This window comes from Actinoplanes sp. NBC_00393 (genome assembly GCF_036053395.1).
Taxonomy (GTDB): domain Bacteria; phylum Actinomycetota; class Actinomycetes; order Mycobacteriales; family Micromonosporaceae; genus Actinoplanes.
Genome location: NZ_CP107942.1, coordinates 9,416,984 through 9,470,223, shown reverse-complemented (window position 1 = coordinate 9,470,223; position 53,240 = coordinate 9,416,984). Strand labels below are relative to the sequence as shown.

69 protein-coding genes and 2 tRNA genes (2 of these 71 running past the window's edge) are annotated in these 53,240 nt (G+C 70.0%); 21 read left to right on the top strand and 50 right to left on the bottom strand.

The features are described from left to right. Positions 1–1,096, bottom strand: the 5' portion of a protein-coding gene (locus OHA21_RS44035) for a hypothetical protein (protein ID WP_328465618.1). It extends 122 nt beyond the left edge of the window; 1,096 of the gene's 1,218 nt are visible here — the first part of the coding sequence; the start codon lies at positions 1,094–1,096; the stop codon falls past the left edge of the window. Between the two features lie 150 nt (positions 1,097–1,246). On the opposite strand from OHA21_RS44035, the gene OHA21_RS44030 reads away from it, so the two are divergent. After that, entirely contained in the window at positions 1,247–1,531 is a 285-nt protein-coding gene (locus OHA21_RS44030; RefSeq protein ID WP_328465616.1) for a DUF427 domain-containing protein, read from the top strand. Between the two features lie 14 nt (positions 1,532–1,545). Here the strand turns inward: OHA21_RS44030 and OHA21_RS44025 are convergent, their stop codons facing one another. Beyond that, positions 1,546–1,878 (bottom strand): hypothetical protein, encoded by a 333-nt coding sequence (locus OHA21_RS44025; RefSeq protein ID WP_328465614.1) that lies wholly within the window; start codon positions 1,876–1,878, stop codon positions 1,546–1,548. A 411-nt stretch (positions 1,879–2,289) separates the two neighbouring features. Here OHA21_RS44025 and fxsA point away from each other — a divergent pair, with 411 nt between their 5' ends. The 3 genes from fxsA to OHA21_RS44010 are packed head-to-tail and all read left to right on the top strand — an operon-like array spanning position 2,290 to position 5,829. Further along, positions 2,290–2,487: an FxSxx-COOH cyclophane-containing RiPP peptide gene (gene fxsA / locus OHA21_RS44020; RefSeq protein WP_328465611.1), complete on the top strand. Its 198-nt coding sequence runs from the start codon at positions 2,290–2,292 to the stop codon at positions 2,485–2,487. Positions 2,488–2,506: 19 nt separating this feature from the next. Next, on the top strand, positions 2,507–4,117 hold the full coding sequence (locus OHA21_RS44015) for an aKG-HExxH-type peptide beta-hydroxylase (protein ID WP_328465609.1): 1,611 nt from the start codon (positions 2,507–2,509) through the stop codon (positions 4,115–4,117). Positions 4,118–4,164: 47 nt separating this feature from the next. Then, complete coding sequence (locus tag OHA21_RS44010) at positions 4,165–5,829, top strand: putative bifunctional diguanylate cyclase/phosphodiesterase (protein WP_328465607.1); 1,665 nt, start codon at positions 4,165–4,167, stop codon at positions 5,827–5,829. A gap of 4 nt (positions 5,830–5,833) precedes the next feature. On the opposite strand, the gene fxsT is transcribed toward OHA21_RS44010, so the two are convergent. Then, on the bottom strand, positions 5,834–8,257 hold the full coding sequence (gene fxsT / locus OHA21_RS44005) for an FxSxx-COOH system tetratricopeptide repeat protein (RefSeq protein ID WP_328465605.1): 2,424 nt from the start codon (positions 8,255–8,257) through the stop codon (positions 5,834–5,836). A 93-nt stretch (positions 8,258–8,350) separates the two neighbouring features. Between fxsT and OHA21_RS44000 the strand changes: the two genes are divergently transcribed. Next, positions 8,351–8,668, top strand: a complete 318-nt coding sequence (locus OHA21_RS44000; protein WP_328465600.1) for an STAS domain-containing protein — start codon at positions 8,351–8,353, stop codon at positions 8,666–8,668. Between the two features lie 6 nt (positions 8,669–8,674). Here OHA21_RS44000 and OHA21_RS43995 read toward each other — a convergent pair whose 3' ends face one another. Next, complete coding sequence (locus OHA21_RS43995) at positions 8,675–9,961, bottom strand: MFS transporter (protein WP_328465598.1); 1,287 nt, start codon at positions 9,959–9,961, stop codon at positions 8,675–8,677. A gap of 53 nt (positions 9,962–10,014) precedes the next feature. Here OHA21_RS43995 and OHA21_RS43990 point away from each other — a divergent pair, with 53 nt between their 5' ends. The 11 genes from OHA21_RS43990 (at position 10,015) to OHA21_RS43940 (ending at position 20,570) form a co-directional block, all read left to right on the top strand. Further along, positions 10,015–10,995 (top strand): GlxA family transcriptional regulator, encoded by a 981-nt coding sequence (locus tag OHA21_RS43990; RefSeq protein ID WP_328465596.1) that lies wholly within the window; start codon positions 10,015–10,017, stop codon positions 10,993–10,995. Positions 10,996–11,068: 73 nt separating this feature from the next. Further along, the gene (locus OHA21_RS43985; protein ID WP_328465594.1) at positions 11,069–12,733 is read left to right on the top strand and encodes a GspE/PulE family protein; all 1,665 of its coding nucleotides are present in this window, start codon (positions 11,069–11,071) and stop codon (positions 12,731–12,733) included. A 91-nt stretch (positions 12,734–12,824) separates the two neighbouring features. Next, positions 12,825–13,943 carry a type IV pilus twitching motility protein PilT gene (locus tag OHA21_RS43980; RefSeq protein WP_328465592.1) on the top strand — a complete coding sequence of 373 codons (1,119 nt, stop codon included), beginning with the start codon at positions 12,825–12,827 and terminating at the stop codon, positions 13,941–13,943. Positions 13,944–13,947: 4 nt separating this feature from the next. Further along, the gene (locus OHA21_RS43975) at positions 13,948–15,177 is read left to right on the top strand and encodes a type II secretion system F family protein (RefSeq protein WP_328465590.1); all 1,230 of its coding nucleotides are present in this window, start codon (positions 13,948–13,950) and stop codon (positions 15,175–15,177) included. 109 nt (positions 15,178–15,286) lie between these two features. Beyond that, on the top strand, positions 15,287–15,769 hold the full coding sequence (locus OHA21_RS43970) for a type IV pilin protein (RefSeq protein ID WP_328465588.1): 483 nt from the start codon (positions 15,287–15,289) through the stop codon (positions 15,767–15,769). Between the two features lie 86 nt (positions 15,770–15,855). Next, a complete protein-coding gene (locus OHA21_RS43965; RefSeq protein WP_328465586.1) occupies positions 15,856–16,638 on the top strand; it encodes a prepilin peptidase in 783 nt (260 codons plus the stop codon). 13 nt (positions 16,639–16,651) lie between these two features. Beyond that, on the top strand, positions 16,652–17,677 hold the full coding sequence (gene pilM / locus OHA21_RS43960; RefSeq protein WP_328465584.1) for a type IV pilus assembly protein PilM: 1,026 nt from the start codon (positions 16,652–16,654) through the stop codon (positions 17,675–17,677). After that, positions 17,674–18,363, top strand: a complete 690-nt coding sequence (locus OHA21_RS43955; protein ID WP_328465582.1) for a PilN domain-containing protein — start codon at positions 17,674–17,676, stop codon at positions 18,361–18,363. Before pilM ends, OHA21_RS43955 begins: the two co-directional genes overlap by 4 nt. Continuing rightward, entirely contained in the window at positions 18,360–18,938 is a 579-nt protein-coding gene (gene pilO / locus OHA21_RS43950; protein ID WP_328465580.1) for a type 4a pilus biogenesis protein PilO, read from the top strand. The genes OHA21_RS43955 and pilO overlap by 4 nt, the downstream gene beginning before the upstream one ends. Positions 18,939–19,087: 149 nt before the next feature. Then, entirely contained in the window at positions 19,088–19,474 is a 387-nt protein-coding gene (locus OHA21_RS43945) for a response regulator (protein ID WP_328465578.1), read from the top strand. 103 nt (positions 19,475–19,577) lie between these two features. Then, a complete protein-coding gene (locus OHA21_RS43940) occupies positions 19,578–20,570 on the top strand; it encodes an endonuclease/exonuclease/phosphatase family protein (RefSeq protein WP_328465576.1) in 993 nt (330 codons plus the stop codon). A gap of 97 nt (positions 20,571–20,667) precedes the next feature. Here the strand turns inward: OHA21_RS43940 and OHA21_RS43935 are convergent. Then, positions 20,668–20,740, bottom strand: a tRNA-Ala gene (locus tag OHA21_RS43935). Between the two features lie 73 nt (positions 20,741–20,813). After that, positions 20,814–21,413, bottom strand: coding sequence for a YqgE/AlgH family protein (locus tag OHA21_RS43930; RefSeq protein WP_328465574.1), 600 nt, complete (start codon positions 21,411–21,413; stop codon positions 20,814–20,816). Positions 21,414–21,602: 189 nt separating this feature from the next. Between OHA21_RS43930 and OHA21_RS43925 the strand changes: the two genes are divergently transcribed. Beyond that, positions 21,603–22,457: a tyrosine-type recombinase/integrase gene (locus OHA21_RS43925; protein ID WP_328465572.1), complete on the top strand. Its 855-nt coding sequence runs from the start codon at positions 21,603–21,605 to the stop codon at positions 22,455–22,457. Here the strand turns inward: OHA21_RS43925 and OHA21_RS43920 are convergent. Then, on the bottom strand, positions 22,429–23,043 hold the full coding sequence (locus OHA21_RS43920) for a hypothetical protein (protein ID WP_328465570.1): 615 nt from the start codon (positions 23,041–23,043) through the stop codon (positions 22,429–22,431). The two genes, OHA21_RS43925 and OHA21_RS43920, sit on opposite strands and share 29 nt — an antisense overlap. 271 nt (positions 23,044–23,314) lie before the next feature. Here OHA21_RS43920 and OHA21_RS43915 point away from each other — a divergent pair, with 271 nt between their 5' ends. Beyond that, positions 23,315–23,524 carry a DNA-binding protein gene (locus OHA21_RS43915; RefSeq protein ID WP_328465568.1) on the top strand — a complete coding sequence of 70 codons (210 nt, stop codon included), beginning with the start codon at positions 23,315–23,317 and terminating at the stop codon, positions 23,522–23,524. Positions 23,525–23,576: 52 nt separating this feature from the next. On the opposite strand, the gene OHA21_RS43910 is transcribed toward OHA21_RS43915, so the two are convergent. Continuing rightward, positions 23,577–23,801: a DUF397 domain-containing protein gene (locus tag OHA21_RS43910; protein ID WP_328465566.1), complete on the bottom strand. Its 225-nt coding sequence runs from the start codon at positions 23,799–23,801 to the stop codon at positions 23,577–23,579. 222 nt (positions 23,802–24,023) lie between these two features. Continuing rightward, positions 24,024–24,365, bottom strand: coding sequence for a hypothetical protein (locus OHA21_RS43905; RefSeq protein ID WP_328465564.1), 342 nt, complete (start codon positions 24,363–24,365; stop codon positions 24,024–24,026). Positions 24,366–24,799: 434 nt separating this feature from the next. Here OHA21_RS43905 and OHA21_RS43900 point away from each other — a divergent pair, with 434 nt between their 5' ends. Beyond that, a complete protein-coding gene (locus tag OHA21_RS43900; protein WP_328465562.1) occupies positions 24,800–26,053 on the top strand; it encodes a helix-turn-helix domain-containing protein in 1,254 nt (417 codons plus the stop codon). A gap of 88 nt (positions 26,054–26,141) precedes the next feature. Then, positions 26,142–26,342, top strand: coding sequence for a hypothetical protein (locus tag OHA21_RS43895; RefSeq protein WP_328465560.1), 201 nt, complete (start codon positions 26,142–26,144; stop codon positions 26,340–26,342). A gap of 78 nt (positions 26,343–26,420) precedes the next feature. Here the strand turns inward: OHA21_RS43895 and OHA21_RS43890 are convergent, their stop codons facing one another. Genes OHA21_RS43890 through OHA21_RS43880 form a run of 3 tightly spaced genes read right to left on the bottom strand, consistent with a single transcriptional unit; the run spans position 26,421 to position 27,045 of the window. Continuing rightward, the gene (locus OHA21_RS43890) at positions 26,421–26,666 is read right to left on the bottom strand and encodes a hypothetical protein (RefSeq protein WP_328465558.1); all 246 of its coding nucleotides are present in this window, start codon (positions 26,664–26,666) and stop codon (positions 26,421–26,423) included. Next, on the bottom strand, positions 26,663–26,845 hold the full coding sequence (locus tag OHA21_RS43885; RefSeq protein ID WP_328465556.1) for a hypothetical protein: 183 nt from the start codon (positions 26,843–26,845) through the stop codon (positions 26,663–26,665). The genes OHA21_RS43890 and OHA21_RS43885 overlap by 4 nt, the downstream gene beginning before the upstream one ends. Further along, positions 26,842–27,045, bottom strand: coding sequence for a hypothetical protein (locus OHA21_RS43880; protein ID WP_328465554.1), 204 nt, complete (start codon positions 27,043–27,045; stop codon positions 26,842–26,844). Before OHA21_RS43880 ends, OHA21_RS43885 begins: the two co-directional genes overlap by 4 nt. Before the next feature lie 27 nt (positions 27,046–27,072). Between OHA21_RS43880 and OHA21_RS43875 the strand changes: the two genes are divergently transcribed. Continuing rightward, complete coding sequence (locus OHA21_RS43875; RefSeq protein ID WP_328465552.1) at positions 27,073–27,393, top strand: hypothetical protein; 321 nt, start codon at positions 27,073–27,075, stop codon at positions 27,391–27,393. A gap of 35 nt (positions 27,394–27,428) precedes the next feature. On the opposite strand, the gene OHA21_RS43870 is transcribed toward OHA21_RS43875, so the two are convergent. The 38 genes from OHA21_RS43870 to OHA21_RS43685 all read right to left on the bottom strand — a co-directional run. Next, positions 27,429–27,776 carry a hypothetical protein gene (locus OHA21_RS43870; protein WP_328465550.1) on the bottom strand — a complete coding sequence of 116 codons (348 nt, stop codon included), beginning with the start codon at positions 27,774–27,776 and terminating at the stop codon, positions 27,429–27,431. Continuing rightward, complete coding sequence (locus OHA21_RS43865; protein ID WP_328465548.1) at positions 27,773–28,399, bottom strand: hypothetical protein; 627 nt, start codon at positions 28,397–28,399, stop codon at positions 27,773–27,775. Before OHA21_RS43865 ends, OHA21_RS43870 begins: the two co-directional genes overlap by 4 nt. Positions 28,400–28,411: 12 nt before the next feature. After that, the gene (locus OHA21_RS43860; protein ID WP_328465546.1) at positions 28,412–28,864 is read right to left on the bottom strand and encodes a hypothetical protein; all 453 of its coding nucleotides are present in this window, start codon (positions 28,862–28,864) and stop codon (positions 28,412–28,414) included. A gap of 9 nt (positions 28,865–28,873) precedes the next feature. Then, a complete protein-coding gene (locus OHA21_RS43855) occupies positions 28,874–31,573 on the bottom strand; it encodes a hypothetical protein (protein WP_328465544.1) in 2,700 nt (899 codons plus the stop codon). 1 nt (position 31,574) lies between these two features. Then, complete coding sequence (locus tag OHA21_RS43850) at positions 31,575–33,674, bottom strand: hypothetical protein (protein WP_328465542.1); 2,100 nt, start codon at positions 33,672–33,674, stop codon at positions 31,575–31,577. Between the two features lie 146 nt (positions 33,675–33,820). Further along, the gene (locus tag OHA21_RS43845; protein WP_328465541.1) at positions 33,821–34,237 is read right to left on the bottom strand and encodes a hypothetical protein; all 417 of its coding nucleotides are present in this window, start codon (positions 34,235–34,237) and stop codon (positions 33,821–33,823) included. A gap of 8 nt (positions 34,238–34,245) precedes the next feature. Continuing rightward, positions 34,246–34,743 carry a hypothetical protein gene (locus OHA21_RS43840; protein ID WP_328465539.1) on the bottom strand — a complete coding sequence of 166 codons (498 nt, stop codon included), beginning with the start codon at positions 34,741–34,743 and terminating at the stop codon, positions 34,246–34,248. Continuing rightward, positions 34,740–35,150 (bottom strand): phage tail tube protein, encoded by a 411-nt coding sequence (locus OHA21_RS43835; RefSeq protein ID WP_328465536.1) that lies wholly within the window; start codon positions 35,148–35,150, stop codon positions 34,740–34,742. The genes OHA21_RS43840 and OHA21_RS43835 overlap by 4 nt, the downstream gene beginning before the upstream one ends. 90 nt (positions 35,151–35,240) lie before the next feature. Further along, on the bottom strand, positions 35,241–35,978 hold the full coding sequence (locus OHA21_RS43830; protein WP_328465534.1) for a hypothetical protein: 738 nt from the start codon (positions 35,976–35,978) through the stop codon (positions 35,241–35,243). 1 nt (position 35,979) lies between these two features. Further along, a complete protein-coding gene (locus OHA21_RS43825) occupies positions 35,980–36,411 on the bottom strand; it encodes a hypothetical protein (protein ID WP_328465532.1) in 432 nt (143 codons plus the stop codon). A gap of 10 nt (positions 36,412–36,421) precedes the next feature. After that, positions 36,422–39,238 carry a head-tail connector protein gene (locus tag OHA21_RS43820; protein ID WP_328465530.1) on the bottom strand — a complete coding sequence of 939 codons (2,817 nt, stop codon included), beginning with the start codon at positions 39,236–39,238 and terminating at the stop codon, positions 36,422–36,424. A 16-nt stretch (positions 39,239–39,254) separates the two neighbouring features. After that, complete coding sequence (locus OHA21_RS43815; RefSeq protein ID WP_328465528.1) at positions 39,255–39,488, bottom strand: hypothetical protein; 234 nt, start codon at positions 39,486–39,488, stop codon at positions 39,255–39,257. Beyond that, a complete protein-coding gene (locus OHA21_RS43810) occupies positions 39,488–39,832 on the bottom strand; it encodes a hypothetical protein (RefSeq protein ID WP_328465526.1) in 345 nt (114 codons plus the stop codon). Before OHA21_RS43810 ends, OHA21_RS43815 begins: the two co-directional genes overlap by 1 nt. 65 nt (positions 39,833–39,897) lie before the next feature. After that, a complete protein-coding gene (locus OHA21_RS43805; protein WP_328465524.1) occupies positions 39,898–41,430 on the bottom strand; it encodes a hypothetical protein in 1,533 nt (510 codons plus the stop codon). Further along, on the bottom strand, positions 41,430–42,092 hold the full coding sequence (locus OHA21_RS43800) for an HK97 family phage prohead protease (RefSeq protein WP_328465522.1): 663 nt from the start codon (positions 42,090–42,092) through the stop codon (positions 41,430–41,432). The genes OHA21_RS43805 and OHA21_RS43800 overlap by 1 nt, the downstream gene beginning before the upstream one ends. Next, positions 42,092–43,519, bottom strand: a complete 1,428-nt coding sequence (locus OHA21_RS43795) for a phage portal protein (protein ID WP_328465520.1) — start codon at positions 43,517–43,519, stop codon at positions 42,092–42,094. Before OHA21_RS43795 ends, OHA21_RS43800 begins: the two co-directional genes overlap by 1 nt. Next, entirely contained in the window at positions 43,519–43,737 is a 219-nt protein-coding gene (locus OHA21_RS43790; RefSeq protein ID WP_328465518.1) for a hypothetical protein, read from the bottom strand. Before OHA21_RS43790 ends, OHA21_RS43795 begins: the two co-directional genes overlap by 1 nt. A 10-nt stretch (positions 43,738–43,747) precedes the next feature. Further along, entirely contained in the window at positions 43,748–45,229 is a 1,482-nt protein-coding gene (locus tag OHA21_RS43785) for a hypothetical protein (protein ID WP_328465517.1), read from the bottom strand. Positions 45,230–45,359: 130 nt separating this feature from the next. Continuing rightward, on the bottom strand, positions 45,360–45,704 hold the full coding sequence (locus OHA21_RS43780; protein WP_328465515.1) for an HNH endonuclease: 345 nt from the start codon (positions 45,702–45,704) through the stop codon (positions 45,360–45,362). Then, entirely contained in the window at positions 45,701–45,949 is a 249-nt protein-coding gene (locus OHA21_RS43775) for a hypothetical protein (protein ID WP_328465513.1), read from the bottom strand. Before OHA21_RS43775 ends, OHA21_RS43780 begins: the two co-directional genes overlap by 4 nt. Before the next feature lie 71 nt (positions 45,950–46,020). Then, entirely contained in the window at positions 46,021–46,341 is a 321-nt protein-coding gene (locus OHA21_RS43770) for a hypothetical protein (RefSeq protein WP_328465511.1), read from the bottom strand. Between the two features lie 170 nt (positions 46,342–46,511). Further along, complete coding sequence (locus tag OHA21_RS43765) at positions 46,512–46,772, bottom strand: hypothetical protein (protein WP_328465509.1); 261 nt, start codon at positions 46,770–46,772, stop codon at positions 46,512–46,514. A gap of 4 nt (positions 46,773–46,776) precedes the next feature. Continuing rightward, entirely contained in the window at positions 46,777–47,730 is a 954-nt protein-coding gene (locus OHA21_RS43760; protein WP_328465507.1) for a hypothetical protein, read from the bottom strand. Then, the gene (locus tag OHA21_RS43755) at positions 47,727–48,101 is read right to left on the bottom strand and encodes a hypothetical protein (RefSeq protein ID WP_328465505.1); all 375 of its coding nucleotides are present in this window, start codon (positions 48,099–48,101) and stop codon (positions 47,727–47,729) included. Before OHA21_RS43755 ends, OHA21_RS43760 begins: the two co-directional genes overlap by 4 nt. Beyond that, positions 48,098–49,138, bottom strand: coding sequence for a hypothetical protein (locus tag OHA21_RS43750; RefSeq protein WP_328465503.1), 1,041 nt, complete (start codon positions 49,136–49,138; stop codon positions 48,098–48,100). The genes OHA21_RS43755 and OHA21_RS43750 overlap by 4 nt, the downstream gene beginning before the upstream one ends. A gap of 19 nt (positions 49,139–49,157) precedes the next feature. After that, complete coding sequence (locus tag OHA21_RS43745) at positions 49,158–49,430, bottom strand: hypothetical protein (RefSeq protein ID WP_328465501.1); 273 nt, start codon at positions 49,428–49,430, stop codon at positions 49,158–49,160. Beyond that, complete coding sequence (locus OHA21_RS43740; protein WP_328465499.1) at positions 49,427–49,771, bottom strand: hypothetical protein; 345 nt, start codon at positions 49,769–49,771, stop codon at positions 49,427–49,429. Before OHA21_RS43740 ends, OHA21_RS43745 begins: the two co-directional genes overlap by 4 nt. Further along, the gene (locus tag OHA21_RS43735) at positions 49,764–50,180 is read right to left on the bottom strand and encodes a hypothetical protein (RefSeq protein ID WP_328465497.1); all 417 of its coding nucleotides are present in this window, start codon (positions 50,178–50,180) and stop codon (positions 49,764–49,766) included. The genes OHA21_RS43740 and OHA21_RS43735 overlap by 8 nt, the downstream gene beginning before the upstream one ends. Before the next feature lie 139 nt (positions 50,181–50,319). Continuing rightward, on the bottom strand, positions 50,320–50,586 hold the full coding sequence (locus OHA21_RS43730) for a hypothetical protein (RefSeq protein WP_328465495.1): 267 nt from the start codon (positions 50,584–50,586) through the stop codon (positions 50,320–50,322). Beyond that, complete coding sequence (locus OHA21_RS43725; RefSeq protein WP_328465493.1) at positions 50,579–50,728, bottom strand: hypothetical protein; 150 nt, start codon at positions 50,726–50,728, stop codon at positions 50,579–50,581. Before OHA21_RS43725 ends, OHA21_RS43730 begins: the two co-directional genes overlap by 8 nt. Continuing rightward, positions 50,725–50,970 (bottom strand): hypothetical protein, encoded by a 246-nt coding sequence (locus tag OHA21_RS43720; RefSeq protein WP_328465491.1) that lies wholly within the window; start codon positions 50,968–50,970, stop codon positions 50,725–50,727. The genes OHA21_RS43725 and OHA21_RS43720 overlap by 4 nt, the downstream gene beginning before the upstream one ends. Then, complete coding sequence (locus OHA21_RS43715) at positions 50,963–51,190, bottom strand: hypothetical protein (protein WP_328465489.1); 228 nt, start codon at positions 51,188–51,190, stop codon at positions 50,963–50,965. The genes OHA21_RS43720 and OHA21_RS43715 overlap by 8 nt, the downstream gene beginning before the upstream one ends. Further along, complete coding sequence (locus tag OHA21_RS43710; protein ID WP_328465487.1) at positions 51,187–51,711, bottom strand: hypothetical protein; 525 nt, start codon at positions 51,709–51,711, stop codon at positions 51,187–51,189. Before OHA21_RS43710 ends, OHA21_RS43715 begins: the two co-directional genes overlap by 4 nt. 36 nt (positions 51,712–51,747) lie before the next feature. Further along, a tRNA-Ser gene (locus tag OHA21_RS43705) sits at positions 51,748–51,825 on the bottom strand. A 7-nt stretch (positions 51,826–51,832) separates the two neighbouring features. Continuing rightward, the gene (locus OHA21_RS43700; protein WP_328465485.1) at positions 51,833–52,144 is read right to left on the bottom strand and encodes a hypothetical protein; all 312 of its coding nucleotides are present in this window, start codon (positions 52,142–52,144) and stop codon (positions 51,833–51,835) included. Next, positions 52,141–52,905, bottom strand: coding sequence for a hypothetical protein (locus tag OHA21_RS43695; protein WP_328465483.1), 765 nt, complete (start codon positions 52,903–52,905; stop codon positions 52,141–52,143). Before OHA21_RS43695 ends, OHA21_RS43700 begins: the two co-directional genes overlap by 4 nt. Before the next feature lie 72 nt (positions 52,906–52,977). Continuing rightward, complete coding sequence (locus tag OHA21_RS43690) at positions 52,978–53,223, bottom strand: hypothetical protein (RefSeq protein ID WP_328465481.1); 246 nt, start codon at positions 53,221–53,223, stop codon at positions 52,978–52,980. A gap of 1 nt (position 53,224) precedes the next feature. Beyond that, positions 53,225–53,240, bottom strand: partial view of a crossover junction endodeoxyribonuclease RuvC gene (locus tag OHA21_RS43685; RefSeq protein ID WP_328465479.1) — the 3' end only. It continues 551 nt past the right edge of the window; the window shows 16 of its 567 coding nt (coding positions 552–567); the start codon falls outside the window, past its right edge — the gene reads right to left on this strand; the stop codon is at positions 53,225–53,227.

Here is a 53,240-nt window from a genome sequence, read left to right as displayed (position 1 = left end):
AAGGCCCCGCAGAAGTCGACTGCCCGGCAGGGACCACCAGCTGAGCAGACGCGAGCGCCTCATTGCGCAACCGCAACGCCGCCTGGAGGACTGCCGCCGCCTCGGCCTGGTCCGGGGTCGGGGTGCGGCTTCCGTCAGCCAGCGCAAGCACCTCCCCTACAGTCTCGATCCCGCCGAGCGCCTCCCGCACCGTCCGGCCCAGCGCCGCGGTGCTGCCCGCCGCCTCGCTCCGGCAGTAGACGGAGAGTTCGCAGCTGGAGAGGCACTCCGGCGCATACCGCGGCTCGATGTGCCCGAGCGCAACGGTCAGATCTTCCGGCGCCAGCGCGAGGTCGAAGGTCATCCCGTCCGGCAGGGCGTCGATCAGGGAGGCCACCGAGGCCAGCCGGGACAGTTGGCGGCGCAGGGTGGAGAGCTGTTTGCGGACGTCCAGGGTCACCGCGACCGGGCTGAGCGAGAAGTTCTCCGGGCAGACCAGCACCACCTCGTGGCTGACCAGCCCGGGGTCGCGGCCGAGGCGCTGCAGCAACGATCGCAGGGCGAGCACGTAGACGGCGGCCTGCACGGCCGCGGCGGAGACCTTGGCGCTGTCGGCCTGCCCGTCCACGATCGCGAACGACTTGATCTCGACGACCTGGAGGCGGCCGCGGCTGGCGTACGCGATCAGGTCCGGCTCGAGGTAGACGGTCTGCCCGGCCACCTCGAGAGTGAGCAGCGGGTGGTCGATCAGCGCGGCCTGCGCGTCGGCGAGCAGCTGCACCGTACGGTCGTGCCGGTCACCCAGCGTGTCGTCGGAGTCTGCGCCGAGGTCCGCATAGCTGAGCGACGAGGCGCCGAGCAGCGAGCGCAGCGGGGCACAGTCGTCGGCCTTGAGCATCGCCTCGAATGCGTTCCCCCGGGAGAGTGCGAACCGGGACTGCCCGAAGCTGCCCGGAAGGCCGATCCGCTCGGCCAGTTTCACCTTGTCGACCCCGGCCGCGTCGAGGACCGCCCGCCGGGAACAGCCCGGATTGCCGGTCAGCGCGGCGATCGTGCGCGCGTTGTGCCGTTTGGCCCGCCCGGGGCCACGGAGCTGATCAAGCCGATTGCTCTGCATGAACGCCGTTCTCGTGGGGAAACGAAAACCACTGTAGATCTTCGTACAGCACCGGGCCAATGTCCGGGCGACGCGCCGGGTTTCACCCACCAGAGGTGAATAAACCGCACGTATCAGACGCAAACTCCGCGGCGCGCTAGGTTCGGAGGCATGCCGAAGGCCATCTGGAACGACGAAGTGATCGCCGAAAGCGACGACACGGTGATTGTCGAGGGCAACACCTACTTCCCCCGCACCAGCGTGCGCGACGACGTCCTGGTGCCGTCGGAGACGCACACCGTCTGCCCATGGAAGGGCAAGGCGTCGTATTACTCACTGCGCGCCGACGGGCACACCGCGCCGGACGCGGCCTGGTTCTACCCCGATCCGAAACCGGACGCCTCCGCGGTACGCGACCGAGTCGCCTTCCGCAGAGACGTCCGCGTGGAAGCCTGACCGCTGAGGCCCGCTCACGTGATGCGCGGGTGGGCCTCCTCGATCGCACCGACCTCCAGGTAGTCCAGCATGTCCTGCTGCTCCCCGGGTTCCAGTGCGCCGAACGCCGCGTACGCCTCCTCGCGCGCGTGCGCCGTCTCCGCCGCGAGCAGCGCGATGATCGCCGACCAGGCCAGCGAGACCCGGTCGAAGAGACGCGCGCGGCGCAGCGACGGCAGCCGGGACAGCATCGCGACCTTGGTGGCCGCGTCGTCGTCCTGCGGCACCCGGTCGCAGAGCTCGAAAAGAGCCTTACCACGGTACGGATGCTCGGCCTCGACCATCCGGACCAGCTCCGGGTTGCTCATCTTGTCCACCGGCGGGGCCGGGCCACGCCGGGGAAGCGACGGTCTCGGTTCACCGTGCACGACTGTCCCGCCCACTCTCGAATCCGTTGCCCGGCGCCTGGTGTGGCAGCGTGGGAGTGTTCTGGAAGGTCGGGAACGGCGGCGACGGCATCACCGGCTCGGCCGGATCCTCCCCCGCTGCGGCCGCTGTCGCCACCGGGGCCTCCATCACGCCGTCACCGGCGCCTGACTCTCCACCCAGCACTATTTGCCCTCCGTTACCGACTTGCGGCGGTCATGTCCCATCAGATCACGCCTACGCAAGTGTGTGCGAACACCCACCGTAGTGACTCCCGCCGGTCACCCGACCCGACGACCGCCGTAACCTGCAGGCAACGCATCGACCGCACTGCCGGTCCTGAAGGGGGTGCCGTGGACGCAGGTGAGGCCGCCGAGAAGACGCCGGCGGAATGGCAGTCCGTCATGGTCGATCTTGCCGACTCGTCCCTCGAGGAGCTCGCAGAGCTCGTGGAGCACGACGACTCCGCCCTGGCCCGTGCCCTGCGCCGCGTCACCGACGAGCTGACCAGTCCCGGCGAGCCGATCGCCGGCTTCAACTCCGCGGTCTGACCGCCCGAAGCCGCCACGGATGACCCCACGCACCTTCCGGCTCACCGACGACGCCTTCGCCGCGCTCGGCGCCGGCCGTCCGGACGCCACCACCCTCGGCACGTTGCGCCGGGCGCAGCTCAGCCGCCATCTGCTGCTGTTGCGCGAGGTCCGGCGCGGGCTGCCGCAGAACCCGGCCTGGTATGCGCGCCTCACGGCCGCCGATCCGGCCGAGGCGCGCCGGCTGATCGCCGACCCGATGACCGGGTTGTGGGCCGCGCACGCTCTGCGGTCCGGCGCCGCGGGCGCCGACGGGCCCCGTCCGGGTGGTCACCCGATGCGGTTCACCTGCGCTGATCTCACTTTGACGGTACGCGTGGACGACGCCGATCCGGTCCGCCGGCGGCTCGGCCTCGATCCGGTCGACGCGCTCTCCCCCGACGAGCTGGAGCATTGGCAGCACTGCCTCGACGAGGCCTGGCAGATCCTGGCGCGCCGGCACCGGGCGGCGGCCGAGACGATGTCCACGGTGCTCCGGGTGATCGTGCCGGTCCGCCCCGACCCGGCCGCCGAGGGCATCAGCGCCACGTCGGCGGAGGCGTTCGGAGCGGTCGCCATCTCCGCGCCGGCGGACGCGACCGCCTTGGCCGTCGGCCTGCTGCACGAGACGCAGCACAGCGTCCTGAACGCCGTCCACCAGCTGTTCGACCTGGTCGAGCCCGGCGGCGACCGGGGCTACTCACCGTGGCGCGACGACCCGCGCCCCCCGTTCGGCATCCTGCACGGCGCCTACGCCTACCTCGCGGTGACCCGCTTCTGGCGAGCCGAAATGCAATCCCCACCTCCCAAGATCAACGAGCCGGGGATGGGGGTCGGCGCGGAGAGCGGGGCCGGCGCGGACAGCAGGGCCGGCGCGGACAGCAGAGCCGGCGCGGACAGCAGAGCCGGCGCGGACAGCAGAGCCGGCGCCGGAAGCAGGGCCGACGCGGAAAGCAGGGCCGACGCAGGAAGCACGGCCGGGGCCGCCCGGGTGGCGGCGTTTGAATTCGCTCGGTGGCGGGCTGCGGTGCTGGCGGCGGCTGAGGGGCTGAGCGGCGGCGGGCGACTGACCGCTGCTGGCCGGCGGTTTGTGGCGGCGCTGGCCAGGGAGGTTCGGCCGTGGCTGGATGAAGCGGTCGATCCGGAGATCGCGCGCCTGGCCGGGCTGGCGGTTGCGGACCACCGGGTGCGCTGGCGGCTGCGGAATCTGGCGGTGACGCCCGGTGACGCGGCGGCGCTGGCGTCGGCCTGGCGGGATGGGCGGCGGCCACCTGAGGTGCGGCCGGTGGCGGCGCCCGCACCGGGGCGGGAGCTGGTGAACAGCCCGCGTGTGCGTCTGGCGCACGCGCTGGTCAAGGGTGACCCCGTGCTCAAGCCCGGCGGCCGCGTTGCTGCCGCGGATCTTGCGTGCTTGCGTGGGGAAGCGGGAACTGCTGCAGACGCGTACCAGAAATGTCTTGAATTTGATCTTGCAGATGATCAGGCCTGGTCGGGCCTTGCCCTGGTCTCCCCGCGCCCGGCTCTGCGTCTGCGGCCGGAAGTGGTGAAGGCGGCCGCGTGCGCGGCGCCGGAGGCCGCGGTGGATGCGCTGGCCGATTGGCTGTCCGGATAGCTCAAGCGCGCCCACCCGGGACCGATGTGTCTCGCCGGAGGTGGACCGTGGGTCGCAATGCTCTGTTGGACCGGGTACGGATCGGCGTCGACGACGCCGCAGTGCTCGCGTCGCTGGTACTGCTGGCCTGGCCGGTGGCCGATGCCGCGCACCCGGGCGGGATGTTCGGCCGGATCGTGCCGCTGGTCGCGGCGATCTGTCTCGGCCTCGCCGTGCTGCTGGTCGACGGAAGCCGGCCGCTGCTGCGGCACACGGTGACCGCCGCGGCGCTGATCGCGGCCGGGATCCGGCATCTGAACCACGAGCTGTCGCCGACCGCGACCTGGCTGGTGATGCTGGTGACGGCCGCGGTGATCGTGCGGCAGGCCATCGGTGACCGGCCCGAGGTGGACCTCAACCGTCAGCAGGTGCTGCTGGCCCAGCAGGCCTTCCGCGACCCGCTGACCGGGCTGGGCAACCGGAAGATGTTCGTCGAGTACGCCGAGGAGGTGCTCGCCGAACCGGCCCGCACCCACACCGCGGTGATCCTGGTGAACCTGGACGGCTTCAAGCACGTCAACGATCACTTCGGGCACATCGTCGGCGACGACCTGCTGCGGGCCGCCGGCGAACGCCTGGCCGTCAACGTGCGCGCCAACGACACCGTGGCCCGGCTGGACAGCGACGAGTTCGCGGTGCTGCTGCCCGGGCTGGAGGACGAGGAGGCAGCGCTGTCCGTCGCCGAGCGCGTCCTCACCGAGCTGCACCGGCCGCTCGAGGTGGCCGGGGTCGCGGTGACGATCCGGGCCCGGGCCGGTGTCGCGGTCGCCGCCTCCGGTGACGTGCTCGACCACGTGCTGCGCCGCGCCGACCAGGCGCTGCTGCGGGCGAAGGTGGAGGGCGGCGGGGTGGCCCGGCGGTTCGACCCGGCGCTGTTCGCCGCGGCCGAGCAGCGCCGCCTCGCCGAGGCCGACCTGCTGCGCGGCATCGAGGCGGGCGAGTTCGAGGTGCACTACCAGCCGATCGTCGACCTGGACGGCGGCCACACGGTCGGCGTCGAGGCGCTGGTCCGCTGGCAGCACCCGGAGCGCGGCCTGGTCCCGCCCGCGGTCTTCCTGGATCTGGCCGAGTCGCTCGGCATGCTGCCCCGGCTCGGCGGCTGGGTGCTGGAGGAGGCGTGCCGGCAGGCGATCGACTGGCAGACCCGGTTCCCCGGCTTCGAGCTCAACGTGAACCTGTCCGCCTCTCAGCTGGGCAACCCTCGCCTGATCGACGAGGTGCGCACGATCCTGGAGACCACCGGCCTGCCGCCACAGGACCTGGTGCTGGAGCTGACCGAGTCGGTGGCACTCACCGACCTGGTCGAGTCCGCCCGGGTGCTGAGCGCGCTGAAGTCGCTCGGCGTACGGATCGCCCTGGACGACTTCGGCACCGGCTTCTCCTCGCTGAGCCACCTCAGCACGCTGCCGGTCGACGTGATCAAGATCGACCACTCGTTCGTGCAGGCCATGCCGGAGAGCGGGGACGCGTCGGTGGCCGAGGCGGTGCTGCACATCGCGCGCACCTTCAATTTGTCACCGGTCGCCGAGGGCATCGAGAACGCCGAGCAAGCCTCCCGCCTGCGGGAACTGGCCTGTGGGCGGGCACAGGGTTACCACTTCGCCCGGCCGATGCCGGCCGGCAGCGTGACCGAGCTGCTCGACAAGCAGGGGATGCCGATCAAGTCGCTGTGAGGCGCTACAGCGGCGGGAGATCAATATCGGTCTCCAGCCGCAGACCGGCGGCGGTCGTCCGGAACACCGGATGGCCGTCGCCGTAGACCTTGGTGAGCGCGGTCAGAGCCTGCTGCCGGGCGGTCTCGTCATCGTCGGCCAGCGCCAGGTTCCACGCGCAGGCCACCGTGTCCGGGTGGTCGAGGCCGCGGACCGCCCGGGACCGGCGCAGGGTGTCGGCCGCGAGCTCACGGCCCCGCTGCGCCTCGCCGGCCGCGGCCAGGTCGGCGGCAAGCCCGTTGGCGCAGCTCATCGCGAACGGATGGTCCGCGCCCACGCTGCGCCGCAGGCCGCTCAGCACCTCCTCGTCGATGGTGCGGGCCTCGTTGTGCCGGCCGGCCGCCCGGACCACCCCGGCCAGGCCGGCGGAGGCGGCGAGGGTGAACGGATGCTCGTCGCCGAGCACCGCGTGGTACCGGATGACAGCCCGTTCCAGCAGCTCGTGGGCGTCGTCCAGGGCACCCTCGGAGCGGGCGCAGTTGGCCAGCGAGACCGCCGCGGCGAGGGTGTCGACGCTCAGGTCGCCGAACTTCTGCCGGCAGGTGGCCAGGTTCGCCTCGGCCAGGGTCCGGGCGTGCGGGTCACCGCGGCGGCGGGCAGCCATCGCGGCGAACCGCCCGGCCCAGAGCGCGAACGGGTGATCCGGCGGAACCTGCTCCAGGTGCGCGGCGGCCAGCAGCGCGGCCGCGCCGGCGTAGTCACCGAGCCCGAACAGGTCGAAGGCCAGCCCGGTACGCGACGACAGGGTCTCCGGATGCCCCGGCACGAAGATCGCCTGCCGGTGTCGCAGTACCTGCTCATCGAGCGCCCGGGCGCCCCGGAAGTCGCCGAGCAGCCGCAGGTCGGCCGCCAGATTGTTGGCACACCGCAGCGCGGTCGGGTAGCTCTCGCCGAACAACCGCCGGTATCGCACCAGATTGTCCGCGTCGAGCTGCCGGGCCTGCCCGAAGTGCCCCTGAAAGCGCAGGTCGCCGCCGACGCTGTTGGCGGTGGCCAGGGTGGCCTCGTCGTCCGCGCCGAAGACCTCCCGCTGGGTGCGCAGGGTCTGCAGGTTCAGGTTGCGGGCGTCGACCGTACGCCCCACCGCCCGTAGAGCGTTGGCCAGGTGGAAAGCCGCGAGCAGTGTCTGCTCGGCCGACTCGCCGAGCGCATCACGCCACCGCGCGACGGCGGAGCCCGCCAGATCCCGGCTGGAGTCGTAGTCGCCGCGGGCGAAGTGGTACCGGACGCAGTTGATGACCAGCTGCCGGACCTCCTCGGCGTCACCGCCGAGCAGGTCGGAGTGGATCAGGTGCGGGGCCAGTTCGGCGTACCGGTACCAGCCCGCCGGGTTGTCCGGATCGCCGGGATCGGCCGCGGCCAGCATGCTCCGGACCGTCCGCAGCAGGGCCGCGTGCCGCTCCGAGCTGAGCTCCTGACCGAACATGCCGCGGACCAGCGGATGCACGGTGAGCTGCTCGCCGGCCGGGTCCAGGTCGGCCAGTCCGTACCGGCTGATCCGGCGCATCGCGGCCCGCAGCCGGCGCTCCACCCGGACCGTGCGGGCCAGATCCGTCTCCAGCGACAGGGTCCGCGCCGCCCAGAGCAGCCGCCACGAGATCGGCGCGCTGGCCAGGAAGGTGCACAGCTCCAACAGGATCCGGTCGGCCGGTGCGGTCTCGCCGAGCGCCTCGGCGGCCAGTCCCCAGGCGACCCGGATCGGGGTGGGGAACGCCAGCTCGGCGGCGCGCCGTTCGTACCGCTCCAGGTAGTCGTCGACCGACCAGCCGCCGGCGTCGCGGACCGCGGCGGCCAGGTCGAGCGCCATCGGCACGTCGTCCAGCCGGGTGGCCAGCCGGTCCGCATCCGCCGGGGAGAGGTCGGCGGAGCGCGCGCAGAGCAGGTCCAGACTGTCCGCCCGGTCGAACACCGGCACCGGCAAGGCCTGCGCCACCTCGGCGGTCCAGCGCGGGTTGCGGCTGGTCACCAGCACGTGCCCGGCGCCGGAAGGCAGGTACGGCATGATGTCCTCGGGCCGGTTGGCGTTCTCGAAGACGACCAGCCAGTCCCTATACGGCTCGCCGCGGCTCAGCGCGTCCCGGACCGCCCCGAGCGTCCGGTTGAGGTCGCGCGCCTCGGGCACCCCGAGTTCCTGCGCCAGACCGGCCAGCGCGGCCCGCATCCCGGCGTTCTGCTCGGCGGGGATCCACCACACCAACTCGTACCCCTCGGCATGCCGGTAGGCATACTCGACGGCCAGTTGGGTACGTCCCGTTCCACCGAGTTGGTGGTCGGGGCTCGGAAGCAGTACTACTGGACCGTTGCCGAGCATGCCGCGCACCCGGGTCAGAAGTTCCTCACGACCCACGAAGCGGGGGTTGCGCGGCGGCAGACCGCCACGGATCGGCACACCGTGCTCCTCACGTGTTGGTGATGCCGATTACCGTACGTGGAACCCCCGCCAACGCAAAGCGGGCGCGCGTCGAGACGGAAGGGTCCTGCCGTGACCGATGAGAGCGTGACGAGTTTGGATGCCGTCGACGGCACGACGACCGTGTCGTTGCATGGCGAAATCGACATCTCGACGGTCGAGCAGGTGCGCGTCGTGCTGGGCGAGGCGGTCACCGCCGGCCCGCAGCGGATCGTGGTGGACATGGCCGACGTGGCGTTCATCGACTCGACCGGTCTGGGCGCGCTGATCTCCGGCTTTCAGCGGGCCCGCGACCGCGGCATCCCGTTCCGGCTGGCCCGGCCCAGCAGCAACGTGCGGCAGATCCTGGTGCTGAGCGGCCTGTTGGAAGTCGTCGAGCTCACCGGCTAGCTCTTTCTATCGATTCGCCGGCACCGCCAGTCCGATCCCAGGGGCGATCGGCTTGAGCCGTTTCCCGGCGAACAGCATCAGGCTCAGGATCGAGGCCAGGATGGCCAGGGCGCCGGCGCCGTACCAGGCCCAGGTGTACGCGCCGAACTGATCACGGACCAGGCCGGCCGAGGTGGCCGCGACCGCCGCGCCGAACTGGTGCGAGGCGAAGACCCAGCCGAAGACGATCGGTCCCCGCTCACCGAAGTACTCCCGGCACAGCGTGACCGTCGGTGGCACGGTCGCCACCCAGTCCAGACCGTAGAACAGGATGAAGACCAGCATCCCGGGGTGCGCGACGGCGGCCAGGATCGACGGCAGGATCAGCAGCGAGAGCCCGCGCAGCGCGTAGTAGGCGCCGAGCAGGATCCGGCTGTCCACCCGGTCGGTCAGCCAGCCGGAGGCGATGGTCCCGGCGATGTCGAAGAGCCCGACCAGGGCGAGCAGGCCGGCCGCGGTGGTCTGCGCCATGCCGTGATCGTGGGCGGCCGGGATGAAGTGCGTGCCGACCAGGCCGTTGGTGGTCGCGCCGCAGATCGCGAAACCGCCGGCCAGCAGCCAGAACGGCCGGGTCCGCGCGGCGTCACGCAGGCCGCGCAGGGCGTTGCGGGCCGCGCCTCCGGCCGCCTTCGGCGGCCTCTCCTGGAAGACGGTGGTTCCGTAGGCGGTCACGCCGAGGTCCGCCGGGTGGTCCCGCAGACGCCACCAGATCAGCGGTACGACCGCGAGCGCGGCCACCGACACCGTGAGCGCTGCTGTCCGCCACCCGCCCGACTCGGTGAGCTGGGCCAGGACCGGCAGGAAGATCAGGTTGCCGGTCGCGCCCCCGGCCGTCAGGACGCCGGTGACGAGTCCCCGGTGCTTCACGAACCAGCGCCCGGTGATGGTCGCGACGAAGCCCAGGGCCAGCGAACCGGTGCCGAGCCCGACCAGCACGCCCCAGCAGAGCATCAGCTGCCAGCTCTGCTCCATCCACAGGGTCAGCCCGGACCCGGCCGAGACCAGCAGCAGCGCGCCCATGGCGACCCGCCGGATGCCGAACTTGTCCATCAGGGCCGCGGCGAACGGCGCGGTCAGGCCGTAGAGCAGCAGGTTCACCGAGACCGCGGCGGAGATCGTGCCGAGCGACCAGCCGAACTCCTCGTTGAGCGGCTGGATCAGCACGGACGGGGTGGCCCGGAAACCGGCCGCGCCGATCAGGGCGACGAAGGCCGCCGCGGCGACGAACCAGGCGGGATGGATGCGGAGCTTCACGTGCCCGATTCTGCTTTCCCCCGCCCGGACGGACGAGTGGCCGGAGAGCCATCATGCGCAAGAATCAGGCCATGACCCCGCACCGGATCGTGCTGCTGGCCCTGGACGGCGTGGTGCCCTTCGACCTGGGCGTGCCGCCGCAGGTGTTCGGGGCGGCCCGGGACAGTCACCGGAATCGCTTCTACGACGTGTGGGTCTGTGGCCCCGGCCCGATCCATACCGAAGCCGGCTTCACCGTGGTTCCGGATCACGGCCTCGACGCTCTGGAGGACGCGGACACCGTGATCGTGCCTGGCATCCACCGGGGCGGTCCGGTCACCGATGGCACACTGCGTCCCGATGTCACGACCGCCCTGCTGGCCGCGGCCGCACGCGGTGCCCGCATCGTGTCGATCTGCACCGGCGCATCGGTGCTGGCCGCGGCCGGCCTGCTGGACGGCCGTCCGGCCGCCACGCACTGGGCCTGGGCGCGCCGGATCGGCGGACTGTATCCGCAGGTGAAGTGGGACTTCGACGTGCTCTTCGTGGACGACGGCGACGTGCTCACCTCGGCCGGCGTCGGCGCCGGGGTGGACCTGTGCCTGCACATCATCCGGACCGATCACGGCGCCGACGTGGCGAACCGGGCGGCCCGGCGCTGCGTGGTGCCGCCCTGGCGGGACGGCGGGCAGGCGCAGTACATCGAGCGGCCGGTGCCGGCCGCTGCCGGCAGCGGCACCGAGGCCACCCGGACCTGGGTGCTGGGACGGCTGGCCGACCCGGTCACCCTGGAGGAGATGGCCGGGCACGCCCGGATGAGCGTACGGACGTTCACCCGCCGGTTCCGCGACGAGACCGGCCTGAGCCCGCGGCAGTGGCTGCTCCGGCAGCGCGTCGAGCACGCCCGGATCCTGCTGGAGTCGACCGATCTGGCCGTCGAGTCGGTGGCCCGGCGCGCGGGGCTGGGCAGCGCCACCGCCCTGCGCCAGCACCTGCACGCCACGATCGGGGTGGCGCCCTCGGCGTACCGGCGGACCTTCCGGCACGCGGGCTGACTGCGCCTCAGTTTCGCGGCGAAATGTCCGATGGGCTGGGTGTATACCCTGCCCGGCCGCACCCGAGGACCCCATGGATCAGACCTTCCGCCCGCTGCTTGATGCCCTGAAGCAGATCGGCGTCGACCCGCATGCCGTCGACGCGGCTGCCGAGGAGGCGCAACGCAGCGGCCGGTCGGTCCGGGCCGTCCTGATCAACGACCAGGTGGTCACCGAGGAGCAGCTGACCCAGGCGGCGGCCGCGGCGTTCGGGATCAACACCCTCGACCTGGTCGGCTTCACCCCGGACCCGACCGCGCTCAAGCGGATCCCGCTGCCGGTGGTGCTCCGGCACCGGGTGCTCGGCCTGGCGATCAACGACGGCGAGCTCGTGGTCGGCGTGACCGATCCGGCCGACGTGGTAGCGCTCGACGACGTACGCGCGGCGACCGGCATGACCATCCGCCCGGTGGTGGTGGCCCGCAGCGAGACCCGCCGGATCATCGAACGCCTCCAGCGCGAGGGCGCCGACCTCGGCGACCTGGCCGACGCGGTCGACGACCAGGGCGGCATGGCCGCGCAGACCACCAGCACCGAGGACGCCCCGATCGTCCGGTACGTGAACAGCCTGATCGAGCAGGCGGTCATGAACCGCGCCTCCGACCTGCACCTGGAGCCGACCGAGGACGACATGCGGGTCCGGTACCGGATCGACGGCGTGCTGCACGAGGTGGACGTGGTGCCCCGGGGCGTGATGGCGGCGCTCACCTCGCGCATCAAGATCATGTCCGGGGTCGACATCACCGAGAAGCGGATCCCGCAGAACGGCCGGATCACCGCGCTGATCCGCGACCGTACGGTCGACCTGCGTACCGCCACGCTCCCGACGGTCTGGGGCGAGAAGATCGTGCTCCGTGTCCTCGACACCGGCGGCATCGACCTGGACTTGGCCAAACTCGGCTTCACCCAGCACAACCTCGAACGCTTCAGCGCCTCGTTCAGCAAGCCGCACGGGATGGTGCTGGTCACCGGCCCGACCGGGTCCGGCAAGTCGACCACCCTGTACGCCACGCTCGGCAAGATCAGCCGGCCGGAGGTCAACGTGATCACGGTCGAGGACCCGGTCGAGTACCGCCTGCGGGGCATCAACCAGGTGCAGGTCAACGCCAAGGCGGGGCTGACCTTCGCAGCGGTTCTGCCGGCGATTCTGCGTACCGACCCGGACGTGGTGCTGATCGGTGAGATCCGGGACGGCAACACCGCGCAGATCGCGGTCGAGGCCGCGCTCACCGGTCACCTGCTGCTCTCCACGCTGCACACCAACGACGCGCCGGGCGCGGTCACCCGTCTCACCGAGATGGGCATCGAGCCGTTCCTGGTCGGGTCGTCGCTGGACTGCGTGCTGGCCCAGCGACTGGCCCGCCGGATCTGCGACTGGTGCAAGGAGGCGTACGCGCCAACCGAGGAGGAGATCGTCGCCGCCCGATGGCCGCTCGAGGACCTCGACTTCCCGTCCGTGCTCTACCGCCCGGTCGGCTGCCGGAACTGCGCCAACACCGGGTACAAGGGCCGGATCGCGATCCACGAGGTGATGCCGGTGTCCCCCGAGATCGAGTCGCTGACCATCCGCCGGGCGGCGGCCGGCGAGATCCGCGAGGTCGCCCTGGCCCAGGGAATGTACGAGCTGCGCGCCGACGGCCTGGCCAAGGCGGCCGGCGGGCTGACCTCGATCCGCGAGGTGTCCCGAGTCGCCGTTTAGTCCCCTTTCCGCACCACAGCGGCTACTAAACCCGGTCCCCCCGGTGCCGATTCAACAGGCGTCGGAACGTGAGAGAGGGCCGGAACACCAGATGGACACGATCGAGCGCCAGGCACAGCAGTCGGCGGCGCCGTCCGCGGACGACCTGGACGTCCTCGACCAGCTGCTCATCACGCTGGTCGAATCCCGCGGCTCCGACCTGCACCTCACGGTCGGCTCGCCGCCGATGATGCGGGTGGACGGCTCGCTGCGCCCGATCCCCGGGTACGGCAAGCTGAACGCCGCCGACACCGAGTTGCTCGCCCGCGCGGCGGTCACCCCCGCTCAGTGGGAGCAGTTCCTCGCCGAGCAGGAGATGGACTTCGCGCATAGCATCGTCGGCGTCTCCCGGTTCCGGGGCAACCTGTACCGGCAGCGGACCTCCTGCGGCGCGGTCTTCCGGGCCATCCCGCACAAGATCAAGCCGCTGGACGAGCTGGGCATGCCGGAGTCGGTGGCCCGCTTCGCCCACCTGCCGCGTGGTCTCGTCCTGGTGACCGGCCCGACCGGTTCCGGCAAGACCACCACCCTGGCCTCCCTGCTCGACCTGGCCAACCGCAGCCGGGCCGACCACATCATCACGATCGAGGACCCGATCGAGTTCCTCCACCCGCACAAGCGCAGCGTGGTGAACCAGCGTGAGGTCGGCGCCGACACCGAGAACTTCGCCAGCGCGCTCAAGCACGCGCTGCGGCAGGACCCGGACATCATCCTGGTCGGTGAGCTCCGCGACCTGGAGACCACCGCGACCGCGCTGACCGCCGCGGAGACCGGTCACCTGGTGCTGGCCACCCTGCACACGCAGAGCGCCACCCAGACCATCGACCGGGTCATCGACATCTTCCCGCCGCACCAGCAGCTGCAGATCCGCGCCCAGCTGGCCGCCAGCCTCCAGGGCGTGATCACCCAGGCGCTGGCGCCGAAGGCCGACGGCAAGGGACGTGCGGTGATCGCCGAGATCCTCACCTGCACCCCGGCCATCCGCAGCCTGATCCGGGAGGGCAAGACCCACCAGATCCCGTCGTTCATGCAGGCCGGCGCCAGCGAGGGCATGCTCGCCTTCGACCAGCACCTGGCCGAGAAGATCCGGGACGGCGTGATCAACATGCAGGCCGCTCTGGAGATCTGCCACTCGGCGGAGGAACTCAAGCGGCTCGTCGGACGGGCGTGACCTGATGGCCAACACGAAGACCTTCCACTACGAGGCCATCGACGCCACCGGCAAGAAGGCCAAGGGCACCATCGAGGCGCCCACCGAGGCGGCCGCCACCCACATGCTGCGGCAGCGTGGCGAGGTGCCGCTCGGTGTCACCGAGGCCGGCCAGGGCCTGAACCGGGACGTCAAGATTCCCGGTCTGGGCGGCCGGCTCAAGCTCAAGGACCTCGCGGTCTTCGCCCGGCAGTTCGCCACGATGACCGCGTCCGGCATGTCGCTGCTGCGGTCACTGTCGATCCTCGAGGAACAGACCTCGTCGCCGCAGCTCAAGAAGGCGATCGGCGAGGTGCGTACCGACGTGGCCGGCGGCGCCGGGCTGTCGGCGTCGATGGCCAAGCACGACCGCGTCTTCCCGCGCCTGATGATCGCCATGATCCGGGCCGGCGAGGCGGGCGGCATGATCGACATGGCACTCGAGCAGATCGCCGACAGCCTGGAGAAGGACACCGCGCTCCGCGGCAAGATCAAGAGCGCGCTGACGTACCCGGCGATCGTTCTGGGCTTCACCTTCGTACTGATCGCAGCGATGTTGATCTTCATCGTCCCGGTCTTCGAGGGCATGTTCAAGAATCTCGGCGGCGAACTGCCCGGGATCACCCAGTTCCTGGTCACCACCAGCCACAACATGTACTGGATCGGCCCGCTGGTGATCGCGATCGGGGTCAGCCTGACCGTCGCGTACAAGCGGCAGGTCCGCACCAGTGCCGAATTCCGGCTCAAAAAGGACGAGCTGAAGATCAAGATGCCGGTCTTCGGATCGCTCTTCCGCAAGCTCGCCATGAGCCGGTTCGCCCGCAACCTCGGCCTGCTCCTGAACGTCGGTGTTCCGGTCATGCAGGCGCTCGCCGTGGTCGGCGAGACCACCGGCAACGAAGTCATCAATGCCGCGATGAAGGACGTGCAGGCCACCGTACGCGATGGCCAGCCCATGTCCACGGCGTTGCGCAGTCACCCGATCTTCCCCGAGATGGTCACTCAAATGATCGAGGTCGGGGAAGAGAGCGGCCAGATCAGTCAGATGCTCGACAAGGTTGCCGACTTCTACGACAGGGAAGTCGACTCCGCCGCCGAGTCCCTGGCCGCATCGATCGAACCCATCATGGTGCTCATCATGGGCGCCGTGGTCGGCGGCATGGTCGTCTGCCTCTACCTGCCGATGTTCACGATCTACCAGAACATCGGCGCCTGAGCGGACGCGTGCCGCACCTCCGACCGCTCCCGACGGTCGGCTTGCAACACCCCGGGCGCCCGAGCCCGTCCCCACCCCACCCTGTAAACGCCCATGGAGGCACCCCGAAATGCTGCAGGCCACCATCAACCGTCTTCGCGCCGGCAAGAAGGACGACGAAGGCTTCACCCTGATCGAGCTCCTGGTCGTCGTGGTCATCATCGGCGTCCTGGTCGCGATCGCGGTCCCGGTCTACCTGAACTACCGCGAGGGCGCGGCGGACAAGTCGGCGCAGTCCGACGTCCGCGGTGCGATCAGCGCGATCGAGCAGTACTACACCAGCAACAGCAACACCTACCCGGCCGCCGCCACGTCGACCGGTAAGACGGACGGGAAGATCACGCTGGCCGCTCAGCCCAATGGTCAGGCCGGCACCATCACGTTCTCCGGGGGCACGACCCTCAACTACGTGACCGCCGACGGCGGCTACCTCATCTGCGCCTGGAACCAGGGCGGCAGCAAGGACAAGTGGTTCCTGTACAGCAGCGCGGAGGGCGGCTCGGTCAAGGACAAGACCGGCACCAAGCCGAGCGCCGGCAGCTGCACCGTCTGACAAGGCTGAAGAACCGCCAGGTGGTGGCGCCCGAGGCGCCACCACCTGGTTGCCGGAACGCTGCCGATGGAAAGAGAGGATGGACCGTGCCGCTGCTCCCACTGCTCAGCATCGTCGCCCTGCTCGGTCTGGCCGTCGGCTCGTTCCTGAACGTCGTGATCCACCGGGTGCCGCGGGACGAGTCGCTGGTCCGGCCCGGCTCCCACTGCCCACAGTGCGGCCACGCCGTCCGGAACCGGCACAACGTGCCGGTTCTCGGCTGGCTGCTGCTGCGCGGCCGGTGCGCCGACTGCGGCACCCGGATCAGCCCTCGCTACCCCCTGGTCGAAGCCGGCACCGCCGCCCTGTTCGTCGCGGTGGCGGCCCGCTTCGGCTGGTCCTGGGAACTCCCCGCCTACCTGTACCTCGCCGCCATCGCAATCGCCCTGGCTCTCATCGACCTGGATGTGATGCGGCTTCCCGACAAGATCGTCCTACCCTCTTACGCGGTTGCCGCCGCGCTGCTCGTACCGGTCTCGCTGGCCGAGGGTGACGTGACCGCGCCGCTGCGCGGCCTGGTCGCCGCCGCGCTGCTCTACGCGGTGTACCGGCTGCTGGCGATCTGGGGCATGGGCGGCGGCGATGTGAAGCTCGCCCCACTGCTGGGCTTCTACCTCGGCTGGCTGGGCTGGAGCGCGGTGGCGTTCGGCGCCTTCGCCGGTTTCCTGCTCGGCGGCGTGGTCGGCGCGGCGCTCCTCGCCTTCAAGCTGGCCAGTCGCAAGAGCCGCATCCCGTTCGGCCCGTACATGCTGGCCGGCGCGTTCCTCGCGGTCTTCGCCGCGGCGCCGGTCGCCGACTGGTACATCTCCCTGCTCACCCCGACCATCTGAGGAAGGAAGACCGATGGCTGGCGCAACGCCGATCGGGCTGGACATCGGCTCGTCCTCGATTCGAGCCGTGGAAGTCCGGCGCTCTAAGGACGACTACTCGCTCATCAACTTCGGTCAGATCCCGCTCCTGCCCGGCACCGTCGCGGCCGGCGTGGTGCAGGATCCGGGCGCGGTGACCGCGGCACTCAAGCAGCTCTGGGCCGCCTCCCGGTTCGGCAGCAAGCGGGTGAGCCTCGGCGTCACCAACCCGCAGCTCGTGGTCCGCGAGATGTCGGTGGCCAACCTGCCCGCGAGCCAGATGAAGCAGGCCCTGCCGTTCCAGGTCAAGGAGCAGCTGCCGCTCGCCGTGGAGAAGTCGCTGCTCGACTTCTACCCGCTGGAGCAGCCCGGCGAGAGCCCGACCATCCGCGGTCTGCTGATCGCCATGCCGAAGGACGCCGTGATCGACCTGGTGCACGCCGTCGAAAAGGCCGGCCTGTACGTCACCGGAGTCGACCTCGCCTCGTTCGCCCTGCTCCGCGCCGCTTCCCGGCTGGATGCCCAGGTCGAGGCAATCGTCGACATCGGCGCCAACATCACCAGCGTCGTCGTGCACGCGGACGGCGAGCCGATCTTCGTACGGACCCTGCCCCGCGGTGGCGCCGAGGTCACCGAGAGCATCGCCACCCGGCTCGGCCTCAGCTCCAGCGAGGCGGAGGTGCTGAAGTGCCGGCACGGCCTGCACGGTGACGGCAGCCCGGACACGGTCGCCGCGCTCACCGACGCGGTCCGGCCGCTCGCCAACGAGCTGCGCAGCTCGTTCACCTACCTGGCCTCGGGTGAGCGGCAGAAGCAGGTCACCCGGATCTCGCTCTGCGGCGGCAGCGCGCTCATGCCCGGCCTCGCCGAGCACCTACAGGAGCAGCTCGGGGTCGCCGTGATGTACGCGGACAACGGAGCCCGCCTGCGCGACACCCGCAAGGCGCGGGAACGCGGCTTCGACAGTTTCGTGCCGTCGGCGGCGGTGTCGATCGGCCTCACCCTGGGAGCGTCCCGATGACCACGGCACTGATGCCCCTGGACCCGACGGTCTCGCCGCAGCAGGCGTCCCGCGTCCTCAGCATCCGCGCGGACCTGCTGCCGTCGGAGATCCGCGACAGCCGGCGTGCCCGGCGGACCCGCGCCTTCATCCTGATCACGCTGATCCTCGTGCTGGTCGCGCTGGGTGGCTGGTACGCGCTCGTCACCGCCGCCAAGAACGCAGCCGACGACGAGTACAACCAGACTCTGGAACAACTCGCCACGGTTCAGAGCCAGCAGAAGAAGAACGAAGACATCCAGCAGATGATCGACGTCAAGCAGGGCAACACGCTGCTCTCCAAGGAGCTCGGGACTCTGCTCGCTCAAGACATGTCCTGGGCGAACCTGCTCGATCTGATCCGTGACACCGGCACCGACGCGACCGTGGACATCACCGATATCAGCGGCGGTCTGCAGGACAGCAGCGACGGCAAGGCTGTCGTGGAAGGCGCCATCGGTTCGCTGACGATCTCCGGCACCGCGGACAACAAGAAGGAGGTCGCCGAGTACGTCGAGGCGCTCGGCAAGCTGACCTACCTGTCTGACCCGTTCGTGAACTCTGTCACCGAGAAGGACGGCGCGGTCACCTACAGCCTCACGGTGACCGTCACTGATGAAGGTCTGTGCGGCCGCTTCACCACCGAATGCAAGAGCGGAGGCAAATGATGAGCGCACGCCGCATCGACCAGATCTGGCTCTTCGGCGGGCTGGCGTTGATCGTCCTGCTCGTCGCGGGTGGCTGGTTCCTGCTGATCAACCCCAAGCACGCCGAGACGGCTGAGGTCGAGACCGCTACCCAGGACACCGAGATTCAGCTGACCAGGGCGAAGAACAGCTTCGCGGCCCTCAAGAAGGAGGCCGAGAAGCTGGACGAGTACGAGGCCCAGCTCGCCGAATATCAGGCGGCCCTGCCGGTGACCAGCAAGACCAACGGCATCCCGGACTTCCTCAAGGAGCTGCAGAAGATCGGTCTCAAGCTCGACGTCGACGTCAGCGGGTACAGCGCCTCGGCGCAGGAAGCCTCCAAGGAGGTGACCTCGGCAAAGGTTCTGCCGATCACGCTCAACGTCGAGGGTGCCGAGCCGGAGAACATCAGCAAGTTCCTCAAGCAGCTGCAGAACGTCCAGCCGCGCGCGGTCCAGATCGACACCGTCAGCCTCACCTCCAAGGAGGATTCGGTCGAGATGACGCTGACGCTCAACGCGTACGTCACCTCCACCGAAACAGCGAAGATCGGCTGAACCAGAAGCATCGCCGGCCGGGTCCCGTCAGGGGCCCGGCCGACACTTTTCCGGCCGGGACGCTGCTCCCCCATCGCAACACGGACAACGCTGATGGCCCGGCCCGGCCTGCCGATGAGTCGGATGCAGCCGAGCTAGGAGAGCCCCGAATGAACCAGAACCTGATCCTGATCGCCGACGACGACAGCGACATCCGAGACATGCTCTCGATCACGCTGGAGGAGGCGGGTTATCGGGCGCTCGGCGCGAAGGACGGCCACACCGCCGCGCGCATCCTCACCGTGGCGAAGCCGGTCGGCCTGATCACCGACGTGCGGATGCCGGCCATGAACGGCATGGAACTCTGCCAGCTCGCCCGCAACACCCCGTCGATCCGCGACATGGCGATCCTGATGGTCTCCGGCAACGCGCACGCCTACGACGTGGACGCCGGCATCGAGTCGGGCGCGGACGGCTACCTGCCCAAGCCGTTGTCGCCCCGGCGTCTGGTGAACGAGCTGCAGACGCTGATCAGCCGCCGCCACCTGGGCGTGTGAGGTGGGAGGAACCGGTCGAACGCATGATCCAGCCCTGAACTGATCGCCCTCGATGTCCAAGATAGATTGACGCTTCGACGATCTTGGATAACGGGGAGTTTGCATGCGTCTGTACAAACGGTTCGCGGTTGCTGCTGCGGCCATGCTGCTCGCGATGGGCGCCGCCATCACGCCGGGTGCTCCGGCATCGGCGGCGGCGAACGTCAAATACACCATGTGGGTGTGGAACGTCGCCGGCGCCAAGTTGCACGGCGGCAGCACCACCAACGGCCTGATCGACGCGGCCGCGAGCTCGATCAAGAACCGGGCCGCCGACTTCGTGGCGTTCAACGAGATCTGCGAAGGCCAGTACTACGCACTGATCGCCCGCCTGCGGGAGCTCAACTACCCGACCGACGAAACCAACTTCGCGCGGTTCACACCCAGCTCGAACGCGGAAGGCTGCGCACCCGGCGCGGGCAACACCCAGCCGTTCGGCAACGCCGTGTTCAGCCGGTTCCCGCTGGGCGGCGCCCAGCGCTGGACGCTGCCTTCGGACGGCACGGCTGAGAAGCTGAGCCTGACCTGCGTGGCGCCGACCGCGCAGCCGAAGATGCACTTCTGCACCACGCACATCACGACGAGCAACGAGACGGCGTCGAACGGCAAGAAGCACAACGAGAATCAGCTGGACTTCGTGCTGGGCAGGATGGAGGCCTACAACAGCGCCGGCGACACTGCCATCATCGGCGGCGACTTCAACGCCCAGCCGAACTACGGACGACTCAACAACTGGTACTCGCCGACACTGAACGTGGCCAACAACAACGGCAACACCGGCGCGTACCGCGAACTCGACGACAACGACTCGGGCAACTGCCTGGGCTACGGCGAGTGGACCGCCACGGGCACGCACCCCGCCACCCCGCCCTGCGGCGGCCTATCCAAGATCGACCTGATCTTCGCCCGGCAGAGCCGCTTGGTCGGCGCCTACAGCGGCGACTCGCTGAACATCTCGACGGCGTGCTCGGGCGTTCCGGCGACGTCTGCCTACCCTGCGGGCTCCTGCTCCGACCACCGCATCGTCATCGGCACAGCCACCGTCTCCATCGGCTGACCTGCTCCGGCCCCCGGAACCAAATTCCGGGGGCCGGTTCAGCCGCCATCGGGAAACACAAAAACGCCCGGACCGAAGTCCGGGCGTTGCTCAAGGGTGGAGCTGAGGGGACTCGAACCCCTGACCCCCACACTGCCAGTGTGGTGCGCTACCAGCTGCGCCACAGCCCCTTGCCGTTGTCCCCGGTCGCCCGGGCACGCTGGAAATACTACACACTCCCCGGAGGGGTCTTGCGGCACCCCCTCAGTTGAGGGAGACGTCCGGCGGGAAGTGGGCCACCGCGGCCAGGATGTCGCCCTGGCGGCGCAGCACCATCGCCCACAGGTCATCCGGGCGCTCCACGAACGGGTCGCCGGGCAGGGCGTCGAAGACGAACCAGGAGCCGGCCGCTATCTCCTCCTCCAGTTGGCCCGCGGACCAGCCCGAGTAGCCGGCGAAGACCCGGATGCCGGCGACGTTGTCGCGCATCCGGTCCGGGTCGACGGAGAGGTCCAGGGTGCCGAGGGACCCGCTGACCGGGTGGAAACCGGACACCCGCTTCTTCGCCTCCGGCCGGGTCCGCGCCAGGCAGATCGCCGACTCGGGCTGCACCGGGCCGCCCTCGAAGAGGACCGCCGGGTCGCCGGCCAGCTCTCCCCAGTTGCCGAGCACCTCGGAGACCGGCACCTCGGTCGCCCGGTTGAGGACGACGCCGAGGGCGCCGCCGGTCTCGTGGGCGACGAGCAACACGACCGTACGGTCGAAGTTGGGGTCTTTGAGGGTGGGCGTGGCAACGAGCAGCTGACCGGTCATCGACTCCACCGACCGGCCTCCGATCCGCTGCCCCTCACCGAACACGTGCATACCGCCGTCCGCTCGACGTAGCCATGCCTCGCACATTACTGGGGGCTGACCGAACGGACTAGCGATCACACGTCCAGGCCCCCCACTCGGTCAGGCCCCACCCGGCCACCCGGCCAGGCCGTGAGCAGCGGCCCCGGCCGCACGTCGTACCTCCCGCGGGCGACACGCAAAAAGCGGGACCGGTAGCCGATGAACAGACTTCACGTCACCGACGACGCTCAGGCCATGGAGATCATCGAGCAGTACCTGGAGCACCTGCGCCGGCTGAACCGCAGCGCAGAGACGATCCGCGGGCGCACCGAGATCCTCGGCCGGCTCAACCGGGACCTGCCGCACGGCATCGGCCGGACCACGAAGGAAGAGTTGTCCGACTGGCTCTACCGCGACAGCTGGTCGCAGAACACCAAGGCCGGCTACTACTGCGCGATCAAGAGCTTCTACCTGTGGGCCACCGACCCGGACGACCCGTGGATCGACGGTAACCCGGCCGCGAAGCTGGAGCCGGTGAAGTTCCCGCCGGGCCGGTCCCGGGCGGTCACCGACGACCAGGCGCGACGGATCCTCACCGAGTCGGCCGCGCCGTTCCGCGTCTGGGCGCTGCTGGCCGCATACAACGGGCTGCGGTGTATCGAGATCAGCCGCCTCGATCGGGAGCACATCACCGAACAGCAGCTGTTCATCGTCAAAGGCAAGGGGGGCTATCCGCGGGCTCACGACACCGACGTGGCCGTGTGGGCGGCAGTGAAGGACCTGCCGCCCGGGCCGATCGCGATTCACCCGCGGACTGGCGAGCGGTGCACGCCGTTCGAGGTGTCGGCAGAGGCGGCGCTCTACTTCCGCCGGACGCTGAAGATGCCCGGAGCGACGCTGCACCGGCTGCGCCACTGGCTGGGCGCCACCGTCCAGCGCGAGTACAGGGACATTCGGGTGACGCAGAGGGTGCTGGGGCACCGCTCGCTGACCTCGACGCAGATCTACACGGATGCGACCGACGAGCAGCAGCGAGCGGCGCGCGCTACGCTCCCCCGGTTTCCCGGCGTTTGATGATCCGGCTGCGGCGGTTTCCGGCCGCGTCGTGCTGGTTTGCGATCTCGATCCGCGGGTACGCGGTGCCGCAGTTAAGGTGCTCTTCATCGGCGACGATTAGGGTTCCGGCGTCGCGGTCGGCGAGCATTTTGATCGCGGCTGCGAAGTCCCCGTGCACGATGCCGGCGAGGTCGAGGCCGCGGTCCTCGCAGTACTGCACGCACCGGGCCCCATGCGGGTCCGCCTTGCCTTCCGGGATGAAGATGATTGCCCGGTTAGGGTCCACCGGCCGCGCCGAATTGGAGTCGGCGCGGCCGGTGTTCCGGGCCCGAACTTTGGCCCGGCCTGGGGTGCAGCGCTTGATCCGCTGCGTTGCCTCCGCCGAGGGCGCGACCTCGAGCGGGACGGGGGCGATGATGTGCGACAGGTCGGCGAAGATGACGACCTGGGCGCGGCCGTTCTTGAGTACCTGCTCGACGTCCTCCCACTTGCGGTAGACGGCGACGAGTTCGTAGCCGCGGCGGGCGATGTAGGCGGTGCACTGGTTGGAGTAGGCGCCGTCGAGCACGAGGTTGGGCGGGATGAAGATGATGGCTTGGATCATGGTTTCCCCCGGTCCTTCGTTCCCCGGGTGGCTCCCGGGGAGGAGATCCAATTAGGCCTCATGATCGCGTTACGCAACATCGCCGTAACGGTGCGCCGCTGGAACCTTCGTTTCCTTTCACTTGCAAACAATCGATGGCCGCTCATCTGTTTGGACGGATTCCAGATCAGACCTTGATCGACCCTCAGTGGATCGGGCATCCTGTCGCGCGACCAGTGACGCCAACGGCAGTGCCGGAGGCGTCCGTACCGAACTCCATAGCGTCGAGGTCATGCCGCGAACAGGCCGCCTCATGGGAGCCGCCGAGATCATGCTGCGGCTACGCATCCGTGAAACGCGGCTGAAGTACTACCTCGCGCTGCCGACCTGGCCTGCAACCTTCGACGAGCCGGCGGCCGGACGGATGTGGCTGACCAAGGACATCGAGGCGTGGATCGCTAAGTACCGTCCGGACCTGGCTGAGGAGCCCGAAGGCGAATAGGGCGGCGACCGGGGACCCTCCCCCCGGTCGCCGCCGTCTCACCCGGCTGCCGCTACTCGGGCAGCTCGAACTCGCCGTCCTTCACCCCGCCGGCGAACGCCTCCCACTCCTTGCGGGTGAACACCAGCGCAGCCCCGTCCGGCTGCCGACTGTTGCGGACACCGACGTAGTGGCCGTCGGCCACCATGGCGACCTCGACGCAGTGGCCAGCCGAACCGCTGCGGCTCGACTTACGCCAGACCGCGCCTTCCAGGACGCCTGCCTCGGGTGTGAGCATGTGTTGCTCCTTCGGTTGTTGGTTTTGGGGTGGCCATGGAGGCGAGCTGCCGGAGGTAGGCCTCCGCCTGCGCCTGGTCCTGGTGCATGCCGATCGGGCCGGAGTTCGGTGGCTTCAGATCTTCCGGCCGCCAGCTCCGCCAGCGCGTCGTGCCGTCGATGACCACTGGCTGGACGCGACCTACCGAAGTTCCGTCGGTCAACGTCACGTCGATCCCGGTCATCAGCTGTGCCCTGGGATGAAAAGCCGGCCCGGGACGGGCTCGGCCGGCGGCTGCTCGCCGTGGGTGCCTCGGCAGATGCGGCACAGCGGGCGGGTCGCCTGGATGCCGTCCTCGCAAGACAGGATCGTCGACGCCTCGTAGGCGTGCGGCTCGTACTCCACTGGCTCGATCACCACGTCGTGGCGCCACACGACCGTCACTCGGCTAAAGCAGCGGTGCGCGCGGGCGTTCGGTGCCGCCTCCCGGGCCGCATTTGCCGAGACCCTGATGCCTGCTGGGGCGTCGTCGCACCGGTGCGCGTCGTGCACGACGGGTGCCGGCGGATAGTCCTTGGCTGTCATCGTCCGGACCCCCGGGCCCGGCCCGGAGCGTGAGCGGGCAACGCGTCCGCGACATCGCACGGGTCGACGCGGCCGGGTGACTCAATGCGGAGCCCGTCACGTCGCGCCCGGAGCGCCTTCTCGGCGGTGCATGGCCAGGACTCACGGTCGTAAGCACACTGCTGTACCCACGGCCGTAGTAGCCGCCGTCGAGGGTGGTGCTCTATCGCGTACGCCGTCGCCATCGCTCATCGCCTCCGCCACGAGCCGGATCACCGGGGGTCGGGCGACGGCGAGCACCACGTGCTTCTCACGGCTCCGCTGCACCCGCCGTCGCTACAAGCAGCCTTCCGATCACCCGGCGGGGTTGGAAGTTCATCCGCGTTGCCAGACGGGGTCGCGCAAGGTTGGCAACAGTGGCAACACTGGATGCAGGACAACCCAGGGGGCAGCCTGTGGAGACCTTCGGCGACGCGCTACGGCGCCTACGGACAGCACGCGGCATGTCCCTGCGCGGGCTCGCCCAAGCCGCACTGACCGATCCCGGTCATCTGAGCCGCATCGAGAACGGCCGCCGCGGCGTGCCCGACCTCGCGATCGTCCGCAAACTCGACGAGGTCCTCGACACCGGCGGCGAGCTCGCCGCGATGCTGCGCGGCCCGTGGGTGTGCGACGGAGGTATCTGGCGGCCGGCCGACTCCGAGCGGCTCAGCGCCGAGCTGGTCGCCGAGAAGCCCACCCCGGAGAACGCGGTCAACATCGCCCACGAGTGGCTGATCGCCGAACCACCGCAGGTCACCGAATCCCGGTCCGGCCGGCGCATCGGCTTGGGCATGGTCCGCAAGGTCGAGCGGCGGGTACGCCAGCTCCGCCTCCTGGACGACCACGTCGGCGGCTCCGACACCTACGCGATGGTGACCGCCGAACTCGCCGCCACCATCGACCTGCTGCAGACCCGCTCCTACACCGAGGAAGTCGGCAAGCGGCTGCTCGTCGCGGTCGGGGAGCTGTGCCAGCTGGCCGGGTGGACAACCTCAGACGCCGGACGGTACGCCGAGGCGGAACGGATCTACCTGCTCGGCGTGAGCGCGGCGCATGCCGGCGGTGATCCGGTCGGCGCCGCGAACAACCTGAGCAGTCTGGCCTACCAGATGTCGAACGTTGGTGACTCGACCACCGCGGTGACGCTGGCCCGGTCGGCGTACGCAGGTGCGAAGCACACGGCGACGTCGAAGACTCGGGCGCTGCTCGGTGAGCGGGTCGCATGGGCGGCCGCGAGGGCGGGTGACGCGCAGGCGGCCGAGCGGGCGTTGGGTGTCGTGGAGGCCGACTACGCCGGCCAGAAGCCATGGGAGGAAGACCCGGAATGGGTGTACTGGCTCAGCCCGGAAGAGGTCGAGGTGATGGCGGGCCGGGTGTGGACGCAGCTGAAGCGGCCGTTGCGGGCGGTGCCGATCCTGGAGCGGGCGATCGTCGGGTACGGCGCTGACACTGGCCGGGAGACCGCCCTGTATCAGTCTTGGATGGCGGAGAGCTTGGTGCAGGCGAACGAGCCGGAGCGGGCGGCGGCCGCGGCGGCGAAGTCGTATCGGCTGTCGCGGCAGGCCGGGTCGGTGCGGGCTGATGACCGGGTCGGGTTGCTGCGCCGCAAGCTGCGGAAGTTCACAGGTAACGCGGCGGTCGACGCGTTCCTCGAGGAGTCCGCGTAGACGCAAAAGGGGCCGCCCCTGTGGGCAGCCGGGCAGGGCTATCCACAGGGGCGGCACTAAGTTCTCAGGGTACGGCTACGGTCGAGTAATGGATGACCTGCAGGCACGGATCGCCGGGCGGCTGCGTGAGGCGTTGGACCGGCAGTATGCCGGTGAGTTCTGCGCTGTCACCAGCAGCAGCGGCCTGATCGACCTGGACCAGGAGGTGCCGGGCGAGGAGCCTTGCGTGCGGCTGAGCATCGACGACGTGGCCCGGATCGCGGCCGCCGAGGCCCGGGCCACGTCCTGAAGTTGGGGACTACGGTGGTCTGAGGCGGGCTGGCAAAGCTGGCCGCCTGGGGCCGTGAGAACCCAGGGCCAGCCCGCGTTAGAAGATGCCGCCGGTGAGCAGGTGCACGACCAGCCAGGCAAGCCCGGCCAGCAGCATGAACCGGCGTAGCCGCGTCCAGCCTGTCGGCCGGCGCAGGTCCTGCTGGCCGGTGACCGCGTACCCGAGCCAGGCCCAGGCGTGCTCGGAGAGGGTGTCGCCGGGCTTCGAGTTGAAAAGGGCCATGCCCTCGACGATCGCGAAGTACAGCCCCCAGCCGATCCACGCCCACGTCCAAGCGCTCACCGGTCGGCCAGCTTCCACTCGCGCACGCCAGCGTGCGGAATCGCCGTAATCAGCTCGGCCGGGCCGCCGATCTTGCGTCGTCCGTAGAGCCGCAGCACTTGGTCAGTACCCGCCTCGGACTTGTCGATGTCGTCGTAGATGCGGACCTCGCCGTCCAGCCACTCGACGGTGACCTTCACCGGCTCACCGCCGGGGCGTTCGGGACGCGCCACGCGGCCCAGCCGACGCTGACAGCCGCGGCGACGCCGAGACCGATGGCGCGCGACACCTCGTCCCGGTTGACGTTGCCCTCGGTCGCGGACTGGACCAGAGCGGCGACCACTGCCGCCGCGCCGGCGCCGACACCGGCGATGACAGCCTTGCGGATACGAGCGAGCATGATGATTCTCCTCAAGGGGGTGATGGGATGGTGCACGTGCCGTACGGCGCCCAGCTGGACACCCGGCAGCGCATGGGAGTGGCGAAGGTCAGCGGGCACGCCGAGTGGCTCATTCAAGGCCAGGGCTGGCCCGTCGACGAGCAGACGGTCGCCGAGCTGCACGCGATCACCCGCGACCCGGTCGTCTACGGCATCGCCCTCGGAAACCTGCTCGGCCGGATGGAGACGGCACCTGAGATGTGGGCGCACCTGGAGCCGATGGCCGAGCTCTACCGGCAGTGCGGCGCCGACCTCGAGGTGGCCGACCGGCAGCGGCAGTGGCGGGCCTCGCGGCTCTGGACGACGTAAGCCCTAATCCCCACGGACCATGAAGGGATAGCGCGTCACTTCAGCGCCGCGATCAGCAGACCAGCAGCGACCGAAACCGCCAGCGACAGCGGCATCGAGATGATCGCCAACCGGATCGACCACGACGCCTGCCACGACCGCTGCTGCGCGATCTTCTGATCCTCGCGCCGCTCCTGCCGTTCCTCGTCCAGGTCGCCCTCTAGGCGCTGGATCTTGTCCCGGTACGCCAGCATGTCGGCCGCGTACACCGCGGCCGGCACGAAGCTGAGACCGGAGATTTCCTTGCGGATCGCAGAGAATCCCTCGCGCATCTCACGCTCCACGCGGGACAGACCGCGGGACAGCTCGCCGGTGGTGACGTCGCTCGGGTCGACCGTCGTCACGCCGGATCGGCGTCGGCCAGCTGGTCGACCTTGAAGTTAGTCTCCTGGATCGCCTGGCCGATCGTCGTCTCGGTGCGGCCCAGCTTCTGGTTGTGGGTGCCCCGACCGGCCGCCTTGCCGATCTCGTCTAGCAAGCCAGTGACGGCGACCTTGGTCTGCGCCAGGATCTGCCCGGCGATCCAGTCCTTGTCGGCAGGGGTGAGTGCCACGGGAACCTCCTCAAGGTGCCAGCTGCTCGTGTTGTTCTCTCGGGCCGGGTTGCTGCTGGCCGAGAAGTGCGCGTGCGCGGTGTGCGGGTTGTCGCCGGTGTAGCGCCGGCCGACCCAGCCGTAGCTGGCCGACCAGATGATCCGGTTGTGGATCACGTACGTGAGGCGCTTCTCCTTGCCGGACCGGCAGCGCGCCACGACGAACTCGACGAAGTCGCGCATGTCGACGCCTGGCCCGAGGTCCGCGTCGACGTCGATCGCGTGGACCAGGCCGCGCTCGTCCGGGTTGTGGTCGCTGTCGCGAGCCTGGTGGGCCGGGTCGCCGATCCAGCCGTCCGAGCCTCGGCCACGGCCGGGAAACAGGGTGTTGAAGTCGGTGCGCAGACGCACCAGGGACGGCACCAATGCGGGCATGAGGGGGCCTCCTTACGAGAACTTCTCGGTGACCTGGACCGTCAGAGTGGAGTACAGGTTGATCGCCTGGTTCGCCGCGGTAGAGCCCTTGACGACGATCGTGTACGTCCCCGGCACCCCGAGCTGCGTCGCCCAGGACTGGCTCACCGTGGCCTGCTCAGCGGCGACACCGGACGGCCCGTACGTGGCGTACACCGGCGAATCAGTAGTGCCGCCGCCCGGCGCCGTGATCCGCGGCCGCGCCGAGATCAGCGCGCTGGTCGACGCGGCGGTCGGGTCGGCCTGGATCGTCCACCACAGCGTCACATCGGCGTTGGCCACCTCGGTGGTGAACGAGATGCTGATGCCGGGGATGTCGACCGCCGACGAGGATGCCGGCAGGGTGCCGGACGCCTGGTCGTAGTAGGTCGTCGGCCGGGCCCGGGTGACGTCGGAGGCGCGGATCCTCTGGCCTGCCTGGGGCATGCGACCTCCTCAGAGTGCGTACCGGGCCGGGTAGGCGAGAACAACCTCGGACCCAGCCGGCAGAGCTTTTGAGATCCCGTTGACGGCCCGGGTCACCGTGGCGGTCTGGGTGTAGGGACCGGATCCGGCCGGCGCGGTGACCGCGGTGACGGTCATCTCCTCACCGGCGATCAGCCAGTTGAACGGGCCGTCGCTGACCGACCAGGCATCGGCCGCGTACACCGACGTGATCGGCAGCGACGTCACGCCCGCCGCGACCGTGGACACCAACGTCGTCGACGCGGAGTCGTACCGGGCGTCCGTATCGTCGTAGACACCGACGAGCCACGGCTTGGCTGGTGAGCAGACCAGCACCACATCCCAGGAGTAGATCGACATGGTCTCGGTCCAGCCCTCGACGATCAAGTCCAGGGCGTCGGTGCCGACCGCGTCGGGCGGGTGCTCGATCGTGATCCGGCTGCCGATCCGCACCCGACACCAGGCGGCGATCAGGCTCGGGTTGCGGGCCAGGTTCAGCTCGATGCGTGGCCACCGCAGCCCGTCCTGGGTGCCGAGGTGCAGCCGCCAGGCCGCGTAGTCCTTCAGCTGGCTGTCCGCCTCGAGGTTGACGGTCAGCTCGTCGGAGTAGATGCCTACCTCGGCGATCGAGTCCTCGTCCTCGACGGTCTCTTCCGAGCCGCCGACCCGCGTCGCTGTGACCCGGTTCCGCAACCTTTGGTCGTCGTCGACCGGCTCCGGCGGCGCGGCGATGTGCCCGTCGTCGAAGTCGAGCTCCATCACCGGGTTCTGGTTGTACAGCGTGGCCCGGGTCAGGTAGGCCAGCCCGGCGCCGCGCTCGTAGAGCACGCCCTGGTCGGCTTCCTCGCACTCGCGCATCAGCTCGAGCAGGGTGCCCGGCCTCTGCGGACCCATCAGCATGGTGTCGTCCACGTCGCCGGTGACCGCCAGCAGCACGCCCTCCTCGGCCGCGAGCCGCTCCAGCCGGTCGCCTGCGGTCTCGCCGGCGTACCCGTCAAACGCCCGGGTCGCCCGGTAGCTGTGGAGGTTGTCGGTGCCGGTGGTGACGCCGAAAACGTGGCTCCACAACGCGTCGGTGGTCATGGCGTTCGTGGTCTGCCGCCAGCTCTGCAACCGGCCGAGGGAGTAGACGTACGAGTCGGTGACGCCGGTGACCGTGCTGGAACCCGCGCTGAACCATGCGGGTTCGACCGTGACGGTGCCGCCGGACTCGGTCACCTTGACCCGGTACGACATCCACTGCTGCGGATCGTTCGCGCCGCGAAGGAACTGCGAGTCGAGCAGGGTGATCGGGCCGTCGGTGATCACGATTTTGAAGCGGGTGTCGGACACCTGGAACGAGAAGAGATGCCCGCCGGTGGTCGCGAACCTGATCATCTCGGCGAACGTGCCGGTCGGCGCAGCCGTGAGTTTGCAGCTCCAGGCGAACTGGAAGCCGTTGTCCAGGAAATCCGGGAGGACGAAGACCCCGCCCATGAAGCTGCCGGCCGGGCTCTTCGCCACCGATGCCGCACCGCCCGGACCGCCGCTGTCGCCGAGCGTCGTACCGGAGAACGTGCCCATCTGGCCGCCGGGATAGGTGTTGGCGAGCCGTCCCGCTTCGGAGCCGTCCTCCAGCGTCCAGTGCCCGCGGCGCCGGGTGTAGCTGGTGATCTGCCGGTACTGCGACGACCGCAGGGCGGCCTGTCCCTGGGACAGCCGCCGGATGGTGCCGGCGCCGACGAGCGGGGCGACGACGTTGGTTCCGGTCTGGTCCCAGCGGACCGGCCACTCGGGCACCGGGGTGGTCGCCCGGATGACGTCCATCCGGAAGTCGTCGACCGTGACGGTGAGGCTGCCCGGGTTGGTGTTGCCGGGCACGCGCCATTCGAAGATGCCGGTGCCGGTGCCGGTCACCTGGTCGTCGTCGACCTGGAGGTGCCAGACGTCCGGCTCCGTTCCGGACTCCAGCCACACCCGGACCTGGATCGTCTTGCCAACCGCGCGGACCCGGCTCCGGATCCGCGTGCCGGACGTGTAGGTGACCCCGGTGCTGGTGTTCTCGCCCAGGTCGGAATTGGCCCCGGCGAGCATGCGCGCGACCTTCACGCCGATGCCGCCGCCGAGACGGAACTCGGTGTGCACCTTGTAGTAGTTGCTGGTGTCGGCGTACCGGATCACCGCACCGTGCGCCCACGCCGACCCGGTCATCACCGCGGGCACGCTCGCGGTGTACGTGATCTCGACGTCGTGGCCGGCCGCCTCGGTGAGGATCGCCAGGTCCCCGCTGCCCGGAGAGGCAGCGGTGTAGCTGCCACCGCTTCCTGAGGTCGACCACTTCGCGATGTTGGTGTGCGACCAGATCAGCCCGGAGGACGGCTCCGTACCCCAGCCCGAGCCGGTCACCCGGGAGAAGGTGTCGGTGATCCGGGTGACCCGGGCCTCGAGCGGCGTACCCCGGCCGAGCCTCCCGAAGTAGGCGCCGAGCGGGTTGACCCGGGAGTAGTGCCCGTCCCGGTTGTCGATCGTTGCCGACACCTTGGTCGTGTCGGTCTGAGAGCCCTCGTCCTGCCGGCCAACCTGGATCGTCACGCCGTCGGCGACCCGCACGTCGTCGGTGATGTCGACGAACGACCACGACGACGGGTCGGCCGGGTCAGCCCCGGGCGCGATCAGCGCACGCAGCGGCAGCGGCGTGACCGGAAATGCCACGTCACACCGCCTTAATGCCGAGGTGCTGCCGCATGGTCGACTGCATCGAGCTGGAGTTGCGCAACAGCTTGAGGAACATCCGGGCGAACTCCTGGTCGGCGCCGCGCAGGTCGATCTCCAGGGCCATCTTGGCGGCGCCACGAGCACCGGTCAGTGGGGTGACCTGAGCGCCGCGGGACAGCGACACCAGCTCGGGGCCGCGCTCGCCGACGACTGCCGTGCCGGACCGCTGGATGTTGCCGCCCTTGGCCAGGTACGGAATGTTCGGCGTCCCCAGGGTGACGCTCGGAATCGAGACGCCGGCAAAAGACCCGCCGCCGATGGTGAACTGCAGCCGGTTCCAGCCCGCGATGATCCGGTTGGCCACCGACTTGAAGCCGGTCCACAGCCCGTTGAACATGCTGCTCAGCTTGTTGCTGACCTTGCCAGGCAGCCCGGTGATCCACGTGTAGAACTGGGCGACCTTCGTCTTGATCCAGTTCCAGGCGTTACCGGCGTTCGTCTTGATCGAGCCCCAGATGCTGTTCCACCGGTCCCGGATCCAGCCCGGCACCGACTTGATCCAGCCCCAGAACGCGCTCGTCTTCGCCTTGATCCAGTCCCACGCCGCACCAGCCACCCGCTTGATCCAGCCCCAGGCCGCGTTCCAGATCTTGGAGAACCAGTCCGTTTTGGTGGCGATCAGCACGATGATCGCGATCAACGCGATGATCCCGACCACGATCCACGTAATCGGCGACGCCCACATGGCCAGGTTCAGCACCCACTGGACCGCCGCCCACGCCTTCGTCGCGGCCGAGATCAGCAGCTGCTTGGCATAGAAGGCGGCGATCTGGGCGCTGGCCCGGGCGAAGTTGGCGGCGATGATCGCCGCGTTCCAGACACCCTGGGCCGCGGCGGACGCCAGCGTGGCCACCTTGAGTGCCGCCTGCTTCGCGACGAACGCTGCGATCTGCGCCGTGGCCCGGGTGAAGTTCGCGGCGAGCTGCGCCGCGTTCCACACCGCCTGCGCCGCCGCAGCACCCTTCGTCGCGATGCCCACCGCGGTGACGACCGCCCGGTAGCCCTTCAGCGCCACCGAGTAGGCGATCCACGTGGCGACCAGCGCGGTGAGCACCGGCGGCGGGATCGCCGCGATGATCGCGCCCAGCGCCTTCGCCACCGCCAGCGACACCGGTGCCAGCGGCGTGACCGCCTGGGCGATGTGCCCGATCGACGTCGCCAGCGATCCGAGCGTCGACACCACGCCTGGGCCCTGGGTGGACACGTAGCCCATGAACCGCTCGAAGCCGCCACCCTGCGACCAGGTCGCGGCCTTGTCGGTGATCTTCACCAGCCAGTCGAGCATCCCCTGCCCGGCCGGCACCGTCGCACGAGCGGCTGCGCCGATCGTGGTGAACACGTTCCGGCCGATCGCCGCGAACTTGTCGAGCGCCGGACCACCCTGGCTGACGAGGAAGTTGATGAACCGGTCGATGCCGCCGCCGTTCGCGGCCTGGCCGAGCCAGCCGACGAACCGGGCCGCGGCCGCCGAGCCCAGATCGAACAGCGGCTGCAGCTTCGGGATGATCGTGGTCAGGCTGTTGAAACCGCTGGTCATCGTGGCGTAGACCTGCGGCTTGTTCTTGTTGACGAAGTCCTGCCACGACATCTTCATGCCGTCGTAGGACTGCGTGACCCGGCGCAGCGCGGGCGGCATCAGGTTGTAGCGGGCGGTCAGCTCATTGACCGCCTTGGCCCGGGACAGCTCCAGCCGACCGGCCATACTTTCGTCGCCCTGCTCCTTGGCGACCTTGATCTGCTCGTTGAGCAGGGTGATCTTGTCGGTGAGGTCGGCCGTCTTGTCGCTGGCCTCCTTGACCTCGCCGAACGCCGAGCCGAACACGGCGCCGTAGACGCCTACGGCTGCGCCGGCACTCGTCACCGCCGCACCGAAGCCGACGATCCCCGCGGTCGCCGCGGCGACGGTCGGGAGCAGCGCCGGGCCGAGCGCGGCGACGATGCCGGACGACCCGTCCAGGGCCGCCTTGCGGATCTTCCCGAAGACCCGTGACGCCCGGTCCCTCGCGAGGACGTTAAAGACCACAGAGGTGTCGCTCATGGCCACCTCCCGCGGTGTTCAGTTGTCGGCTGGCTTGTTGAGTTCGTCGGCCTGGGCGCACAGTTCCAGGGCCATCTCGTAGTCGAGGTGGCCGTGTTCCCAGGGGCGGATCCCGAAGTGGTGGGCGAGCAGCGCTGCCCGGGACCTCAGTCGCTGCTCGATGTCGCTTTTCCCTCGGGCTCGATCACCGTGCGGAACTCCGCCGCGGCGATCTCGCCGTCGAGCGACGCGAGGGCCATCTCCCGGTCGGCCTGCGGCATGCCCGACTTGGCCACGCTGTCGCGGATGCCGCGCAGCTCGTCGATGCTGTACTCGATCGTCAGCTCGTCGGCGCAGAAGTCCGGCGCGTCTTCCAGGCGCAGCGTCGGGTGGTCGCGGCGCTGCAGGTGCCAGAGCAGCACCTGCCGGGCCCGGGCGCTGCCCTGCTGCACCTCCTGGGCGAACTGCTCCCAGGTCTTGCCGTAGACCTTTTCGACCAGCGCGGCTTCCGAGATCTTGACGCGTCCGGGGATCCACTCCCAGGACTGCGGTTCCGAGCCTTCGGGCTTGAACGTGACCAGCATGAGGGGGGTCAGACCTTTCTTGTGATCTTCCGGGCGATGCGATCCATCGCCTCGAGGACAGCGCGCCGATAGCGAGGCTTCCCGCGGCGCATCGGGTCGTCGAACCAGCCGGGATTGCCCGTCTGGGTCACCCAGTTGTTGGTGTTGCCGTGCACCGGGTGACGCCAGCCCTTGCGCCGGTTCGTGCGCCGGGCGGCCATCGCGAAGTCGCGCGGCATGTTCTTCTTGCCGACCCGCACCCGGGCGCCGACGTACCGGCCGGACAGCTTCGCCTGGGCGCGCACGCGGCGGGCGATCGTGGCCCGCAGCGGCGGGCCGTCGGACGGCAACGTGCCGGCCGACGGCATCGCCTTGATCCCGGCCCGGGCTTCCTTCGCGGCGGGCGCGAGCGCGAGCCGGATTTCCTTGGCGAGCTCGCGGCGGAGCTCCTTGCCGTTCTCCTGCTCGCCGAGCGCCTTCGCAATGAGCCGCAGCTGCTGGTTCTCGGTGACCAGGAGGCCGATCATGCTGTCGCGCGGGTGAGTGCGCCGGAGCCGGGGTAGGACACGTCCATCTCGGCGACGTCGCCGACCGAACCCGCGATCGGCGCGTGCTCCTTGATCAGCACGCTGCCGGTGTACTTCGGGTTACCAGTACCAACCACGGCGTTGCTCAGCCGCACCTCGAACGTGGTGATCGTGGCGAACAGCGCCCACAGCTGCGAGTCCAGCTGGGAGGCGGCGACGTCCTGCTTCCAGGTCACGCCGAGCTCGAACGACTTGAGGCCGGCGAGCCGCTCGTTCCAGCCGCCGCTGGCGAAGGTGGTGACGTCCTGGTCCTCGACCTCGGCCTTCAGCTCGATCTTGGACGCGAAGGCGGACAGGTCGACGGAGTTGATCGAGATGAAGCTGGCGAGCAGCACGCTCTTGGCCATGGCGGTTCTCCTTGGGGCACGCCAAAGAGCCCGCCGCGGGGACGACGGGCTCGGTGGGGATGGGTTGGGGACGGGCGGGGCCCTGAGGGGTTAGGCGATGCCCATGGAGACGGTGAACAGGAACGACGGCGTCGTGCCCGAGATGGTCCAGGCGACCCGGAACCAGTCGTCGGTGATCGGCCCCGGGATCCGCAGCCACTGCCCACCGATCGCGTTCGCCGCAGCAAACGAGCCGGCCGTGACCGCGCTGGGGAAGCCGGTCGCGTTGTCGGACTCGACCCGGGCGGTGAGGCTCGGCGTGGTGCCGGCCACCGAGTGGACGTGCAGGCCGACGTAGAGCGCCTTGTCCGCCGGGACGGCGCCGAGCTGGATCGAGGTTCCGGTGCCCGACGCGGTTCGGGCGGTGCCCGGCGGGTGCCCGATCACCCCGCGGACCAGCGGGCTGTTGCCCTTGCCGGAAGCTTTCCAGGGGGCGACCTCGCCGACCTCGCCGCCCAGCTCGTAGCTGCCGCCCAGCGAATTGAACAGGTACGCCAGGCTGCCGACCGCCGCGCCGGCCGGACACGCCGTCCAGGGCGTCGACGAGCCGAGCTGGCCGAAGCTGACGTCGTCGACCTTGCCGAGGTCACCGGCTTCCCACTGGCCCTCGCCGTCAGCCTCGACGCTGCGCAGCCCAGCCAGCAGCTCGGTCCACACGTCGCCGGTCGGCACGAAAGCGGTCGACTCCTTGCCCTCGACCTCCGGCTTCACCTCGAGCTGGTTGTTCACCGTGGTGAGGTCGGCGCCGGCCACGAACAAGCGCACGTTCTGCAGCACGAACTTGGCCACGTCAGTCTCCGATCACGCGCACAGTGATGTCGGCGCCGTAGTAGGTCGAGTCCTGGCCGGCGTACGCAAGCATTCGGTAGCCGTCGATCCGCTCGATCGACAGGTCGTCGGCCGCCCCGTCGAGGGCGAGCTCACCCGGCGCGCCGCGGGCGTCGAGCAGCGCCTCACGAACCGAGTACGTGCCGGACTTCGCGAGGAGCTTGTCGAGCAGCTCCTGCCCGGCCTCGTCGTCGGCCGTCGAGGTGAGCACCGAGCAGGTGACGTCGTAGGTCTCCATCCCGCGGAACGTCTCGTGCGGGTTGATGGAGACCTCGCCGATGGTGAACGCCGGGACGGTCGGCGCGTGCGGCGAGTACGAGTAGCACTCCAGCTGCGGAATGCTTTTCGCGCGTACGGCGGCCGCGAGCGCCTTCTTTACCACGGAGGGTTCCACCAGGGCCTCCTCATGCGGTCATCAGGATGTACGGGGCGACGAGCGCCTCAACATCGGGATCGAACCGGGACACCCGGATCACGCCCCAGTCGGCGGACCCGAGGACGCCCTGCGGGGAGTCCTTGCGCCGGTAGAGCCGGGCGGCGAGCAGCGCGGCGGCCTGGGCGACACCGTCCGGCACGGTCGGCCAACCCCAGCGGGCGGTGATCCGCACCTTGGTGTTGTCCGTGAGCCAGCCGGCCGCGTACACGACCTCGGTCCACGGCCGGCCGCGGAGGTCGGCGTTGTCCGGGCCCGGTTCGAAGCCGGTGACCGACGACCAGGTGCCGGAGAAGCCGACCTTCGTCTCGACGGTCAGGCCGGTGGCGTCGCCGATGTCGTCGACCCGGATGGACTGGGCGTCTCCGTCGAGCCAGGACCGGTCTCGCGCAGGGAACGTGCGCGCGGTCGCGGTGGCCTCGAGGTAGAACGCTCGGCCGCACCGTTCGTCGATCATCCGTGACGCCGCGGCGATCGCAGCCTCGATCAGGTCGTCGCGGTCGTCGGCGGTGGTCTTGCCGAGCATCGCCTTGACCGTCGCTAGGTCGGTGTACACCGGCGTCGCCTCCGGGTCCGGATCGACGGGGTCGGGCAGGCCGTACGTGGACAACGCGACCGCGGTCGGCAGCACCAGGCCACTCGGGAACGGGTACGCCGGTGGCACCGAACCCAAGTCGGCGAGCAGGTTGGTCAGGGCCTGCTGAAGCGGCGTGCTGACGAGCACGCCACCGGGGTGCCGGTCGTGGGTCTCGTCGAGGCCCCAGGCGTACTGGACGGTGCCGAAGCCGAACACCGCGGCGCCGGTGACCGTGCTCCGGTAGGCGGTGATCGCGTGCGTGTAGGTGCCGTCGAGCGTGTAGATGTTGCCGTTGTCGTCGGCCAGCATGTCGGTGACCGCGTAGCTGACCTGCGACAGCCGGATCAGCCCGTCCGGCCGCTCGGTCGCCGAGGTGTCGGCCGGCTCGTCCGCCTCGAAGCCGACAATGCCGACCGGGCTGCTCCAGGTCTGCGAGCCGGTGAGCGCGGCCACCGCGGTGGACCGCCACAGCGGCGAGCTCGCGTGCGCCGACGTCGCGCCGAGCGCGTATGCGGAGATCCCGTTCAAGCGGAACCGCTGCCCATTGAGTAGCGCGGGCGGCCGGCGGTCGGAGTTCATCGACCGGGTGTCCTGCCAGGTGCCCGAGTAGAGGCCCGACGAGTTGAGCGCGCCGTCGTGGGTGTCTTTCCAGCACGCATAGGTCCTGCGGCTGGAGTCCCAGCGGATGCGCCAGAACGCCTCGTTGCCGCTGAGGTAGATCGCGTGCGAGGACTGGGTGGCGTGGTCGCGGGCGCCGGTGAAAGCGTCGTGCATGCCGGCCGACCAGTATTCGTCGTGCCCGCTGGAGATCACGACATCGCGACCGAGGAGCAGCGTCGGGTCGGCGTCGACCATGGCGCAGCTCAGGTAATCCAGGTCGTAGCCCAACCTTTCGAGCCACCTGATCAGCGGGTACTCGGCGTTCCAGAACGACGTCTGCGGCAGGTGCTCCCGCGTAACGAGCGGCCGGTCGTACGACACGGCCTTCGCGCGCGTCCCCTGGTCGAAGACGAAGCTCGCCGCGGTGCCGGTGCCGTAAATGCTGCGCCCGGCCAGGATGTCGTCCGGGTCGGTGCCGGCATGGTTGTACGCGTACCAGGTCGAGTCGCTGAGCTTGATCGCGATGGCGGCCTTGCGGCTCGGGTTGGTCACCACGAACGGCCCAATGTGCGACGCCAGAGCCGCATTGTCGGTGCGGGCGATCTTCATGATGTAGACGCCCGCGGGCGCGTCGCTCGGCACCGACCAGGTGCCGTTCACGCTCCAGTTCGCGCAGGACGCCATCAGCGTCGTGCCGTCGACCGTGCCATCCGGCTGCGTCGTCTGCGGCCCAGAGATCGTATCGATCAGGCGGGCACCCGCTCCGCCGTAGTAGCCGACGCGGTAGATCGAGCCGGTCCAGCTGGACGACGGCGAGTGCACCTTGACCGACAGCGTCCCGCCCCGGGCGAAAGACGTGTCGGTCGCGAAGCCCTGGATCGTCGTCGAACCGGCCCCGTCCACGTCCCACGTGCTCGACGCGGTGCCCGTCAGCCGGTTCTCCGCCTCCACCGCGGTCTCCGCGGCCGGCGGCGGCTCACCGCCACCCTCGCCCGGCGCGAGGATCAGCACGGCGGCCTGGCACACCGCGCCTTCCGGCAGCCCGGACACGGAGATCGGGTAGTTGCCTGCGGTCGCCGCGGCCTGCGACGCGACCGCCAGGCGCACGGCTTCGAACCCGTGGCCAGCCGCGGTCAGAACGTCCTCGCCGGTGGCACCGGACCACACCGGGGTCCAGGCGGAGCCGGGGTCGACCTGCGACACTGCCACGTAGATCCGGCAGCCGTCCTCCGGCACCACGATGTCGCCGAAGTCGAGGCCGCCGCCGACCGCGACCGCGTGCTGGTAGCCGGCCGGAGTGCCGACCAGCTCGCCCACGTCGTCACGCGACTCGACCCAGGCCGCCATCGTGCGCGGCGCGGTCGAGGTGGCCGGGTCCCGGTCCCACAGGATCGACGTCTCACCGCCCGCGGCGACCTTGCTGGCCATGCTGAGCTCGCCAGTCCCGAGCGGGTCGATGTGCTCGTCCCAGTCGCCCGGAACCGCAATGGTGGCCGGCGCCGCGGCGATCGCGACCAGGCCATGCCCGGCAACCGCCGCACTGGTGAACGTCGCCTGGTGCTGGGCTGCCGCGGCGCTGGCCGAATAGGTCGTCTTCCAGTCGCGCGCCACGACAGCCCTCCTCTGTTCAGTTGCTTCGGTTCGCTCCGCCGCGGTGCTGGCGGTCCTTGCTGGCCGACCTCTGCCGCGCCGCCCCCTCAGCCGGCGCAGCAGAGGTCGGAGACATGCAGCCGGGCGAGTCGCGGTTCACCCAGTCCGCGTCGGCCTGCTCCAGGTCGACGACGTCCCCGGGCTTCCAGGGGCCGAGCTGTTGGCCATCGCGGCTGGCCTTGTAGGCGTGGTTGACGGTGAACTTGGCCATCAGGACTGCGCCCCGACCAGCCCGTACCAGCTGGTGCCGTCGCACCAGAGCAGCGCCGCCTCCGCCTGGGTGGGCGTGAGGATCGTGGCGCCGGCTGAGGTCCGGACAGTGATGATCTCGGCGGCGTCGGCCGTGTTCGAGATCATCAGGTAGGCGCCGGCGCAGTTGGCGGCCGCGGGCAGGTCGACGTTCCGGGCTGCGCCACCCGGATCGAAGGCGAAGCCCTGGAAGCGGTTGATCTCGGCGAGGGTGATGACCCGGGTGCCGGTCAGGGTTTCGTTGGGCTTGACGGAGAACCGGTTGGCCGTGCCCCTCGGCCAGGTAGCGATGCGCTCGCGTGGCATCAGCAGGTCCTTTCACAGGTGACGGCGGCCAGCACGAGGCCGGCCGCCGTCAGGAGCGGATGAGGTCAGGCGATCGTCTGGTTGTAGAGCACCGCGGCCGCCTCGATGCCGCCCGCGGCACCGGTCGGCGTGAACCGGCCGAAGCCGAGCCGCAGGCTGTAGACGACGCGCCACTGGTCCGAACCGGGCAGCCGCTCGGTCTCGACCTGGACGCGCCGGCGCCAGCCGACCTTGAAGCCGCGCCGGTTGAACGCGGTGGTCTGGCCGAGGGTGTTGTTGGCTGCGGTGTTGGACACCTTGCCGTCGGCCTCGGTCGTCGGCTGCGCGATCGACGCGATGTGCGGGTGCCGGCCGATCTTCGACACCTCGCCGGTGAGGATCGTCGCGTTCGACCCGTACTTGTCGACGGTGAGGACCTCGTCGAGCGTCGCGATCTTGTCGGCGGTCGCCGGGTCGGAGACGAAGACGAGGTCGTTCGGGTCGGTGGGGTGGCCCCAGTCGACCAGCCGGGACGAGTCGATCATCCGGCCGCGCAGGCCGATCAGCGCGTCCCACGTCGGCGCGCCGGCCAGGCTGACGCCGTTCGCGGTGTTGTCGACCAGGGCGGCGTGCCGGATGCCGTCGAACGCCAGGTAGTGCTTGGTGTCCGCCGGGTCGGCGTCGTCCAGGTTGATGTTGCCGGTCGCGGCGTTCGTGGTGTCGCCGTTGAGCACCAGCGAGTCGGCGTAGTGCGCGACGGACAGCGCGGCCTGGCGGCGCAGGAACGGCACGTACGGGATGATCGAGTCTTCGCTCATCTCGCCGGACCACATCTGGTGGATCACGAACTTCTTCGCGTCGACCTGGACCCGCTGCGAGCCGGTCTTGCTGGTGGCGTAGTTCGGCGAGTTGTTCAGCGTCGACTCGGTGACGAACAGCATCTCCGGGATGTCGACCTCGACCGGCAGGTACGCCGTCGGGTGCTGCATCTCGAAGCTGTCGATCAGCGGGAAGATCTTGCCGAGGTCCCGCGGGGCGTTCCACAGCTCGCCGACGTACTGGGCGCCGACCAGCTGCGAACCGAAGCCGCTCTCAGCGGTGTCCATCGCGCGGATGGCCTGCTGGTAGGCGGCGGTCAGCTCGTACTTGCCCTGCCGAGCGAGCTTGCGGTCGGCCTCGGTGAACTCCCGCAGCGGGATCCGCGGGAACAGGTCGTCGAGCGCCCGCTGGTCCATCTCGCGGACCTTCTCGGCCGGCAGGTACCGGGCCTCGGAGATCGCCTCGAAGGTGCGGGTGAGCTCCTCGGACGGGCCCGGGTGGATCCCGCGGGAGGTCGGCATGCCGCGCAGCGAGCTCTGGACGTCGTAGAGGAACTCGACGTCGGCGACGGACAGGCCCCAGCGGGCGTACTTGGTGCCGACGAGCTGGGTCTCGGCCGGGCCCTGGCCGAAGCGCAGCTTGCGCACGAACTCCGGGTCCTCGGACAGGCCGTTGACGATGCCGGTCACCAGCTCGGTGAGCTTGGTGTCGGAGGTGCGCTCGGACACCTCGGTGCCGATCGCGTCGAGGCGCTGCCGGACCTCCTGGCCCAGCTGCTCCATGGTGAGCTGCTCGCTCATCAGTTCTCCTTGGGTGCGAAGGCCGCGAGCAGCGAGCGCGCAGCGTCCTGGTTGATCTCCGGCGCCGTCGGCGCCGGGTCGTCGGGGATGGGCCGGATCTCGGGATCCGACAGGATCATTGGGCCGCGGCCCGAGCGAAGCGCGCCCTCAATGCGGCGCAGGAGATCGGCCACCTCGTCGTCGTCGATCTGACGACCGGAGGTGACCAGCGCGTTCGCGTCCATCGGCACCGGCACCACGGAAAGCTCGGTGAGCTCCCACTTGGTGGCCACGCCGCCGCGCCAGTAGTTGTCCTCCGCGGACTCCCACTGGGTCACGTCGAAGCCGATGCTCACGGCGTTGATGAAGCCGCCGCGCATCTTCCGCTCGACCAGGCGAGCGAACTCGTCCTCCTGGTCGAACTCGAGGTCGCCGGAAAGCCGGGTGCCCTCGATCGTCAGCGAGCCGGGATCGACCCGGCCGATCGGTAGGTTCGTTCGGCCCCAGTACGAGTGTCCGTAGCCGAGCACCGGGTTCCCGCGGAACCGGCCCAGGTCGGCGCCGGCCATCCGCAGGTCGATCTTGTCGGCCATCCGGCCCTCGCTGGCCATGACGACGCGCAGCGGCGAGTCGTCGGTCAGCACGGACCGGTCCACGAAGCCGAGGGCGCGGTGGAACGTCATCAGAGCCTCACTCCGTTGATCGGTCGCAGCTCGGCGAGGAGCCTCCGCGCTGCCAGGTGGTCGAGGGCGAGGGCCTTCTCGCCGGTGATCTGCGGCGCCGGGCTGGCCGGGTTGACCTCGTCGTCCGGCAGGTTCGCCGGGTCAACCGGGTCGACGGCCGGCTCCTCCTTCTCGGGGAGCTGCAGCAGCCCGGTCTCCTTGTCGAACGGCGCCTTGTTGACCGGCAGCCAGGGCTTGTCGCCCCACGCCACCGGCGGGTAGCCCTTGCCCTTGCGCCACTCGTTGATCGTGATCGCGCCGCGGTCTAGGGCTTGCGCCTCTCGCGTCCAGCTCTCCGTGGCGCTCTCCTGGAGCGCGGAGACCTGCGTGAAGTCGTACTCGCAGTGATCCGGGCCGTCCGGGAACCGGGTCAGGTACTGCTCCCGGATCTCCGCCGCCCGGAATTCCGCATCGGAGATCAGCGTGTTGTCCCACGCCATCCGTTCGAGGTCGCGGGCGTTGGCGAGGGTGGCGTTCTCGAGGTCGTTGAGCATCGGCGACGGGATGCCGTACGCCCGGCACACCTGCCGGAAGCTCAGGTTCATGCCCTGCACGAACTCGGCGTCCCGGTTGGTGATCGCCATCTGCTTGAACTGCGCCTCGTAACGCAGCACCGCCCACCGGTGCGCCTTGTCGGCGCCGGACAGCCGCCGCTCGAGCGCCCGCTCCAGGTCCTCGGCCTGCTCGGTCGAGAAGGTGACCTTGTCGGCCGGCGGGACGACGATGCCGGCGATCTGCATGCCCCGCTTGAACAGCGCCTCGTTGCTCTTCGTCATCGCCGAGCTCGTGTCGGCGGCGAGCCGGGCCGCGGCGAGCGGCGACAACGGCGAGAACTCGTCGATCGGGTTCGGGTAGCGCTGCCACACGATCTCGTGCGGCTCGAACTTGATGATCTCGCCGGACACCGAATGGTAGGCGTACTGCTGGATGTAGCCGGTCTCGTGCGGCACCGGCCGGACCCGGGACGGCTTCAGCCACCAGATCTCGCCCGGCTGGCCGCGCCGCGACGGCGGTTCGAGCGCCCAGTAGGTCTCGCCCCACAGGCCCATGCAGAACTCGTCCATGCGGGTCAGCCGCTCGGCAGTCCAGAACGGGTTCACCCGCTGGTACTGGGCGACGGCCCGGTGGGTGGTGTCCTCGCGCTTGTCGGCGCCGGAGCCGTAGAAGAACCGCAGCCGCAACTTCGACATCATCCGGGCCCGCAGCGCGACCACGCTGTAGACGTCGTTGCTGGTGGCCGCGTAGTCGCCGTAGTCGTCCGGCGAGAACTGGCTGTCATCGTGGCCGAAGGCGTAGTCAGGTGCGATCAGCTCGCCCTTGCCGACCGGCCACGCCCGCTCCGGTCGGACGCCGCGGCGGCGGTCCTGGATTCGCTCGAGCAGCCCCATCAGCCGGCGCCCTCACGCTTCGGCCCGGCCGCGGCCCAGCCCTCCATGCCCGCAGCCCACACCCAGGCCGCGGCCCAGCCGGCCGCCCGCACGACCAGCCGGGCCGCGTAGAACACCACGAACGGCAGGACCATCAGCGCGACCAGCCAGACACGCTTCCAGTCCACGGTCGCCGCCCGGGCGTTGATCCGGTCCACCGCCAGCGTCAGCGTCGTCACCGCCGCCTCCTCACGCCATCAGGGAGCCGACCAGCTCCTGCGTCTTCGGTTTGGCGTTGACCCGCGTCACGTACGCCCACCGCGCCAACGTCGCCGACACCAGCGGCGAGATATCCACGTCCGACTGCTTCCGGCCCCACGCCACCGCATCCGCCAGCGGCCGCGTGTTCGCGTTTAGCACCGCCGACGTCAGCTCCACCCCGCCGACGTGCCGGAACTTCTGCTGCCGGGCCGCGTCGATGAACTGGCCGGTCGCCTGCGCGACCTCCTGCACCGACGGGACCGCCAGGTCCCCGACCTCCGGGTGCTCCGGATCATCCGGCGTGGTGATGCCGGCCAGCTTCAGCTCCTCGAGCAGCGCCCCAGCGCCGCCCTTGGCGTCGAGGCCGATCGCAACCGGCTTCAAGGCCTCGACCAGAGCGGCCAGCTTCGCCACCACCCAGTCGACGCCCTCGCCGTAGGTGACCGTCTGCACGTGGCCCAGGCCGTCGGCGCGGACGCCGTACATCGCGATCGAGGCGTGCGTACGCATCGGCGTCACGTCCACCGCAAGCGCGACCGGCCCGTGCCGACGCGAGTCCTTGTCGGCGATCTGCGACCACACCCGCGGGTCGATCACCCCGCCCGCCTTACGCGCCGGCGGCTTCCACGCGCCCAGCCGCTCCTGCGGGTACTTCACACCCAGACCGGACGGCCGGTACTCGTCCTCGACCGTGTCCTGGGTGATCCGCACACCGAGCGCCGGATTCGACTGGTAGGCCAGCTCGATGTCGACGGCCTTGGCGTAGGTGCCCGGCGCGTCGGCCGGCAGCGCAACACCCCAGTCAAGGTGCATCAGCCGCTTCGCACCGGACTCGCCGTCCTCCTTAAGCCCGTACACCCAGGCGGCCGGATCGTCCGGCGGGGTGCCGAAGAACCACATCTGCCACCACGGCATCGCCGACACGGTCGGGCCAATCGCGGCCATCTCGTCGTCGTCCAGCTCCTGGGCCTCGTCGAGCACCACCTTCGGCGCCGAGAACCCACGAACCGCGGACCGCGACCGGGTCACGTACTGCATCACCCGGCCGTCGTAGAGCTCGATCTCGCGCTCGCCGTTCGTCTGCCGGAAGCTCTTGACCCGCTCCAAGAACTCCGGGGTCCGCCGGATCAGCCGCTCCATCCGCACATACGCCCGCTGCGACGTCCGGTGCTGGTGCGCCGAGTGGATGATCAGCTCGTCGGTGTCCCACAGGAACAGCCAGGCCAGCTCGAGGGCCTCGATGATGCCGCCCTTGCCGTTCTGGCGTGGCACCCACACCGAGGCGCGCTTCGCGGTCCACTCGCCGGCCGTGTCCTTGCCCAGCCCGCCGGTGAGCACGTACCGCTGCCACTCGTCGAGCACCAGGCCGGTCTTGGCGGCGTTGTCGATGACCTGCGGCGCCATCGTGACGTCGTACGGCGGGATCGAAGCGATCCGCGGCGTCTGCGAGCCCAGGCGGACGGCCACCATCGACCTCCCCTCGAGTCACCGACGGCCACCAGCGCCGGGGACGGCCCGGGCAGGCGGGGAGAGAAAAGGGAGGGGGTGCGCGGGGTCTCCAGATGTCCGTTTTTCCCTCTTTCCGGACCCCCTACCCTCGTCACAGTGTGTGAGGGTCGATGTCGAGGATGACGCGTGGTTCTGTGTGCGTGTGGCCTCGGCGTTTGGCTGCGCCGATGCGTGCGCCGTGCCTGCTGTTGCAGCCGTAGTGGGCGATGGCCACGTTGTCTCTGCTGAGGCGTGCGCCGCCCTGTTCGATGGCGATGATGTGGTCGACGCTGCGTGCGTGAGGGCGCTGGTGTGCGGGTAGGTAGCGGCTGAAGACCAGGCTCTTGTCCACTGGCTTGCCGCAGCGCAGGCAGTGCGTCTCGTGGGGGTCGGCGTAGACCTGGGCGCAGAGCACTCTCCAGGAGCGGCCTTTGCGGCCGGCCCAGCGGGCGGTCATGGCCGGTGGGGCGGGGTCCAGCCGAGGTGTACGAGGAAGGCCTCGAAGTCGGAGTTCAGCCGTACGAAGGCCTCGCCGTCGTACTCGGACACCCCGCGGGGGAAGACCTGGAGGTCGAGGGTGGTGTGCTGGCCGACTTCGGCGTAGAGGGCGAATCCGCGGACCATGTTGGCGATCTGGTGGCCGTCGATGTCGATGGTGCCCTGGGTGCCGGTGGCGTTGCCGGTGATCCGGACGTGGCTCACGGTTCGGCCTCCTGGATGCGGAACGCCCACCGCAGCGGGTGCTGGGTGGGCGTTGGCGGGTTCGGGTTGCGCTAGCGCTGCTGGGCTCGGACGAACAGGGGGCAGGCTTCGGGCCGGCCTTGTGCGTCGGTGCTCATGGCCCAGGTGTGGAGCTGCCAGCCGGCCTGGCTGATGGCTTGGAGCATGTAGGCCCAGTCGCTGATGTTGCCGGAGAAGCCGCCGCTCTTGGTGGCTGGCATGTTGAGCACTGGGGTGAAGAACCAGTCGCCGGCGGCGTAGGCCTTGGCGGCTTGTTCGCCGAGGGTCATCGTCTTGGTTTGCTGGGCGATGCCGCCCTGGTTCGTCAGGCCGTTGTCCGCCTTGGCTTTGTGCCATTCTTCGCGCAATCCCATGACCGTCGAGGGTAGGGATGGTCTACAAGCGACGGGATCGCCCGCTCGGGTGCTGGCCGGTCGGATGATCGCTTTTGGAGACGACGAAGGCCCCCGCTGGGCGAGGGCCTCGTGGTGGTCTTTCGACACTTGTGCCGTTGGCAGATGATGGATGCAGTCGGGCTGGTTTGTCAAGATCCGCTGGTCACGGCCTTGTCCGGGTCGTGGGTGTCCGCCCGGTGGCCGAAGGCGTCCAGCCGTACGTGGATTCGTCCGCTCGGCTCGAATTCGCGCCACAGCACGGTGTCGGGCCGCTCGTTGACTTCCACGTTGAGGTCCAGGGTGATTTGGATCTTCTCGCCGTGTTCGGCGGCCATTTCGACGACGCGGGTCTGGCCGTCGACCTCGATTTCGATGCGGACGCGGTCGGCGCCGCTGAGCAGGCTGCTCATCTGGTCATGCTCCCATCTCGGCGGGCTGGGCCGCTGCTCGCTGTTCTCGGGCGATGCGCTGTTGTTCGCGGCGGTGGGCGTCGGCTTCGGCGAGGGCGAGGACGTCGCCGATGACGAAGAGTCGGGGTCCGCGGTGGGTGACGTCTTCGCCGGTTTCGGGTTCGATCCACTGCACGAGCTGGTCGCCGTCGGCCCACCATGCGGTGAGCCGGCCTCGGTCGGCCCAGCTGCGGATGGTTTTGACGGAGATGCCGTAGGCGTCGGCGATGTGGGCGGCGCGGTAGGCGCGGTCGCGGGTGATGTCGGCGAACCAGGCGCGGCGGTCGTGCTGGCTGTAGCTGGTGTGGCAGGTGCGGCAGGTGCCGGTGCGGCCGCCGTCAGGTCCGTAGACGTCGCCGTCGCAGGGCGCGCCGTCCATGTAGGTCGGCTCGGGGTCGCCGATGGTGGTGGTTTCGACTTGGTCGGGGGCGCCGCAGGGGCCGAGGTAGCGGCGGCTGCCGGGGCCGTTGACGATGCCGCGCATGGTGTGGGCGGCTTTGTCGATGGCGGTGAGGAAGTCGGCGGTGAGGAAGTCGGCGAATGCCAAGCGGTGGCGGGCCCATTCGAGGTGGCGGGTGAGCCATTCGGCGCCAGCAATGATGGGGTCGCCGTGGTACTCGTACCAGGGCGGCAGGATGCCGCGGTATCGGGCGATGCGGCCGCACCAGAGCTCGAGCGCACCGTGGACCTCTTCGAGTTCGTCGGTGCGGTCGACGTTGATGGGCGGCCGCGATCCGGGTTTGCCTCCGCCTCCGCCGCCAGCGCTGTGGCGGATTTGGCCGCGGGCGACGTCGCGGGCGGCCGGCGTCAGGTCGGCGATTTCGGTGAGCTGGGTGGTGGGCCGGTCGACGGCGCAGCGGTGGCAGGTGTAGCCGTCGGGGGTGGGCTGGTCGCAGCGGACGCAGAGCTGGTCGGTCACGCTGCCCTCCGGTCAGGGGTGAGCAGGCCGGCGCGGACGGCGCGGCGGTAGGCCTGGTCGACGGCGTTGCGGGTGACGCCGAGGCGGGCGGCGATCGCGGTCCGGGTGTGTCCGTCCGAACGCAGCAGGGCGTATTCGGCGGCGAACTCGGCGGTGCGTAGCCGCCACCGGGTGGTTGCGTGGCTGGTGAGGGTGCCGTGGTCGTGGTGGTGGTCGTAGCAGCGGCGGCAGAGGCCGCGGGCGTAGTGCGCCGAGCTGGGGTGGCAGGTCGCGGGCCGGCTGGCCCGGGTGCGGGTGGGTTTCGGGCGGTGGCCGAGGAGTCGGCGTGCTGCGGCTTCGAAGGCGGGGAGCTGGTCGCGGAGGTCGGTCATGGTGTGTCCCGGCCGGCGAGGGCTGCGCGGGCGGCGGCGGCGCCGCGTTCGCTGCGGGCGGCGGCGGCCTGGTCGTGGTAGCAGACCCGGCCGTCGATGCGGCCGCGGTGGTCGCAGAGGTTGCAGGCGTCGATTTCGGCTCGGGTGGCGGCGGCTCGTTCCCGGGCGGCGGCGGATGCGGCTGCGGCTGCGGCGGTGTGCTGTTGGCGGTCCCAGGCTTCGCGGCGGCGGCGGGCGTCGGCGCATTGGCCGCAGGGTGGCGGGTCTTCGTCGTTCTGGTGTTTCCGGCATCGGTCGGAGGGGGGCTCCGGTGCCGCGTCGGCCGGCTCGCGCTCGTGCACGTCCGCGCGGCCCCCCTGGAGCGAAGTAAGCGAAGCGCGCGAAGCGACTGGGGGGCGGGTTGCGGATTGTGGTTCGCGGAATAGGGATTGGGGTGTAGTACCTACTTCCTTAACCACAATCCGTTCGGAAGGCGATACGGTATCGGGTTGCCTATCGGATACGGTATCCACCTGCGATGATTCCGCAGGGTGATCTTCCGGCGACTCGGGGGCCGATAGGCTATCGGATACCGTATCGGGATGCCTATCCGATGCCGTATCGGGATGCCTATCGGATAGGCCTCCGACCCACTCGGCGCCGGGCAGCCCGAGCCGGTCCAACTCGCCCGCGAGGATCCGCCGGAGTCGATCGGACTCGACCTGGCCGGCCGCGTCTCGGATCACCGGACGGCGCTTCGGGTTGGAGTAGCCGCGGTCGTCGTCGACGAACGAGCGCAGCAGCACCTCCTCGGTCTCCAGGTCGACGGCGGCGAGCGCCTGGGCCTCCAGCTCGACGATGGCTTCCCACAGATCCTGGGGCGTGAGGCCGGCGCATTTCGATGCCCACCGTTTGAGGTTGAGCGAGAGCACGCCGGCCGCGCTGATGTCGGGCTGGGTGGTGAGGAGGAAATGCGCGTGCTGGCCTTCTCGGGAGAGCGCGCGGAAGTCCTCCTCGCGCCAGATCGACGTGGGGACGTTCGCAAACGAGCGGGCCATGGTGTCTGTGTCTCCTGGTTCAGTTGGTTTTTTTCTTGGCCGGCCGTGGCCCGTGGGCGACGAGCTCGTGGCCGGCGGAGCAGGTGGCCGGGTACTCGTTGCGTGGGCCGACCTGGTAGGGCACGCCGGGCATGAGGGGCTGCCCGCAGTGGCATTTGCCGACGTGCTGTTTGCTGTCGCGGTGGTAGGTCCAGGCGGTGTCGTCGACGGCGCCGTGGGCGTCTTTGAGCCGGGTCCAGATCCAGGCGCGGCGGGGTTCGGTCTGGTGCGGGATGAGTGGCTGCTGGGTCACGAGGCGCGTTCCTTCCAGCGCGTGGGCCCGCTTTCGTGGTCGCCTGCGTGGCCGTGCCGGAGCTCGCACCACAGCTCGCCGTCGCCGATCAGCAGCGGCCACGTGGCGGAGCATGGTCCGGCCCCCAGCCGGTCAAGTTCGGCCTGGATTTCGGGCAGTCGGAGCTTGCCGCAGGGGCAGACGCCGATTTGGTCGCGGCGGCGCCGGCAGGCCTTGGTATTCGACGACCAGGGCCACGAGCGCGGGACGGCGCGTTCGGCCCACTCGCGGAGGCTCCAGCGGCATTGGCCGGGGAGGCGGTCGAGGGTGCGGGCGATCCGGTAGCGCCAGCGGTCACGCATCGGTGGCCACCTCCCAGCGGTCGCAGTGCACGATCGGGCCGGGCTTGACCGCTTTGCCGTCGCCGACGTGCCCGATCGTCACCTCGGAGTTGCACGGGATCTCAGCGCCGACGCTGATGCCCTTCCAGCCGTGTCCGCCGCACGCGGGGCACTCCGGCCGTCCAGCGAGGTTGACGCCAGCCCGGCAGTGCTCCGGGTAGCCGCCGGCCGGGCCGCCCCAGTTGCAGCCCGGCTCGCAGCCGCAGGCGTCGCCCGGGCCTTCGTAGTTCGCGCAGGTCTTGCAGCCACGCGCGGCCGGGTTGGTCCAGCAGCGGCCGATGTGGTCAGCGACGCGGGCCTTGCTGGAGCCGGTGCGCGGGCAGTGCGGGCACCGGTAGCGGATCGTCTTGAACGCGATTGGCTGGCTCACTGTCGGGCCTCCGTTCGTGCTGCGGCGAGGCGGCGGCGCCGCTCCCGGCGGGTCATCGCGACCCATTCCGAGAGCGGCACCTTGCACCTGACGGCGTTGGCCCGCTGCTTGGCGGCGAGCCGGATGGCGTGGCGCGGCTTCACCGCTGCCTCCACATCTCCGCCTGCGGACAGGTAGCGAAGTGCGGCTTACGCAGCGGACCGCCAAACAGGCTCGGCCCGGTCAGCACCGTGGCCACCGGCCCGATGAACAGGCCCGGCCGCTCGGCCAGCTCGACGTTGCCGTCCTCGACCGGTTCGGCGTCGACGGGCATCGACCGGCCGCCGCTGCTGGTGGCCCAGACGATCGGGGCCGAGCAGCTGCGGCAGTTGGCGATGTCGAAGCCTTCGGGGGTCTTGTCAGCCACGGCCGCTACCGCCTCCCGCGATCAGCACCAGGCCGGCCAGGATCAGCACCGCGCCGACGGCGAGCATGATCCGGTCGGTGCGGTCGAAGGAGTCGGCGAGCCGCCGCCCGAAGGCGACGGCTCCCATTAGCGCGGCGGTCACCGGTCAGCCTCCGCGAGGAGCTGCCGCCCGTACGGCTTCGGCTCCCAGCGCTGCTGCCCGCAGTCCTGGCCGACCCAGTCGTGGCGTTCCATCTCCCACACCGCCGTACCGACCGGGACGGGTTCGCCGTCCACGGTCAGCATCGGCATGTGGTCGGTGTCGTCCTGGACGCGTCCGGCGGCGATGTCGCGGAGCAGCGCGATCCGGATCTCGGTCGGCTCGAGGGCGGTCGGGTCAGCCACCGGCGCTCACCTCGTCCAGGCCGTCCGCGCGCTCGCGGATCAGGTCGGCGACAAGGCCAGCCGTCATCGGGAACGACGGCTCGACCTCGGTCTCGGCAGCCATCACACGCAGCCCTGCGGCGAGCACCGGACCGAACGCGGCTGGGCTGCCGAACGACTCCTGCGCCTCGCTGGGCAGCTTGCGCCAGGACGCGGACAGCATCTCCTCGAGGCGGCTCACGCCTGGCTCCCGGAGAACTCGGCGGCCGGCACGCCGGACTCCGCGGCCGCCTTCGCCTCGGCACGTTCGGCCAGCTCCTCCTCCGCGCTGGGCGGCGGCACCTCCCGCTCACCATCCGGACCCATCCGGATCGGCAACTCCTCCTGCCCATCCAGCTCCGCGCCGCCCTCACCGCCCGGCGCGTCGTCGAAGTCGTAGCCCTCACGCGGCGCCGAGAACAACGTGTCCTCCACCGACGCCAGGCCCTGCCGCTTCCGCAGCTGGTCCAGCAGGTCCCGGATCTGCCGGCCGATACCGTCCGGGTCCGACCCGTCCGCCTCGAATCCGGGCTCGATCGCGGTGATCGAGACCGCCAGTTTCTCGCCGGTCTTCGTCTCACCGTGCGCGTGCCACTCGACCAGCGCGACCACCGGGATCTGCGTGATCCGGTTCGCGTGGAGGAACTCGGCGACCCGCTCCAGCCCGTTGTTGGGCCGCTGCTTCTCGGAGAAGGTGCCGGAGATGTTGACGGTCATGCTCACTGTGGTGGTGCTCCTTGTTTGAAGGGATGTGGTGCGTGCCGCCGGCGGGACTCGAACCCGCGCTTCCAGCTGCCCCGTGTTCCGGAGGGGGCGTCCTGACGGACGCTCGGCGGCGGTCTCGTCAGCCCGCGGAGCGGCCCGGGTAGATCGGCCCCAGCAGGAACCCCGTCTTGGCCAGGTCGCGGAGGCCACCCGGTCGGCAGATCGGGCAGTTGCAGGCTTCGTCGGCCTGCTCCGGCTCGGCGGCCGCGGCCTGCTCGGGCTGGTCGTCGCCGCGCAGGTAGGCCTCGAACTCCTTGGCCCGGGCGATCAGGTCGGCGGCGGTCGGGTCGCCGATGGTGTCGACGCTTTCGATGGCCAGGCTGAGAGCCGCCTCGCGGATGTCGAAGCCGGTCGGCTCGGCGATGGCCAGCTCGGTGGTGAACTCGGTCATGAGGGGGTTACTCCTTCGCGGGTGGTGATGGTGACGGTCACGGCGGTCATCGGGCCGCACGCGTGGTTGTCGGCGGCCTCGGCCCGCGTGTAGCGGCGGCCGCACGGGCGGGGCCCGGCAAGGCACTGCCAGGCGTCGTATGAGTGGAGGACCTGGGCGGCCGAGGCCAGCTGCTCGCGGAGGTCGGTGAGGTCCTTCTGGGCTGCCGCCCAGTCCTCCTCGGTCGGCCGGGCCGCCAGCTCGGCCAGCGCCTCGCCGAGTTCCTGGGCGACGTCGACGAGTTCCTTCTGCGTGGCCGCGAGCACCCCGCTCCGACGGGCGAGTTCGCCGGCGAGGCGTTCGAGTTCGGACCGGGCGAGTGACAGGGCGCCGCGGGCGTCGTCGCGTTCGTGGGCGACGTTGACCAACTCGGTGTTGTGCGCGAGCAAGCTGTCGCGTTCCTGCTCGACGCGCGCCAGGTCGGCCGTGAGCCGCTCCAGATGTGTGGGCGCGGTCAGATGCGACTTCAGGGCGTCCGTGAGCCGTCCCTTGACCATGGCGGCCGGGATCACGATCTCCGGCGCACGAGGAGCGACGTACGGTGCCGGGCTCTCCAGCATCACCGGGCCGTCGCCGGGCCCAGTGATGACGCCACCGGCCGCGAACTCCGGCTCGTACCGAGCGCAGCCAAGCTCGCAGTGCCGACAGCCGCCCTTGCCGCCCTTGTGCTGGCTCTGCGGGTCGCCACACTCCCGGCACGCCGGGCCGGTGAACTCATCCATCGCGGCCCGCCAGGATCAGACCGCACACGACGATCACGATCAGCAGCACCAGCGCGGTGCTCTGCGCCTCGTTCATGACGGCCTGCCCGGAACCACCGGCACCGACCGGGCACCCGGCGCTGCTAGGCACAGCGCCCGCCGGACGTCCATCGCGAGATCCACCAGCGCGGAATTGCGGGCGTCGGCGGGGAGCGCGGCCTGGGCGTGCAGCACCTCGGCGGTGAGGTGGCCGACGGTCGCGATCCGGTCGATCAGCACCGCGTTCCGGGCCAACGCGGCGGCGGCCATATCGGCGCGGGCCGTCTGCAGGTCAGCCATCTCAGCCCACCCCCGGC

Excerpts from the sequence above, each read along its gene's own strand:
- OHA21_RS43835 (WP_328465536.1), bottom strand. The coding sequence starts at position 35,150 with ATGGCCAAGAGCGTGCTGCTCGCCAGCTTCATCTCGATCAACTCCGTC.
- OHA21_RS43810 (WP_328465526.1), bottom strand. The coding sequence starts at position 39,832 with ATGCCACGCGAGCGCATCGCTACCTGGCCGAGGGGCACGGCCAACCGG.
- OHA21_RS43740 (WP_328465499.1), bottom strand. The coding sequence starts at position 49,771 with ATGCGTGACCGCTGGCGCTACCGGATCGCCCGCACCCTCGACCGCCTC.
- OHA21_RS43690 (WP_328465481.1), bottom strand. The coding sequence starts at position 53,223 with ATGGCTGACCTGCAGACGGCCCGCGCCGATATGGCCGCCGCCGCGTTG.
- OHA21_RS43905 (WP_328465564.1), bottom strand. The coding sequence starts at position 24,365 with ATGACAGCCAAGGACTATCCGCCGGCACCCGTCGTGCACGACGCGCAC.
- OHA21_RS43955 (WP_328465582.1), top strand. The coding sequence starts at position 17,674 with ATGACCACGGCACTGATGCCCCTGGACCCGACGGTCTCGCCGCAGCAG.
- OHA21_RS43980 (WP_328465592.1), top strand. The coding sequence starts at position 12,825 with ATGGACACGATCGAGCGCCAGGCACAGCAGTCGGCGGCGCCGTCCGCG.
- OHA21_RS43985 (WP_328465594.1), top strand. The coding sequence starts at position 11,069 with ATGGATCAGACCTTCCGCCCGCTGCTTGATGCCCTGAAGCAGATCGGC.
- OHA21_RS43875 (WP_328465552.1), top strand. The coding sequence starts at position 27,073 with ATGGTGCACGTGCCGTACGGCGCCCAGCTGGACACCCGGCAGCGCATG.
- pilO (WP_328465580.1), top strand. The coding sequence starts at position 18,360 with ATGATGAGCGCACGCCGCATCGACCAGATCTGGCTCTTCGGCGGGCTG.
- OHA21_RS43770 (WP_328465511.1), bottom strand. The coding sequence starts at position 46,341 with ATGGGATTGCGCGAAGAATGGCACAAAGCCAAGGCGGACAACGGCCTG.
- OHA21_RS44030 (WP_328465616.1), top strand. The coding sequence starts at position 1,247 with ATGCCGAAGGCCATCTGGAACGACGAAGTGATCGCCGAAAGCGACGAC.
- OHA21_RS44025 (WP_328465614.1), bottom strand. The coding sequence starts at position 1,878 with ATGAGCAACCCGGAGCTGGTCCGGATGGTCGAGGCCGAGCATCCGTAC.
- OHA21_RS43910 (WP_328465566.1), bottom strand. The coding sequence starts at position 23,801 with ATGCTCACACCCGAGGCAGGCGTCCTGGAAGGCGCGGTCTGGCGTAAG.
- OHA21_RS43895 (WP_328465560.1), top strand. The coding sequence starts at position 26,142 with ATGGATGACCTGCAGGCACGGATCGCCGGGCGGCTGCGTGAGGCGTTG.
- OHA21_RS43765 (WP_328465509.1), bottom strand. The coding sequence starts at position 46,772 with ATGAGCAGCCTGCTCAGCGGCGCCGACCGCGTCCGCATCGAAATCGAG.
- OHA21_RS43990 (WP_328465596.1), top strand. The coding sequence starts at position 10,015 with ATGCGCAAGAATCAGGCCATGACCCCGCACCGGATCGTGCTGCTGGCC.
- OHA21_RS43945 (WP_328465578.1), top strand. The coding sequence starts at position 19,088 with ATGAACCAGAACCTGATCCTGATCGCCGACGACGACAGCGACATCCGA.
- OHA21_RS43915 (WP_328465568.1), top strand. The coding sequence starts at position 23,315 with ATGCCGCGAACAGGCCGCCTCATGGGAGCCGCCGAGATCATGCTGCGG.
- OHA21_RS44015 (WP_328465609.1), top strand. The coding sequence starts at position 2,507 with ATGACCCCACGCACCTTCCGGCTCACCGACGACGCCTTCGCCGCGCTC.
- OHA21_RS43845 (WP_328465541.1), bottom strand. The coding sequence starts at position 34,237 with ATGCTGGTCACGTTCAAGCCCGAAGGCTCGGAACCGCAGTCCTGGGAG.
- OHA21_RS43975 (WP_328465590.1), top strand. The coding sequence starts at position 13,948 with ATGGCCAACACGAAGACCTTCCACTACGAGGCCATCGACGCCACCGGC.
- OHA21_RS43940 (WP_328465576.1), top strand. The coding sequence starts at position 19,578 with ATGCGTCTGTACAAACGGTTCGCGGTTGCTGCTGCGGCCATGCTGCTC.
- OHA21_RS43840 (WP_328465539.1), bottom strand. The coding sequence starts at position 34,743 with ATGATCGGCCTCCTGGTCACCGAGAACCAGCAGCTGCGGCTCATTGCG.
- OHA21_RS43800 (WP_328465522.1), bottom strand. The coding sequence starts at position 42,092 with ATGACGTTCCACCGCGCCCTCGGCTTCGTGGACCGGTCCGTGCTGACC.
- OHA21_RS43785 (WP_328465517.1), bottom strand. The coding sequence starts at position 45,229 with ATGGTGGCCGTCCGCCTGGGCTCGCAGACGCCGCGGATCGCTTCGATC.
- OHA21_RS43700 (WP_328465485.1), bottom strand. The coding sequence starts at position 52,144 with ATGACCGAGTTCACCACCGAGCTGGCCATCGCCGAGCCGACCGGCTTC.
- OHA21_RS43850 (WP_328465542.1), bottom strand. The coding sequence starts at position 33,674 with ATGAGCGACACCTCTGTGGTCTTTAACGTCCTCGCGAGGGACCGGGCG.
- OHA21_RS43925 (WP_328465572.1), top strand. The coding sequence starts at position 21,603 with ATGAACAGACTTCACGTCACCGACGACGCTCAGGCCATGGAGATCATC.
- OHA21_RS43815 (WP_328465528.1), bottom strand. The coding sequence starts at position 39,488 with ATGGCCAAGTTCACCGTCAACCACGCCTACAAGGCCAGCCGCGATGGC.
- OHA21_RS43860 (WP_328465546.1), bottom strand. The coding sequence starts at position 28,864 with ATGCCCCAGGCAGGCCAGAGGATCCGCGCCTCCGACGTCACCCGGGCC.
- OHA21_RS43880 (WP_328465554.1), bottom strand. The coding sequence starts at position 27,045 with ATGCTCGCTCGTATCCGCAAGGCTGTCATCGCCGGTGTCGGCGCCGGC.
- OHA21_RS43795 (WP_328465520.1), bottom strand. The coding sequence starts at position 43,519 with ATGGGGCTGCTCGAGCGAATCCAGGACCGCCGCCGCGGCGTCCGACCG.
- OHA21_RS43930 (WP_328465574.1), bottom strand. The coding sequence starts at position 21,413 with ATGCACGTGTTCGGTGAGGGGCAGCGGATCGGAGGCCGGTCGGTGGAG.
- OHA21_RS43920 (WP_328465570.1), bottom strand. The coding sequence starts at position 23,043 with ATGATCCAAGCCATCATCTTCATCCCGCCCAACCTCGTGCTCGACGGC.
- OHA21_RS43750 (WP_328465503.1), bottom strand. The coding sequence starts at position 49,138 with ATGGCCCGCTCGTTTGCGAACGTCCCCACGTCGATCTGGCGCGAGGAG.
- OHA21_RS43970 (WP_328465588.1), top strand. The coding sequence starts at position 15,287 with ATGCTGCAGGCCACCATCAACCGTCTTCGCGCCGGCAAGAAGGACGAC.
- OHA21_RS43805 (WP_328465524.1), bottom strand. The coding sequence starts at position 41,430 with ATGAGCGAGCAGCTCACCATGGAGCAGCTGGGCCAGGAGGTCCGGCAG.
- OHA21_RS43780 (WP_328465515.1), bottom strand. The coding sequence starts at position 45,704 with ATGACCGCCCGCTGGGCCGGCCGCAAAGGCCGCTCCTGGAGAGTGCTC.
- OHA21_RS43695 (WP_328465483.1), bottom strand. The coding sequence starts at position 52,905 with ATGGATGAGTTCACCGGCCCGGCGTGCCGGGAGTGTGGCGACCCGCAG.
- OHA21_RS43755 (WP_328465505.1), bottom strand. The coding sequence starts at position 48,101 with ATGACCGACCTCCGCGACCAGCTCCCCGCCTTCGAAGCCGCAGCACGC.
- pilM (WP_328465584.1), top strand. The coding sequence starts at position 16,652 with ATGGCTGGCGCAACGCCGATCGGGCTGGACATCGGCTCGTCCTCGATT.
- OHA21_RS43865 (WP_328465548.1), bottom strand. The coding sequence starts at position 28,399 with ATGCCCGCATTGGTGCCGTCCCTGGTGCGTCTGCGCACCGACTTCAAC.